Annotated in this window: 43 protein-coding genes (1 of these 43 running past the window's edge); 24 read left to right on the top strand and 19 right to left on the bottom strand. The window is 61.0% G+C overall.

The window, feature by feature from the left end:
* Positions 1 to 126 precede the first annotated feature (126 nt).
* Genes PV375_RS01245 through rfbB form a run of 3 tightly spaced genes read right to left on the bottom strand, consistent with a single transcriptional unit; the run spans position 127 to position 3142 of the window.
* Positions 127 to 1269 (bottom strand): glycosyltransferase family 4 protein, encoded by a 1143-nt coding sequence (locus tag PV375_RS01245; protein ID WP_332105809.1) that lies wholly within the window; start codon positions 1267 to 1269, stop codon positions 127 to 129.
* A 6-nt stretch (positions 1270 to 1275) separates the two neighbouring features.
* A complete protein-coding gene (gene rfbD / locus PV375_RS01250) occupies positions 1276 to 2163 on the bottom strand; it encodes a dTDP-4-dehydrorhamnose reductase (protein ID WP_332105810.1) in 888 nt (295 codons plus the stop codon).
* Positions 2153 to 3142: a dTDP-glucose 4,6-dehydratase gene (gene rfbB / locus PV375_RS01255; RefSeq protein ID WP_332105811.1), complete on the bottom strand. Its 990-nt coding sequence runs from the start codon at positions 3140 to 3142 to the stop codon at positions 2153 to 2155. Before rfbB ends, rfbD begins: the two co-directional genes overlap by 11 nt.
* Before the next feature lie 144 nt (positions 3143 to 3286).
* On the opposite strand from rfbB, the gene PV375_RS01260 reads away from it, so the two are divergent.
* The gene (locus tag PV375_RS01260; protein WP_332105812.1) at positions 3287 to 5473 is read left to right on the top strand and encodes a glycosyltransferase; all 2187 of its coding nucleotides are present in this window, start codon (positions 3287 to 3289) and stop codon (positions 5471 to 5473) included.
* Between the two features lie 9 nt (positions 5474 to 5482).
* Here PV375_RS01260 and PV375_RS01265 read toward each other — a convergent pair whose 3' ends face one another.
* Complete coding sequence (locus tag PV375_RS01265) at positions 5483 to 7612, bottom strand: acyltransferase family protein (protein ID WP_332105813.1); 2130 nt, start codon at positions 7610 to 7612, stop codon at positions 5483 to 5485.
* A 57-nt stretch (positions 7613 to 7669) separates the two neighbouring features.
* Positions 7670 to 9430, bottom strand: coding sequence for a DUF2142 domain-containing protein (locus PV375_RS01270; protein ID WP_332105814.1), 1761 nt, complete (start codon positions 9428 to 9430; stop codon positions 7670 to 7672).
* Positions 9431 to 9529: 99 nt separating this feature from the next.
* On the opposite strand from PV375_RS01270, the gene PV375_RS01275 reads away from it, so the two are divergent.
* From PV375_RS01275 to PV375_RS01295, 5 genes are all read left to right on the top strand, one after another.
* Complete coding sequence (locus tag PV375_RS01275) at positions 9530 to 10354, top strand: glycosyltransferase (RefSeq protein ID WP_332105815.1); 825 nt, start codon at positions 9530 to 9532, stop codon at positions 10352 to 10354.
* Positions 10355 to 10357: 3 nt separating this feature from the next.
* Positions 10358 to 11089 carry a glycosyltransferase family 2 protein gene (locus PV375_RS01280; RefSeq protein ID WP_332105816.1) on the top strand — a complete coding sequence of 244 codons (732 nt, stop codon included), beginning with the start codon at positions 10358 to 10360 and terminating at the stop codon, positions 11087 to 11089.
* Between the two features lie 29 nt (positions 11090 to 11118).
* The gene (locus PV375_RS01285; protein WP_332105817.1) at positions 11119 to 11547 is read left to right on the top strand and encodes a DUF2304 domain-containing protein; all 429 of its coding nucleotides are present in this window, start codon (positions 11119 to 11121) and stop codon (positions 11545 to 11547) included.
* A gap of 72 nt (positions 11548 to 11619) precedes the next feature.
* Positions 11620 to 12588 carry a UDP-glucose 4-epimerase GalE gene (gene galE, locus PV375_RS01290; protein ID WP_332105818.1) on the top strand — a complete coding sequence of 323 codons (969 nt, stop codon included), beginning with the start codon at positions 11620 to 11622 and terminating at the stop codon, positions 12586 to 12588.
* A 137-nt stretch (positions 12589 to 12725) separates the two neighbouring features.
* Positions 12726 to 13913 (top strand): hypothetical protein, encoded by a 1188-nt coding sequence (locus PV375_RS01295; RefSeq protein ID WP_332105819.1) that lies wholly within the window; start codon positions 12726 to 12728, stop codon positions 13911 to 13913.
* On the opposite strand, the gene PV375_RS01300 is transcribed toward PV375_RS01295, so the two are convergent.
* A complete protein-coding gene (locus tag PV375_RS01300; RefSeq protein ID WP_332105941.1) occupies positions 13910 to 15994 on the bottom strand; it encodes an acyltransferase family protein in 2085 nt (694 codons plus the stop codon). The two genes, PV375_RS01295 and PV375_RS01300, sit on opposite strands and share 4 nt — an antisense overlap.
* 284 nt (positions 15995 to 16278) lie before the next feature.
* Between PV375_RS01300 and PV375_RS01305 the strand changes: the two genes are divergently transcribed.
* Positions 16279 to 17679 (top strand): hypothetical protein, encoded by a 1401-nt coding sequence (locus PV375_RS01305; protein WP_332105820.1) that lies wholly within the window; start codon positions 16279 to 16281, stop codon positions 17677 to 17679.
* Positions 17680 to 17738: 59 nt separating this feature from the next.
* Here PV375_RS01305 and PV375_RS01310 read toward each other — a convergent pair whose 3' ends face one another.
* Entirely contained in the window at positions 17739 to 18683 is a 945-nt protein-coding gene (locus PV375_RS01310) for a glycosyltransferase (RefSeq protein WP_332105821.1), read from the bottom strand.
* Positions 18684 to 18757: 74 nt separating this feature from the next.
* Between PV375_RS01310 and PV375_RS01315 the strand changes: the two genes are divergently transcribed.
* From PV375_RS01315 to PV375_RS01325, 3 genes are all read left to right on the top strand, one after another.
* Positions 18758 to 19372, top strand: a complete 615-nt coding sequence (locus PV375_RS01315) for a dTDP-4-dehydrorhamnose 3,5-epimerase family protein (RefSeq protein ID WP_332105822.1) — start codon at positions 18758 to 18760, stop codon at positions 19370 to 19372.
* 2 nt (positions 19373 to 19374) lie between these two features.
* A complete protein-coding gene (gene rfbA, locus PV375_RS01320) occupies positions 19375 to 20241 on the top strand; it encodes a glucose-1-phosphate thymidylyltransferase RfbA (RefSeq protein ID WP_332105823.1) in 867 nt (288 codons plus the stop codon).
* Between the two features lie 114 nt (positions 20242 to 20355).
* Positions 20356 to 22041, top strand: coding sequence for a cell wall-binding repeat-containing protein (locus tag PV375_RS01325; protein ID WP_201613039.1), 1686 nt, complete (start codon positions 20356 to 20358; stop codon positions 22039 to 22041).
* A gap of 89 nt (positions 22042 to 22130) precedes the next feature.
* On the opposite strand, the gene PV375_RS01330 is transcribed toward PV375_RS01325, so the two are convergent.
* The 3 genes from PV375_RS01330 to PV375_RS01340 are packed head-to-tail and all read right to left on the bottom strand — an operon-like array spanning position 22131 to position 26473.
* On the bottom strand, positions 22131 to 24365 hold the full coding sequence (locus tag PV375_RS01330; RefSeq protein WP_332105824.1) for a glycosyltransferase family 2 protein: 2235 nt from the start codon (positions 24363 to 24365) through the stop codon (positions 22131 to 22133).
* Positions 24366 to 24373: 8 nt separating this feature from the next.
* Positions 24374 to 25606 carry an ABC transporter ATP-binding protein gene (locus tag PV375_RS01335; protein WP_201613043.1) on the bottom strand — a complete coding sequence of 411 codons (1233 nt, stop codon included), beginning with the start codon at positions 25604 to 25606 and terminating at the stop codon, positions 24374 to 24376.
* 6 nt (positions 25607 to 25612) lie between these two features.
* The gene (locus PV375_RS01340; RefSeq protein WP_332105825.1) at positions 25613 to 26473 is read right to left on the bottom strand and encodes an ABC transporter permease; all 861 of its coding nucleotides are present in this window, start codon (positions 26471 to 26473) and stop codon (positions 25613 to 25615) included.
* A 254-nt stretch (positions 26474 to 26727) separates the two neighbouring features.
* On the opposite strand from PV375_RS01340, the gene PV375_RS01345 reads away from it, so the two are divergent.
* The 3 genes from PV375_RS01345 to PV375_RS01355 are packed head-to-tail and all read left to right on the top strand — an operon-like array spanning position 26728 to position 29852.
* Positions 26728 to 26949, top strand: a complete 222-nt coding sequence (locus PV375_RS01345; RefSeq protein WP_201613046.1) for a hypothetical protein — start codon at positions 26728 to 26730, stop codon at positions 26947 to 26949.
* Positions 26946 to 27770, top strand: a complete 825-nt coding sequence (locus PV375_RS01350) for a rhamnan synthesis F family protein (protein WP_332105826.1) — start codon at positions 26946 to 26948, stop codon at positions 27768 to 27770. Before PV375_RS01345 ends, PV375_RS01350 begins: the two co-directional genes overlap by 4 nt.
* A 48-nt stretch (positions 27771 to 27818) precedes the next feature.
* The gene (locus PV375_RS01355) at positions 27819 to 29852 is read left to right on the top strand and encodes a glycoside hydrolase family 99-like domain-containing protein (protein WP_332105827.1); all 2034 of its coding nucleotides are present in this window, start codon (positions 27819 to 27821) and stop codon (positions 29850 to 29852) included.
* 12 nt (positions 29853 to 29864) lie between these two features.
* Here the strand turns inward: PV375_RS01355 and PV375_RS01360 are convergent, their stop codons facing one another.
* Positions 29865 to 31232, bottom strand: a complete 1368-nt coding sequence (locus tag PV375_RS01360) for an O-antigen ligase family protein (RefSeq protein ID WP_332105828.1) — start codon at positions 31230 to 31232, stop codon at positions 29865 to 29867.
* A 276-nt stretch (positions 31233 to 31508) separates the two neighbouring features.
* On the opposite strand from PV375_RS01360, the gene PV375_RS01365 reads away from it, so the two are divergent.
* The 8 genes from PV375_RS01365 to PV375_RS01400 all read left to right on the top strand — a co-directional run bounded on the left by PV375_RS01365 (position 31509) and on the right by PV375_RS01400 (position 42944).
* Positions 31509 to 32033, top strand: coding sequence for a hypothetical protein (locus PV375_RS01365; RefSeq protein WP_332105829.1), 525 nt, complete (start codon positions 31509 to 31511; stop codon positions 32031 to 32033).
* Positions 32030 to 34150, top strand: a complete 2121-nt coding sequence (locus PV375_RS01370) for a hypothetical protein (protein WP_332105830.1) — start codon at positions 32030 to 32032, stop codon at positions 34148 to 34150. The genes PV375_RS01365 and PV375_RS01370 overlap by 4 nt, the downstream gene beginning before the upstream one ends.
* A 120-nt stretch (positions 34151 to 34270) precedes the next feature.
* The gene (manA, locus tag PV375_RS01375) at positions 34271 to 35560 is read left to right on the top strand and encodes a mannose-6-phosphate isomerase, class I (protein ID WP_332105831.1); all 1290 of its coding nucleotides are present in this window, start codon (positions 34271 to 34273) and stop codon (positions 35558 to 35560) included.
* Between the two features lie 176 nt (positions 35561 to 35736).
* On the top strand, positions 35737 to 36051 hold the full coding sequence (locus PV375_RS01380) for a WhiB family transcriptional regulator (protein ID WP_201517536.1): 315 nt from the start codon (positions 35737 to 35739) through the stop codon (positions 36049 to 36051).
* Between the two features lie 102 nt (positions 36052 to 36153).
* On the top strand, positions 36154 to 39141 hold the full coding sequence (locus PV375_RS01385; RefSeq protein WP_332105832.1) for a glycosyltransferase: 2988 nt from the start codon (positions 36154 to 36156) through the stop codon (positions 39139 to 39141).
* Complete coding sequence (locus tag PV375_RS01390) at positions 39134 to 40987, top strand: DUF5719 family protein (RefSeq protein WP_332105833.1); 1854 nt, start codon at positions 39134 to 39136, stop codon at positions 40985 to 40987. Before PV375_RS01385 ends, PV375_RS01390 begins: the two co-directional genes overlap by 8 nt.
* Before the next feature lie 278 nt (positions 40988 to 41265).
* Positions 41266 to 41913 (top strand): type IV toxin-antitoxin system AbiEi family antitoxin domain-containing protein, encoded by a 648-nt coding sequence (locus PV375_RS01395; protein WP_332105834.1) that lies wholly within the window; start codon positions 41266 to 41268, stop codon positions 41911 to 41913.
* Entirely contained in the window at positions 41910 to 42944 is a 1035-nt protein-coding gene (locus PV375_RS01400; RefSeq protein ID WP_332105835.1) for a nucleotidyl transferase AbiEii/AbiGii toxin family protein, read from the top strand. The genes PV375_RS01395 and PV375_RS01400 overlap by 4 nt, the downstream gene beginning before the upstream one ends.
* Positions 42945 to 42952: 8 nt before the next feature.
* Here the strand turns inward: PV375_RS01400 and PV375_RS01405 are convergent, their stop codons facing one another.
* Both PV375_RS01405 and PV375_RS01410 read right to left on the bottom strand, forming a co-directional pair.
* A complete protein-coding gene (locus PV375_RS01405) occupies positions 42953 to 43405 on the bottom strand; it encodes a hypothetical protein (protein ID WP_332105836.1) in 453 nt (150 codons plus the stop codon).
* Positions 43406 to 43519: 114 nt separating this feature from the next.
* On the bottom strand, positions 43520 to 44962 hold the full coding sequence (locus tag PV375_RS01410) for a phosphomannomutase/phosphoglucomutase (RefSeq protein WP_332105837.1): 1443 nt from the start codon (positions 44960 to 44962) through the stop codon (positions 43520 to 43522).
* Positions 44963 to 45105: 143 nt separating this feature from the next.
* On the opposite strand from PV375_RS01410, the gene PV375_RS01415 reads away from it, so the two are divergent.
* Positions 45106 to 45852 carry an ATP-binding protein gene (locus tag PV375_RS01415; protein WP_332105838.1) on the top strand — a complete coding sequence of 249 codons (747 nt, stop codon included), beginning with the start codon at positions 45106 to 45108 and terminating at the stop codon, positions 45850 to 45852.
* Here PV375_RS01415 and PV375_RS01420 read toward each other — a convergent pair.
* Genes PV375_RS01420 through PV375_RS01435 form a run of 4 tightly spaced genes read right to left on the bottom strand, consistent with a single transcriptional unit; the run spans position 45849 to position 52553 of the window.
* Complete coding sequence (locus PV375_RS01420) at positions 45849 to 46079, bottom strand: DUF3499 family protein (RefSeq protein WP_332105839.1); 231 nt, start codon at positions 46077 to 46079, stop codon at positions 45849 to 45851. The two genes, PV375_RS01415 and PV375_RS01420, sit on opposite strands and share 4 nt — an antisense overlap.
* A 43-nt stretch (positions 46080 to 46122) precedes the next feature.
* Positions 46123 to 47007 carry a DNA-formamidopyrimidine glycosylase family protein gene (locus tag PV375_RS01425; protein WP_332105840.1) on the bottom strand — a complete coding sequence of 295 codons (885 nt, stop codon included), beginning with the start codon at positions 47005 to 47007 and terminating at the stop codon, positions 46123 to 46125.
* A complete protein-coding gene (locus tag PV375_RS01430) occupies positions 47007 to 51956 on the bottom strand; it encodes an ATP-dependent helicase (RefSeq protein WP_332105841.1) in 4950 nt (1649 codons plus the stop codon). Before PV375_RS01430 ends, PV375_RS01425 begins: the two co-directional genes overlap by 1 nt.
* Positions 51957 to 52013: 57 nt before the next feature.
* Positions 52014 to 52553: a DUF4916 domain-containing protein gene (locus PV375_RS01435; RefSeq protein ID WP_332105842.1), complete on the bottom strand. Its 540-nt coding sequence runs from the start codon at positions 52551 to 52553 to the stop codon at positions 52014 to 52016.
* 48 nt (positions 52554 to 52601) lie between these two features.
* Between PV375_RS01435 and PV375_RS01440 the strand changes: the two genes are divergently transcribed.
* Positions 52602 to 53243, top strand: coding sequence for an alpha/beta hydrolase (locus PV375_RS01440; RefSeq protein ID WP_332105843.1), 642 nt, complete (start codon positions 52602 to 52604; stop codon positions 53241 to 53243).
* A gap of 370 nt (positions 53244 to 53613) precedes the next feature.
* Here the strand turns inward: PV375_RS01440 and PV375_RS01445 are convergent, their stop codons facing one another.
* Both PV375_RS01445 and PV375_RS01450 read right to left on the bottom strand, forming a co-directional pair.
* The gene (locus PV375_RS01445) at positions 53614 to 53985 is read right to left on the bottom strand and encodes a transcriptional regulator (protein ID WP_332105844.1); all 372 of its coding nucleotides are present in this window, start codon (positions 53983 to 53985) and stop codon (positions 53614 to 53616) included.
* Between the two features lie 138 nt (positions 53986 to 54123).
* Entirely contained in the window at positions 54124 to 55050 is a 927-nt protein-coding gene (locus tag PV375_RS01450) for a LysR family transcriptional regulator (RefSeq protein ID WP_201613085.1), read from the bottom strand.
* A 256-nt stretch (positions 55051 to 55306) separates the two neighbouring features.
* Between PV375_RS01450 and PV375_RS01455 the strand changes: the two genes are divergently transcribed.
* Positions 55307 to 57671, top strand: partial view of a bifunctional proline dehydrogenase/L-glutamate gamma-semialdehyde dehydrogenase gene (locus PV375_RS01455; protein WP_332105845.1) — the 5' portion only. It continues 1199 nt past the right edge of the window; 2365 of the gene's 3564 nt are visible here — the first part of the coding sequence; the start codon lies at positions 55307 to 55309; the stop codon falls past the right edge of the window.

Raw genomic sequence — 57671 nt, forward strand, 5'->3', positions numbered from 1 at the left:
TGCAAAGGGGGATGCGAGGCAAACGGGGGTGCGAGGCGAACGGGTGCGCGGGGCGACGCCCGCTGCGCGCCGAGCGCCGCCCGCCGCCCGCCGCCCGCCGCCCGCTGAGCCCGCCGCGCGCCACAGCTAGAGGTCGGCGTGCAGCTGCCAGACGAGGTCGGCCGAGTACGCCCACGAGTAGATGGGCTGGCGGTCTTGTCCGGCAAGCGTCAGGGTTTCGCGCAGTTCGCTGTCGCCGAGCACATTCGATAGTGCGATCGACAGCCGCTCCACGAAGGTCGCTTCGTCACCGAGACCAATGTGCAGGGATGCACCCTGCGACACTTCCATAAGCGCCGGCACATCGGTGTGCACCACCGGGGTCCCAGCCTTAAACGCCTCGAGAATCGGCAGCCCGAATCCCTCATCGAGCGAGGGCATGCACAGAACGGTGGCGCGGTCGAGCACCACAGCAAGTTCGGCATCGCTCACATAGCCGAGGTTGCGCACTCGCGACCGGTCGACACCGGCAGCCGCGCAGAGCGAGCTGAGATCCACCTCGCCCCAGCCTTCGGGGCCGACGTGCACGAGCTGAGCATCCTGCAGCCGCGGCTGCGCCAGCGCCTGAATCAGCCGATCGATACCCTTGCGCGGTTCGAGCGTTCCGATCGCCAAAATGAACGTCTCGGGCAGCTGAAAGCGCTGGGCGATGTCGTGCTGTGCTGCCTCATCCGGCAGCTGGATATCGGGCGATGCGGCACCGGGAATCACACGCAGCCGGTCGCCAAAGTCGTGCAGCTCGGCCACCTGCTCGGCCACGGCGTGCGTGGGTGTCACCACGGCGGCCGCGTACTGCCAGGCGCGTTTGAGCATCGCTTTGTGCCACCGCACCCCGTTGGGGGTGAGGGTTTCGGGATGCGTCCACGGCACTATGTCGTGGATGGTCACCACCACCTGCGCCGGGTCGCCACTTTCGAGTGGACGTAGCGGCGCCAGCAGGCTGGGTGAGTGAAATAGGCCACCGCCGAACGAGTTGGTGAACACGCCACGGCGCCACGCCTGCGAAAGCATTCTGCGGTTGAGGCGTGACATACGCACAGATTCGAGGCCTGGCAGCCGGTCGAGCAGTGCCGAGCGCTGTTCATCCGAAACGAACGAGGTGATGCCCGCCACGTCGCAATCGTGCGGGGCGCGGCGAATCACCTCGCGCGCCAGGTTTTCGGTGTATCGACCGATCCCGCCGGGCACTTCCGCGGTGAGCTGATCGACAATAAAGTTCAGCGTGACCATTGGTGGCTAGCGCACCTCGGCAACCGGCGTGGGGTCGACCACGAGCACGCCGTCGTCGGCTGCGGCGGCAATCGCTTCGCGCCAGTCACGGATGGGTTCGAGTCCGGCCTCGTGCCAGCGCCGGTGTCCGAGCACCGAGTAGGCGGGGCGGGCGGCGGGGCGAACGAACGCGCTCGAGTCGGTTGGTTTGACTCGTTCGGGGTCGTTGCCGGTGAGCCGAAAAATTTCGCGCGCGAAATCAAACCAGGTGCACTCACCCGAGGAGGTGCCGTGGTAGATGCCGACGGGAGCATCTGCATCCAGTAGTCGAACGGTTTGTTCCGCCAGGTCGCGTGTGTAGGTTGGCTGGCCGCGCTGGTCATCCACCACCGTGATTTCGGGGTGCGAGCCGGCGAGCTTGACCATCGTTTTGGCGAAATTGCCGCCGGCGGCTCCGTATAGCCAGGCGGTGCGGATGATGTAGGTGCCGTCGGGATGCGCGGCCAGCGCCGCGATTTCACCGTCGGCTTTGGTGCGTCCGTAGGCGTTCAACGGGTCGCGAGGTGCGTCTTCGTCGTACGGTTCGGTGGCGTCGCCCTGGAACACGTAGTCGGTGGAGTAGTGCACGAATTTGGCGCCCGTGGCAGCTGCCGCTTTGGCGAGATGCTCGACGGCGGTGGCGTTGAGCAGGTGGGCGGCCGATTCATCGGTTTCGGCCTGGTCGACTGCGGTGTACGCGGCGGCGTTAATCACCACGTCGTAGCCGGCGACCGTCGCCACCACCGCATCCGCGTCGGTGATGTCGAGGTCGGTGCGGCGCAGTGCGGTGACGTCGCGGCCCTGCAGGGCACGCTGGAGGTCTTGGCCCAGCATGCCCGCAGCGCCGGTGATGAGATAGCGCTGGCTAGCCTTCAAGAGCGGCACGCTCCTTCAGCGGCTCCCACCAGTCGCGGCGGTCGCGGTACCACTGCACGACGTTGGCGAGTCCCTGCTCGAAGGGCACCTGGGGTTCGTAGCCGAGCTCGTTTTGGATCTTGGTGATGTCGACGCAGTAGCGCAGGTCGTGGCCCTTGCGGTCTTCGACGTGGTCGACGTACGACCAGTCTTTGCCCATGAGCTCGAGGATCTTCTTGGTGATCTCAACGTTGGTGAGCTGGGTGCCGCCACCGATGTTGTACACCTCGCCTGCACGACCCTTGGTGTAGACGAGTGCGATGCCGCGGCAGTGGTCGTCAACGTGCAGCCAGTCGCGCACGTTTTCGCCGGTGCCGTAGAGGGGCACGTGCTTGTCGTCGAGCAGGTTGGTGACGAACAGCGGGATGAGTTTTTCGGGGAAGTGGTAGGGGCCGTAGTTGTTCGAGCAGCGCGTGATCGAAATGTTCATGCCGTGGGTGCGGTGGTAGCTGCGGGCCACGAGGTCGCTGCCGGCCTTGGATGCGGCGTAGGGCGAGTTGGGTTCGAGCGGCCATTCTTCGGTCCATTCGCCTTCTTCGATCGAGCCGTACACCTCGTCGGTCGACACGTGTACGAAGCGGTCGATGCCGTGTTTGAGGGCGGCGTCGAGCAGGCGCTGGGTGCCGATGACGTTGGTTTCGAAGAAGATCGACGAGTCGCGCACCGAGCGGTCGACGTGCGATTCGGCGGCGAAGTGCACCACGCCATCAACGCGCGGCATGAGCTTGTCGAGCAGTTCGGCGTCGCAAATGTCGCCGTGCACGAACTCGTAGCGGGGCGAGTCGGCGATCGGGTCGAGGTTTTCGCGCACACCCGAGTAGGTGAGGGCGTCGAGCACGATGATTTCGGCGCCTTCAATGCCGGGCAGCTGGTCGTTCAGCGCACGACGAACGAAATTCGAGCCGATGAAGCCGGCACCGCCGGTGACGAGTAGTTTCATTGCATTCCTTCTCGGTTACCCAACTGCGCCGCTTGGGCGCAAACACTGTCTTCTAGCCTACCGGGGCGAAGCCTCGCTAGCGCGGCAAACGCTGAGCCGCAGCAAAGTCTCGGTCTGCCAGCCGAGCAGGGTAGCGTTTTTGGTATGAGCGGAATCGTCACAGCAACGGCCATTGTCGTCACTTGGAATGGTGGGGCGGAGGCGGTCGCGGCGGTGCGGTCGCTGCTCGACCAGCATGTGCCGGCGGGGATGCGTTTGCAGGTTGTGGCGGCCGATAATGGCTCGTCCGACGACACGGTTGCGCGCATCCGGGCCGAAGCCCCCGAGGCTGAAGTGCTCGAGTTGCGCACCAATCTCGGGTATGGCGCGGCCGCAAACCGGGCGATGGCTGAGTATCCGGCCGATGCCTACCTGGTGCTGAATCAGGATGCGGTGTATCAGCCGGGCTTCGTGGCTGCGCTACTGAGCGAGCTCGCGAATGATGAGCGGCTGGGTGCGGCGACCGCGCAGGTGCAGTTGGCGGGGGAGTTCGTTATGGCTGAATCAGACACGCCGGCTGCCGAGGTGTTTGTTGGGCATGATGGCGCGCGTTGGCGTCGCACCCGGGATGGTGAGCACGGGCAGCGGCTGATTAATTCGACTGGGAATCAGCTCACCCGGTCGGGTAATGGTCTTGACCGTGGTTGGTTGGCGCCAGTTGGCACCGAGTTTCCGCGCAGTGTGCTCGGGTTTCATGGCGGTGCTTGCGGGCTGCGGGCTGATGCGGTGCGGGCGCTCGGCGGTTTTGATGAGCGGTATTTCATGTATTACGAAGACACCGATTTATCGCTGCGGATGCGCACGGCCGGCTGGTCGGTTGCCTATGTGCCGGAAGCGGTTTCGGTGCATCAGCACGCGGGGAGCTCTGGCACCACGAGCCCCGGTTTTGTGGAGTGGAATGCCCGCAACCGGGCTTGGAATGCGCGGCGTAATGGGCCGGCCCGGATGCGGATTGAGGCCACCGGGCGCACGCTCGCGGGTGCGGTGAAGGGTGCGCTGACGGCTGCCGATCCGCGCCGGCCGCGGGATGAGCGCGAGCTTGGCAGGGCGCGGGCGCGCGGTGCGCTGGCGGGGGTGTTTGCGCCGGTTGGTGCGCGCCGCGAGTCGGTTGCGGATGCGCCGTCACCGTTGCCACAGGACGCAGTTGAGGGCGAGCCGGTGCTGCCGCGCACGCTGATTGATCTCACTTCGGTGCCGGCGCAGCTCGGGGGAGTGGGGCGCTATCTTGAGGGCCTCCTCACCGGGTTCGAAGAGATTGGTTTTCATCCGGTGCTTGTGTGTCGTGCCGAGCATCGTGAGCATTTCGCGGCACTGGCGCCGAACGCCGAGCTGCATGTGGCGCCGCGTGCCACCGCCAGGCGGTCGGCGCGGTTTGCGTGGGAGCAGACGGGCTTGTTGCGCTTGGCTGGAGAGGTGCGCGCCGAGGTGATTCATTCGCCGCACTATTCGTTCCCGCGGGGTACGCCGCTGCGGCGGGTGGTGACGTTGCACGATGCCACGTTTTTTTCTGATCCCGAGGCGCATACGGCCGTCAAGCGGCGCTTTTTTAGCAGCTGGATTCGCGCGGCGGTGCGGGCGGATGTGTGGTTGGTAGCGCCATCTGCGGCGACGGCGCGTGAAATTGAGCGGTATGCGGGCCGGCCGCGGCGGGCGATGACGGTGGCGCTGCACGGTGTTGATCGGGATGTTTTTCACGAACCGACCGCGGCCGAGGTCGCGGCTTTCCGCGATAAGTACGAACTTGGTGCTCGTCCCTATATTGCGTTCCTCGGCACGATTGAGCCGCGTAAACAGGTGGCGCAGTTGATTCGCGCGCACCACATCCTGAAACAGCGCCTGGGGGCGGATGCTCCGCTGCTGTTGATTTCGGGGCAGCGCGGTTGGGATGCCGAGGCGATCGAGCTGCTGGATGCGGCGGGCGCCGATTCGGGGGTGCGTGAGCTCGGGTATTTGCCACTGGATGAACTGCGGTCGTTTCTTGGTGGCGCGAGCGCGTTCTGTTATCCGTCAAATGCGGAGGGCTTTGGGCTCCCGGTGCTTGAGGCAATGTCGGCCGGGGCTGCGGTGGTGACAACAAAACGCACGGCGCTGCCCGAGGTTGGCGGGGATGCGGTTGTGTATGCCGAACCAGAGCCTGAGGCGCTCGCGGATGCGCTCGAAAAGATCCTGACGGATGCTGACTCGGCTGCCGGGTTGCGTGCGGCGGGATTGGCGCGCGCGGCCGAGTTCACCTGGGAACGTTGCGCACGCATCCACGTTGATGCGTATTCGCGGGCGGCACAGTGGCGCTAGGTTGCGGATTTACTCAGCAAATACCTGGTCGGGCCACCACGGCACGTGGTCGTGGATTTCGTCGGCGAACCGCTGGGTGAGTGTGCGCGAGAACGCAGTGGTGATGTGGCCCGCGTCGAACCAGGTGACGACACCTCCGACTTCGGGACGGCAGTTGCCGTCGGGGCAGTAGTAGTCGGTGAAATCAACCCAGAGCGCGCCGGCATCCTCGATCTGTTTGATGTAGGTCTTGCTCACCGGTTTGTTTGCGGGATGCTGACAGTCGGGTGAATCAAACCCGTTGACGAGCGCGCACTCGTACGGTGACACCTCAAACCGGGGGTTGTCGCGCACCACCACAAATTTCGTATCGGGCGATGCCTTGCGCATCTGTTTCAGCCAGGTGGGGAAGTGCTCCCAGGTTTCTTCGGTGCCGTCGGGTGCTGATTTTGTGCCGAACACCACGACGAGTTCGGGATGCTTGTCGGCGATGTAGTCGGATGCATCCAACCAAACTCGGTCGCACACATCGGCCGCTTGTAGGCCAGGCTGCCAAGTGAACGTGCAGCTTGGGCCGGCCTGGAGTCGCACGTTGAGGTAGCCGGTGATCGCGGCGGTTTGATAGCCGACCGGGGCGAGCTGCTGGGTGTGTGAATTACCCACGAAGAACACGGTGGGTGCCTTCGAGTTTTCGGAGGTGAGCTCCCAGCAAATGGCGTCGTCGCCGGGGTTGGGTGCGTGGTCAGCGCAGTCGGTGCCTTCACCGGCGTAGGTTTGTGCCGCATCCGGGTCGTCGGGTACCGGTGACGGATTGGCGGGAGCATCTGGGTTTTGCGCGCCCACTTGCACATCCAGCGGCGTGAAATCGGGGCCGTCGTACGCATCCTCGGTTTCGGCCGGAGTGGGGGTGCCGGTTGCGGTGGCGAATTCGTTTTCGAGCTGCGCCTGCGAGCTGGCGTTATTGGCGAGCCGCTGCTGGATGTGGACGAGTGCCGGTGCGGCGACCACGATCGCGGCAATGGCGACGACGACCAGGTGGCGGGCGGGCGTGCTCGGCTTGCCTACCCGTGAGACGGGTTTTTCGATGAGTTCGGTCAGCACAAAACTGAAACCGAACGCGACTGCGAGCACCCCGGTGCCGAACATGAAATTGGGTTCGGTGTTTTTGGTGAGTTGCACGGCGAGCAGCAACAGCGGCCAGTGCACGAGGTAGAGCGCGTAGGTGTATTGCCCGAGCCAGCGCAGCGGCCCGGTGGCAAGAAGCCGTTCGGCGCTGAAACGTGCGGGTGGTTCGTCGTTTCTGGCTTCGGCGGCCACGATGATGAGCATGGCCGAGAGGGTTGGCCACAGTGCAGCAAACCCGGGGAAGCTGGATTCAACCGGCAGTACGATGCCGCACAGCACCACGCCGAGTAGCCCCAGCCACGACATGAGGTTGCGCATCCCGGCGCTGAGCTGCAGGCGATTGGCGACTAGCGCCACCAGCGAACCGAGCGCAAATTCCCACATCCGCGCGAAAGTGTCGAAGTAGGCGTGCGGCTGGTTGTCGATGGTGTGCCACACCGACCAGGCGAACGAAGCAATAAAAACGATCCCGAAGATCAGGCCCAGCACCCGTGGCAGCGGGCGGCCTCTTCGGTGCGCGATCGCGAAACCGACCAGGTGCAGCAGCGGCCAGATGATAAACACCTGCCCCTGGATCGAGAGCGACCAGAAGTGCTGGAACAGGCTCGCACCACCGAGATCGTGTGCGTAATAGTCGGCTTGAAGTTGCCGCAGGCGGATGTTTTCGAAATAGCCGAGCGAGGCGAGCGCATCCCCGGTGAGGGTGGCGTGCTGGGATGCGGGCATGATGAGCCAGCCCGCCACGAGCGTCAGCAGGATGGTTGCGGCGGCGAGCGGCAGCAGGCGAGCAAATTTACGCAGGATGAATTGGAGCGGCTTGGGTGAGTTACCTGCGATTGCGCTCGCGGTGAGTGAGCGGGTGAGCAGGTAGGCCGAGATGAGGAGAAAAGCATCGACGCCGCCCGAGACCCGGCCGATCCAGATGTGAAAGATCGCGACCAGCACAACCGCAACGGTTCGCAGTCCCTGTACCTCGGGGAGGTAGCTGGTGCTCGGGGTAGGAGTGGGCCGCTGTGCGCGGACGGCTGGGCTCATTCACTCTCCCTCGGGTTCGTGGTGGGTGTGGTTCGGTGGGCGCACCAATGGTAGCGGTCATCGCTCAGGAGGTAGCGGGCGCTGCGCTCGGTTCGCTTGCGAGACGGGAGGAGAAGCATGAGTCTCAGCCAGTGATGATTCTGAAGTATCAGCCGATGAACCGCTTATCGCCCGTTTTCGTGTCGGCCCGAGAACCCGCATCATTAGTAACAGGCATAGGGCATAGAACAGACTAACGATTGCCAGCAGCACGACCCAACCCGGCGCAGAAAACGGCAAGTACGGGGGCAACCAGGCTGGATTTGAGAGGAACTCGCCATGTCGCCCACCGGTGCCGACTGCGTAGCGGCGCAATGCAGTGTAGAACGAAACAAGATGGATGGCTCCGACACTGAGCGCGAACACTATTTCCAGGCGCCCCGCGGTTTCGCTAGTGAAGCGGGCAAAATATGGCTGCACCACCGCGGCTGCGAGCAGAATGAGGGTCGAGAAAAGCGCCATTGAGTATCGCCCTTGCCAAATGAAGCCAGAGTTTGCCATCGAGACCCCCTGAATGACCGCGGGAAGGAACACGTAAGCGGCAATGGCAAACCAGGTGGCAGACGTCTGCCAAGCCCTCGAAAGTGCGATCGCCCCTACTACGAGGACAAAGACAAGTCCGGTGTACAAAAACACGATGTATTCCGGTCCAGGGGTATCAATCCAGCCGAAGAGAGCTACCATCGAATACGTTTGGTGGCCAATGCGCTCAAGCATGAGACGGAATCCTTCGAGGAAGGTCGCGCCCGGATCATGCATGGGAACCGTTGCGGTGAGCACACTCGTAGAGGTGAGTTGCCAAAGTGCTAAAAGTATGCTCACCAGCGTGAGCGTGGCTGCAAAAATAGTTGCCGGTTTTCGTAACAGATCGAAGAACACCCGCGGAGTGACGAGTAACGCGACAGCGACAACTGCAACCCCGAGCCAAATAAAGCCGAGAGATCGAATATGGGGTTGGAGTACTCCCATCAGAGCAACTACAGACATCAACCACCAAAGCTGACGACGTTCGTGCCGATTCTCGACCGCGCTAAGGAGGGCCGCGGCGAAAGTGGCGGTGAGCGCAATCTCCAAGCCGTTTGGGTTAACAGTTCCACCAAGGAACACCGCTGAGGGCGTTGCGATGAGTGCGAACCCTGCAATAAGTAACGTCGCGCTGCGGAGTCTAGAGACAGCCGCGAACCCAAGCGCGAAACAAGCTGACGTAAGCAATGCGTTTGCCAACCGCATGCCGTAGAAACCTGCATATCCCTCATGTAACAGGCTCGGCCAGCCTACTAGGGCGTAGAAGGTTGGGTCGTAGAGAGAAGCTCGAGACACCACTATGTCTGACTTGTCAGGAGTGAGCGGAGCTGTCTGCACCTCGCATGTCGGAGTTTGATCAGCCTTGAAAGCAAAACAGGCCGCATGTTTGTTCAGTAGTGCGTACAGCTCGGGTACTTCGAAATATCGAAAGTTTGGTGGTGCGAATAGCTTGCCTTCGGCGTCCGGCACCTCACTTGAGCGTTTTTCGATAGGCGCATCGTCGTGCGAGATGCCGTAACCCTGTCCCCGAACCACACCAGCTGCCTTTACTGCATGATGAGGTTCGTCGGGAGACCCGGCGACTGGCGTTGTTAGGGACCACATGGCAGTGAGCATGAGCAAAGCGATAAACGAGAGCACACCAACTTTTGCCGGTAGGAATCGTGTGCCACGCAATGAGCGCTCGATGGCGTGGTTCACACGGTCACGAATACCAAGCTGCTTATCTGAATCTGTACTGACGGCGTGTTGCATCGGTTTGTCTCTCGCTGGCTACCCATGAGGTTCCTTAGGTGTGCCTCATTCTGAGCTTAGCCGCCCGCTTGAATCACCTATGCTTGCAGTATGCTCCCTATGTCTGTTGTGATGCCGATCTACCACAAGGTGCGGCCCGAGCAGTTTCACCGCGCAGTGGAGAGCCTGCGCACACAGACGTGGCCTGCCGACGAGATCGTGATTGTCTGCGACGGTCCGATCGACCCAGATATTGACAGTTACCTACGGTCAAAAGCCGCAAGTGATCTTACGGTAGTGAGGCTCGCCGAGAATCAAGGCACAGCGGTGGGGATGCAGGCAGGCTTTGACATAGCGCGTAATCGCTGGGTTGCTCGACAGGACGCAGATGATGTTTCGCTGCCCGACCGATTTGAAAAGCAATGGCCGCTTGTTGCAACCGGTGAGTATGCCGCGGTGGGTGGGCAGATGCTGGAGTTTGAGCGCTCGCCGGAAGATATCGTGCGATCCCGCACATTGCCCAGCGAACCGGAAGAGATTGCTCGTTACGCGCGGCGAAATAGTCCCATCAATAACCCGACTGCAATCTGCGACCGTGACGCAGTTGTAGAAGTTGGTGGAGTGCACAAAGTCCATCTCATGGAGGATTACGATTTGTGGGTGCGCCTCATCTCGGCGGGCTACCGGCTTGTCGCGGTCGATGAACCAGTGGTTTTGTTTCAGGCTGACGACGGGATGTTTAAGCGGCGTACCGGGCGCGAGATGGCTCGGGCAGAGCTGGTGATGCAGCGTAATTTGGTGCGCTACGGCATGGTGTCACGCTCGCGAGCCGTTGTGAACTTTATACTGCGGCAGGGGTTTCGAATGCTACCGCAACCTCTTGTACGACGTGTCTATGCGGTCTTGTTTGACCGCCCTCATCGCCAGATCGAATGCAACGGTTAATGAATGTCTCCAACTAATTCCACCGAATCTTCCACCGCCCCTGCTGTTGAGGGGTGGTCGGAAACGCTCGCCCAGCAATCGTGGTTGGTGGTTCCGCTCTATAACGAGGGGCAAGTCATCCGCGAGGTCATGACGGAAGCGAAGCGCACGTTTCCAAATATTGTCTGTGTCAATGATGGCTCGCAAGACGACTCGGCTGCCGAAGCCGTAGCGGCTGGTGTCGACCTGGTGGAACATCCCATCAATATGGGGCAGGGCGCAGCACTGCGTACCGGGCTTGACTATGCACTGGCGCAGCCTGGTGCAAAGTATTTCGTGACTTTTGACTCGGACGGGCAGCACCGGGTTGAAGATGCACAGCGGATGATCGTGCGTTTGGCGCGAGAGCCGCTTGACATTGTGATTGGCTCGCGCTTCTTGGACGGTCGAACGAAACCCGGAGCGCTCAAACGTATCGTGCTGAAACTCGCTGTCGTGTTCCAGCGGCTCACTACCAGCGTAAAACTTACCGATGCGCACAACGGGCTGCGAGCGATGAACCGGAACGCTGCCGAATCGATTGCCATCAATCAGAACCGTATGGCGCACGCATCCGAGATCGTCAGTGAAATCGGGCTCAACAAACTCCGATACGCAGAAGAGCCTGTGCACATTCTTTACACCGACTACTCGCGCGCTAAAGGGCAGTCGCTCTGGAACTCGGTCAATATTCTGGCCGACCTGATGTTTAAATAGATCGGCCGCGACACGGAGATAACAAGCTCATGGAACAACAGCTCATTATCAAGATCGCTCTTATCGCGGTGCTGGTGCTCGCCGCATGCGTCCTGATTTTGCCGGGGCGCGGCGCACGCGGTCAGGCGATCCGTCGACTGATGGTGTTGTTGACGATCACGCTGGGGATTGTTGCAGTTGCGTTCCCCAACCTGACGCAGGTGGTAGCTGACTGGTTTGGGGTTGGGCGTGGCACCGATCTTGTGCTCTATCTGTTGATCGTCGTCTTCATCGCCTATGTGGTGTCGAGCTCTGCTCATTCGCGTAAGACCGACCGCACACTCACAGTGTTGGCGAGAAAAGTCGCACTGACAGAAGCTGAATTGCGAAAAACCGGTGTGCTGCGCGCCGATGCCACCATCGTGAGCGGGCAAGAGACGATTTTCACCCCGCCCGAAGGAGGGTCGGACAGCCACTAGGTCAGCTCAGATGCTTGCGCACGATGATGGCGCTCTGCATCAACAAACACCGTAAACCTCGAAGGAGTTGTAGTGTCGGTTCTTGTCACGGGCGGAGCTGGATATATTGGGTCGCATGTCGTTGACCTCCTCCGTCAGCGAGGCGAAGATCTAGTCATCGTGGATGACCTGGTCACTGGAGTGGTTGAGCGAATAAATGACTTGCCGCTGCTTCAGATTAATTTGGCGGATACAAGCGCTACTCCAAAGCTCGAGCAGTTCATGCGTGACCATGCTGTTGATTCGGTAATTCATTTCGCTGGACGTAAACAGGTTGCGGAATCGGTCGCTGAACCGGCTCGGTACTATCGCGACAATGTTGGCGGAATGGCCAACCTGATGCTTGCTATGGAGGCGGCTGCGGTCGACACTATGGTGTTCTCTTCCTCGGCCGCTGTATACGGTGAGCCGACGACAAATCCGGTGAAAGAAGACACCGCAACTCATCCCATCAACCCTTACGGTCAAACGAAACTAATTGGGGAGCAGCTACTCAAAGATGCACGGGCTGCTGGATGGCTGCAGGCGGTTGGTCTGCGCTATTTCAATGTGGCCGGGGCCGCAACGCCGTTGCTCAGTGAACGGCACGCATTGAACTTGATCCCGATGGTGATCGAGCGGGTATTGGCCGGACGCGCACCCCGCGTTTTCGGAAACGACTATCCGAGTAGGGACGGTACTTGTATCCGCGACTTCGTTCACGTGATCGATTTGGCTGAGGCACATCTGGTTGCACTCGATCAGTTGCGATCCGGCCAGCCCGCATCGGATGTTTACAATGTCGGGACAGGTCGCGGGGCATCGGTGCTCGAGGTTATCGACGCGATCGGGAAGGCTGCTGGTCGTGACCTTGTGCCCGAAATTGCGCCCCGCAGGGACGGTGACCCGGTGGCGGTGGTGGCAGATGTTTCTCGCATCGAGGCTGAGCTCGGTTGGAAATCACGGTTGGAAGTCACCGACATGGTTGAATCAGCCTGGGATTCTTGGCTCGCCACGCACTAGCCACCTGGCGCCACCGCGCCCCGAATGAGGGAAGAGCTACTATTCGAAACCTCGCGATTGCGACCGTCTTTGCTGGCGTCGCTGGTTATGTCGTCATCCTGCTTGCAACACTGACGCTGGGCGCGCAGAACTTCGATGTGTTCAATGTGTTTTGGGCGGCGTTTTTCACGCTTTCGGGCATTGTTCAGGGTTTGATGCATGAAACCACACGCAGTGTCGGCGCCGCTGACGTCAGCTCTGTCATGACTTCGCCGATGAATGGCGCGGGTCAGTCTGGTGGAGGGTCAGTTACCGTTCGCTCTGATGCAGCAGATACACCTAATCGTGCCAAACCGATTCGAGTTGCTGGATGGTTCGCAGCGGGGTGGGCGCTACTGGTTGGTGCTACTTCGCCATTGTGGGCGGCCGCCATGTTTCCGGCGGGCCACTCGGCAATTGTCACGGTTCTGTTGACTGTGTCGGTCTGTGGTTTTGCTCTGCAATCGGCGGTGGGCGGCCTGCTCAGTGGCAGGGAACAGTGGAATAGTTATGCCCTCATAGTTGGGGGTGAAGCTCTGCTGCGGCTGGTGGCGGGATGTGTTGCCTACATAGTTGGCGGTGGCACAGTGGCTTTTTATTTCGTGACAGTTGCGGGCATCGTAACCACGCCACTTTTGCTGCTACTACCTCGAGTCCGTGCGCCGCTGGCACTTGTTGCTGATGTGAGCCCGCGCGAGTTCGTGCGTCATACATTGCAAGCAATGGCTGCGGCATCCGCAGCTACAGTACTCGTGGTCGGTTTCCCGGTATTGGTGCGGCTTACACATCCTGACGCTAGCTCGCTGTTGAGCTCAAATCTCTTGCTCGCGGTGCTTCTCACTCGAGCCCCTATTCTGGTGCCGTTGCAGGCGTTTCAGAATGCAATTGTTGTTTATTTTGTTAAACGTAAGTCGCGCGGCCGGCGAGCGTTATTTGTTCCTGTTGCCACAATAATCACGATTGGCTTTGTGGGCGGGGGCGCAGCCTGGCTGGTGGGGCCGTGCCTGTTTTCGCTGATGGGCGATGGGTTTGCAATTTCGGGCGAGCTGCTGGCTCTCTTAACCATCGCAAGCTCGTTCACCGGAACTCTGTTCGTGACTGGAGCAGCGACACTCGCGATGGGGCACCACAACCATTACCTCTTGGGCTGGTGGATCGCTATCGCGACGGTGATCATCACACTCGTCTTAGTTCAGGGTCTGGTGCAGGCCACAACGATCGCGCTGCTGGTTGGGCCGGCACTCGGTGCGATCTGGCATGGTGCTGTTGGGATGCGGACAGCCAGAAGAGTTTCCACTGGCAACTAATTGTCGGGGCTGTCGCCATATGGGTTTACCGGCCACCAGGGCACTCTGGGGGATATTTGGTCGGCGAACTCGCCGGCCAGTGTGTAGACGAAGGTTTTTGTTAGATGGTTGTCGTCGAGGTAGGTCACCACACCACCAAGCGCGGGCGGGCAGACGTTGTCTGGGCAAATATCGGGATTGAGATCCACCCATAAGGCGCCGGACAACTCGAAGGTTTGCTGAAGCTCTTCATCTTCAGAATATGTGTAGTCGAACTGGCAAGCTGGATCGTCCCAGCCGTATCGTGCGGCGCACGAAAGCGGTGAGGTTTCGAACCGAGGATTGTCGCGGACGACTACAACAACGGTCTCAGGTGAAACTTCCTTGATCCACTCGACCCAACCAGGCATAAGGTCTAAGAGAGTCTCCCCATCAGTAGAAGACTTCGTTCCCAAGATCACGACCATGTCTGGTTGTTCGGAGACGATGAAGTCCTCTGCATTCCGCCACAGCTCGCTACACTCGGGATAGTCGGGCATGAAAGATGGGCTGTAGTTGCAGTCGGTCGCAATTTGTGTGCGAACACGCCAGTCACCCTGGTTCCCTGCGGTGAGGTCGAAAAGCGCGTGGAGCTGGGCGATGTGAGAGTTGCCGACGAGCAGTATAGACCGTTCCGCAGCGCTCGAACCGGACCCTGAATCCGTGCAGAGACCTACATCAATATCGACGCAGTTGGAAGAAACAATTCCCCAGTCGTTATTCGAATCAGTACCTGCCGGTAGGAATTCGGGCAAGTCAGGCACGTTTCCTGGCGCATTTGCGCCCAAACGTGAGTAATCTGCTTGTTCGATCGCAGCGTGGTAAGCGGCTACAGCTCGCGTCGAGTAGGTAGCCGCTGCGCTTATTGCTGTGGCTCCGATCAGCGCCGAAGCAACAACGACCACCAAGCTGCGCAGTTGTATTCTCGGTCGCCTCCGGTTCGTCACCGTTTTGCCTCGTTTTGACCAGGTTGCAGTTGGTCGTTCAACAATGTGTACAAGAACTACGCTCACAACCGCGGAGATGAGCAGTGTCAGGGTGCCAAGGCGGATTCCTGCCTCTGGTGTTGAGTTGATTCGCAGGGTGTAGACCAGCACCGGCCAGTGCACGAGGTAGAGGGCAAAGGTATAACCGCTGATCCGTTCAAGCACCCTCGACGCGAGGAACCGGTCGGGTCCGAAACGAGTGGGCGTGGCATCGGCCGAAAGAATGATGAGGGATGCCGAGACTACCGGCCAGAGAGCAGCGTAACCCGGAAAGGTCGACTCGACCGGCAACAGAAAGCCGCAAGAAACCACACCAAGAAGACCTATCCAACCCATTACACTTCGAAGCCACAGCGGCAGATTGATCCAAGGCTGGACGAGTGCGAGGAGTGAACCCGCAGCGAATTCCCATAGCCGGGCTGCGGTGTCAAAGTAGGCCAGCGACTGGTCAGCTTCCGTGTACCAGACTGACCAAGCCAGCGATCCAGCAAAAATCAGGCTGAAAATCACAAGTAGCATCCACCGGATGGATGCCTTCAGGCCACGTGCGATTCGTTCTACGAGGAAGTGCACAACGGCCCAGATCACGAATACTTGCCCCTGAATCGCGAGCGACCAGTAGTGCTGATATGGGGTGGCAAGAGAACGGTCTGCCGCAAAATAGTCGGCTGTCTGAGCCTGTAGACGGAAGTTTTCTGTGTAGGAAAGGGCAGCGGTTGCATCGCCGGTCAGCTCGGGCCAGGCAGTCACTCTGGTCAGCAAAAAAGCGGCGACGAGTGTGAGCAATGCAACGGCGTAGGAGAGCGGCATCAACCGTGCGAATTTGCGAATTAGGAATGAAACGGGTCGAGTCAGGTTGCCGACCTCGGCGCGGGCTGTGAGCGAGCGAGTCATCAGGTAAGCCGAGATGAGCAAAAAGATGTCCACGCCGCCAGAGACCCGGGAGAACCAAACGTGGAAGGTAGCGACCAGCAAGAGCGCAATCGTGCGGAGCCCCTGGATCTCAGGTACGAAGCCAGTCCTCAGGTTTGAAACTGAGGGCTTCGCCGAGCGATTCTTTTGTGTGCCGATGACGATAGACCTCCTGTTTGCGTATGGAGTGTCACCCGCTCAGATCGAGCGCAAGTTATTGCGTCAAGCGCCCCCGGTACACGTGCGGATCACTATATCGCAACTTGTGATGGGGACACCAGGCTAGCGATATGCATGCTGACTGTGAGGTAGGAGGTTGTCAACGCGGGCCCGGCCAATACCATGAACGAGTAACCGCACTAGACTCCCATAGGAACTGGAACGGCCAGGCTGGCAAAGAACTCCTGACTCGAACCAAAAGAATACCGACGAGGAAGGTGACGGCAACTGTGAGCTCGAGCTCCGCCACATTTGTGTCACAGCTGATGGATAGCATTAGACAGTTTTTTGCCCGCCCGATGGTCACCCTTCGGGGGCCCTATTGGATGCTGGCAGCACTTGCCATGATGTTCGTAGCGGCCGCTGTGTCCCGCCATGATGGTGTCACCTCTGTATACGACGAAATTACCTATCTCGACTGGGTATTGAGTCTGCCAGGCAATGCGATTGCTCAAACTGGTGAACCGTTCTCGTTGCAGGGGCGTGAACTCTTCGCCTGCCAGGGGGTGATGTATTTCGGCACCACTGGTCCACCCTGCGGTAGCGACTACAGCAACCTACTGGAATTTCCTCAGCAGGGGATCAGCACCGCAGATGCATATACTCCGTTGTTCTTCTGGCCGGTGTGGGCTTTCGCAAAGGTCGTGACCCTGTTCGGACCGGATCTTGTCTACGGCGCGCGTTTGGCTATGATGATGTGGCTCGTGCCGACAGTCCTTGTCATGTTCGCGGTGATGCGCCGAATGAGAGTTCATGACGGAATCAGCATGGCGACCGTTGCCCTATTTATTTCGTCACCATTTGCATGGTGGTCATACACATATCTGTCGACTGATGCGAGTGTTCCGCTCATCGGCGCGCTTGCGCTGCTAATTGCCGTGCGCTTTTTACAAGACGCGGGTTCATTGTGGTGGCTCGTGCCACTGGCGGTGGTCGGACAGCTGTTGAAAGTGACTTCTTTCTTGGGGATCTTGTTGCCTGTGATCGCGCTCGCGCTCGTTTGGGGTGCGCAACTGTTTGTGCGCAAGACCGGAAAAAGCTTCGCGTCTCAGTCTGGCGGAGAACGAACGTTAACGTTCTCGGACTGGTTCCTGCCAGCGCTCACCTCGGGTATAGCGTTAGCAGCGACGCAACTCGGGTGGACCTATGTGCGTCAGATGTTGGCGGTTGGCGAGCCTCCAAATCAGTGGCTGACCCTCCCTCGTGGAATGACCGGAGAGATGCTTTTCCAGTCGATTAATTTTCTGTGGATGGGTGTCGTGGCGCGACCCATGCAGAGCTACGGCAACGCAACGTGGAACGTGCCGACCACGTATGGGATGCTGCTGACATTCCTTGTCATTGCAGGAGTGATTGGTATGTTGCTGAGCCGCCCCGCATCAACGACAGAGTTTGGTTTGGCGTGGGCGACCGGCATTGCGGCTGTGACGTTTGGACCGCTGCTTTTCGGAGTTCTTCTGGTGTTGGCAGAACCGTTCAGCATGCCTGGCCGCTACGGCGCTGCGCTCTTGCCTGCTTTCTTCCTAATGGTGGCACTTGCGGTGCGATGGCCCGGTGGACGGTTACTGCTCGTTGGCGCGAGCGTGCCGGCCACCGCATATGCCCTGTTACGTGGATTAAACTACGCGTAGAGCACTGAGTGCTCGTTTGGCAGCGGTCAGAGGGAGGTCTTAGGTCAGGATGCGCGAAGCTACCAGATTCCCAGCAGGATGAAAGCGGCCAAAGCTAGTTGATCCCGGCGGCGGCGACGGAACAAGGACGCTCTGCGTGCGAGCTGTAAACGGCTCGTGAAGTCTCGACGACCGACTCTTTCTTGAAGCCATTGCAACCGCTGGGCTTGTTTGCCCCGAGAGATAGGGGCGACCGCGCTCGTTACCGCAGCGGTGTCGCGTCGATGATTACCATTAGCGATTTGGGCGAATCTTGCCCAGTGTTGACGCCAACCCTGATTCGCGCCGAGCACGTTCTTTTCGTGCTGTCGATAACGAACTGAAGGTTCACCATCGATAAACCACCGTCCGTTGCGAGCTCGAATAAGTGCGTAGATGCACCAGTCATGTGAAGGCACTTGAGAAGCAGTCGAGCTGGGGTCGAGCAATGTAGCGCGAATGAACGCGTAGCTCCCGGAGCGCAGTAAGAATGTTGAGCCGGGCCCCCCTGACTCAAACGCATAATCAAGAAGCCGCTGCGACTGGTTCTTTACAATGAGTTGGGTTTTGCCGCTTGCGTCAAAGGTCATGACGTTTGACGAGACCGCATCAAAGCGGCCGAGGTCGGGGTTCGGCCCAGTACCGGTGAGTAGTTCGAAGTGGCGGCGCAGTTTCCAGGGTTCCCAAATGTCGTCTTGGTCGCAAAAAGCAACTGCATCGAAGCCGTCCACGTCGGTGTCACGGATAAGCCGATAAAAGTTTTTCCCGGCGGAACCGAACTCTCCCGGTTCCAAGATCTGCAGGCGTCGGTCTGATTCAGCCATGCTGCGGATGATTGCGAGGGTGTCATCTTGAGATGCATCGTCCGAAACAAACACGGTTACATCGACAGCATCCTGCGCGAGCACGGACGAGATTTGCTCTGCGACGTACTCTTCGCCGTTGTGCGTTGCGAGGAGCACGGCAATGGATGGGTTGCAAGGCAAAGGTCTTCTCCAATATCTATGAGTCGGCATCATCGTAGCGCGAAAGCGCATATGGGCCCCGTAAAGTAGAGGTCATGGATATCCGCGAACTGAGCATTGCAGGTAGCTTCGAGATCACACCGAAGCAGTTCCCCGACGACCGAGGAATCTTCCTCGAGTACTACCGATTCGACAAACTCGCTGAGGCAGTGGGGCACCCCCTCGACCTCAAGCAGGCCAACACCTCGGTGTCGAAGCGCGGCACGGTCCGCGGCATCCACTTCGCGGATGTGCCGCCGAGCCAGGCGAAGTACGTTACCTGCACCCGCGGCGCGGTGATCGACTTTGTGATCGACATCCGCGTCGGTTCGCCCACATTCGGCCAATGGGACCAGGTGCGACTCGATGACGTAGACCGTCGCGCCATCTACATCCCCGAGGGCCTCGGCCACTGCTTCGTCGCGCTCGAGGATGAATCGACCGTCAGCTATCTCTGTTCGGCCACCTACGCGCCCGGCCGCGAACACGGCGTGAACCCGCTGTGCAAAACCGTCGGGCTCGATCTGCAGTTGCCCGAAGACGAGCTGCTGCTCTCACCCAAAGACACTGAGGCGCCGGGCCTGCTTAAAGCGAAGGAGCAGGGACTGTTGCCGAAGTATGAAGACTGCGTGGCGTTCTACAACGAGCTCAACGAAAAGGCAGGTGCGTAAGCATGAAGGGCATCATCCTCGCCGGTGGTTCGGGCACTCGACTCTGGCCGATCACCAAGGGCATCTCGAAGCAGCTCATGCCCATCTACGATAAGCCGATGATCTACTACCCGCTGTCGACCCTCATGATGGCCGATATTCGCGAGGTGCTGATCATCACCACACCCGAGTACAACTCGCAGTTCCGCGCGCTGTTCGGCGATGGCTCACATCTTGGCATGACGATCGAATATGCCGAGCAGCCCAGCCCAGACGGACTCGCACAGGCGTTCATCATTGGCGAAGAGTTCATCGGCGACTCGGGATGCGCGCTCGTGCTCGGCGACAATATCTTCCACGGCACCGGCCTCGGATCGTCGCTGCGCGCCCACGGAGAGATCAATGGCGGGCTCATTTTTGCCTACCAGGTGGCCGACCCAACCGCATACGGCGTCGTCGAATTCGACGAGAACATGAAGGCCCTGTCAATCGAAGAAAAGCCCAAGCAGCCGAAGTCGAACTACGCAGTGCCAGGACTTTACTTCTACGACAACGACGTCATCGAAATCGCAAAGAGCGTCAAGCCATCGGCACGGGGCGAACTCGAGATCTCCTCGGTGAACTCGGCCTATCTCGACGCAGGCAAACTGCAGGTGCACGTGCTCGATCGCGGTACTGCCTGGCTCGACACCGGAACCTTCGAGTCGATGATGCAAGCATCCGAGTACGTCAAGGTGATTGAAGACCGTCAGGGTCTCAAGATCGGTTGCATCGAAGAAATTGCTTGGCGTGCCGGATGGATTGACGACGAGCAGCTCGCTCGACTCGGAGAACCCCTGAAAAAGTCGGGCTACGGTCGCTACATCCAGCGACTGCTCGACCAGGCGTAGTCGGCATAGGGCGCAAGCACAAACTCGATCTTCCAGTCGAGATTCTCGCACGGGAACCCCTTCCCCGGTATGGTGAAATCACTAGTGAGCGCACTCTGCCGAAAGGACTGGCTAGTGGTGGACCGAAAACTGCGACGAGGTCTTTTCTGGAGCATTCGTGGTCTGGTGGCGATTTCGCTGCTTGCGACTGTGTTTGTTTCTGTCGGCGGGTCTAACGCGCACGCAGCGCTGATTACGCGACAAGAACTATCGGGAAACGACCGTTTTGAGACCGCCGCCGTAGTCGCGCAACAAGTAAGGCCAGAGACTGGGGGCACAGTCATCATCGCGACTGGTCGGAATTATCCGGATGCGTTGGCTGCGGGTCCGGTCGCTGCCAAGCTTGATGCACCAATCTTGCTGACGTATGGAACGTATGTTCCAGAAACGACGGTCAATGCGGTGAAACGTCAGCGACCTGCCCGGGTCATTGTCGTTGGCGGTGAGCCTGCTGTACCCGAGTCGGTAGTATCCAAGCTAAAGACGTTGACTCCTTCAGCAGCGTTTGTGCGGTATGCCGGCCCAGATCGGCACGCGACAGCAGCTGTCCTCGCTAAGACCTTTTTCCCGGATGCTTCGACAGCGTTCGTCGCGACGGGATGGAATTTTCCTGATGCGCTCTCGGCCGGCGCGGCGGGCGCTTCGACAGGTGCGCCAGTATTACTAGGGAACAAGTCAGGGCTCACTTCGCCCACCTGGGACGCACTATCAGCGCTTCCGATTGGCACGTACTATCTAATTGGTGGTTCAAATGTGCTTGGCCACGACACTCCACCAACGGCTTTGGCTAATGCGGCGATGAAACGGCTTTCGGGCGAGGATCGGTTCGCAACCAATGCTGCGGTTCTTCAGCAGTTCTTCACGGGCACCGGAAACGAAATTGTGGTGGCTTCGGCTCGGAATTTTCCTGACGCGCTGGTTGCTGCACCTCTCGAGCGGCCCTTGGTACTTGCAATGCCGTCGTGTACTGGCGGCGCTTCAGCAACATTTGCCTTGAAGTACTTGGGACTTAATCCTGTCTTGAATCAACCTACAACGCCAAAAGTGACACGTGTCGGCTCAGGGCTGGCCAGTGACGCCGGTCTCCGGACATGTAAACCCTCGACAGCACACGAGTGGTACCAGGTGCGGCCAGCGCGGGTTGCTGGGGACGACGTCAGCGCAATGTTTGTGGCTGACTTTCTCAAGCGCTACAACGAAATTGCGGTCGAGAACGGACTGCATACGCTGACTCCGGATCAGGTCCATGTGGGGCTGGACGATTTCTCAGCGCTCGCGCAGCGCCATGCTGATGCTAAGGGCGCACTTCCGCCGCACGACGGCATGATTCTTTTCAATGAAGTTGCCTTTGGCAATGGCAGGCAGCTTGAGCACTATTGGGATTTGGATGGTGCGTATGTTGCAGAATCCTGGTGGGATTCAGCTCCGCATCGCGACATTCTGTACCAGCCAAGTAATGGTGGTGTACGAAATGCTGATGAGGTGCTCATCATAAATTTCGTATGGACGAGCTCTGGACACGGCGGTTGGGACGGACATTTTGACGCTCGTGCAACCTGGGGATGGCGAAGCTATTTCAAAGTTGAGGGGCACACTGTCGCGTCACAGGACGTAGACCTATCACTCCGCGACTACACGCCTCCATCTCCGAAACCGGGAGCGACCTATAACCCAGGCTCTCGATATCATGGCAACTTCTACACGGACCCGAAACTTTATCGGGCATATGAGTCTGGAAAACCGTTTGGGCCCTGGCCCTAACGGTTAGCTCCAGACAAAGCACGCCTTTGTCATTGGGCAAATTGGTTAAACCTTGTTCGATCAGGGGGTTACTGTCACACATTGACTCGCTAATTGCGAATCTTGCGACGCTCTTCTGCCAGGGGGAGCGGGTAACGGTCGTTCAGCGAAGTCCAGAAGGCTACCTTGTCCCAAATGAGCGGCCCGTACTGGTTAGTTTCGTGAAGGACAAACTCGACCGGAAGCGTGATACCGGTCAGCGACCAGCCTCTCGCGGCGGCGTAGCGGCTCATCCACGCGTCCTCGATGAAGAGCCCGAGTTCTGGTAGCTCGGTGAAAAAAGAGTCATCGGCGATGATTTCGAGGTCACAAACGCAGCCACCAGTCGCCGTGTAGTCGGCAACCTCACCATTGACCGCACGCTCGCGTTGCCAATAGTCATCCGGGTTGACTCGCCAGGCCCAGATGCTGGAGATCCGGTGCTTACCTCCATTTGCCAAGAGTCTTGAGAGAGCATCGTTTGGCAGCACTTCATCATCATCGAGCATGATGAAGTTTCCTCGTGCGCCGTCATTCCATAGCTGGCGGGCAATGATGAAACGGCCGATACCTCGAATGTTATGCGGGCTGTGAATTAGTTCCACACTCTCGAGGGCTCCGGTGCCCTCGAACGCCTGGATGCGCTCGCGATACCACTGGTGATCGGCATCATTGTTGTTCCAGAACACCAACCGGAGTGGCGTTGGTAAGTTGATTTGACGATCGAGTTGTTCGAGAATCGCGTCAATCTGACCGGGTCGGTTCCAAAGGCACATGATGATCGGTAGCGACTCATTTTTCGGCTCGCCGTGGAGTACTTCAGCCTTCGGGGGGTTCTGCCAGAGTTCTTGAAAACGTGCGAAAGCGACCGCTCGAGCTCGACTCCGCGATAGGTTCTCGAGTTCGGTGGACTGCCACAGCTCTGCCACACGCTCAGCAGTCGAATTGTTGTTGTCACTGTCGAGGTGACGCGCCATCTGCCGTAGCTGATGTGCGGGCTTGTCAGCCAGGCTCTTTATTTTCACAGTGGAAGCTGCCAGCAGTCGCTTGGCTCTGGTGAGGCGTTCTTGCCAGCCATAGCGTGGGGTCGTAACGCGTGCTGCCGCCCGGACGAGCCGGTCCTGGAGGAGTCGTTCTACGTACTCCGTGAGAGACTGCACCGTTGCGTTCGCTGCGCCGAGTTTTTCTCGGAGCGCATGGGTCTCTGCCGCATGGGCATCGGTCATCGCATTGCTTGTGGCTTCGAACTCTGCCGCAAGTTCTTTCTGTTCGGCTTGCAACGCTTCATGCTGCATGAGCAGAGAATAGAAGTCGTTCCGGCTGTAGGCCAGCTCCGCACGCGCTTCTGACTCACGAACGAGCCAAGGACCAAGCTTCTTGAAAAGAGACAGGTCGTCGCTGACACCAGGCAACGGACTGCCGGGTTGCAACGCTTCCGATACCAGCTCGGGAATGAGCGCAGTCCTCTCTTCGAGAAGCTTTGACAGCGCCCTGACAACCCTGTCGTCATAGGCAAATCCAACAGTCGCATCATCAACAACATGGCGGGCAACAAACATCGGTCGCAAGACGCCTTCCCGAAGCCAGCGTGCATCACGCATCCCATGATGGCGTGGCGACGGGGTGAGACCTGAGCGGTCGTAAGCCGCTGCAGTGTTCCGAACGCGCTCCTGATAGCGCGACCACTGTCGATAGGGGAGGTGAAGCACTTCCAAGGTTGCCTCTGTAGGGACTGCTTCGGCAAGCGGTAGCGAAGTTCCGTGGTTGCCTTGCTGAATCGTCACATGAGCCGAGCCTCGATGCACACAGTCATGCGTCGGTTGAGCATGGAGTCCTACTGTTCGAAGTGCCTCGTCATCGCGCTCGTCGCGCCAAGTGTGAGTCGGGATTACAGAACCTGACTCAATTGGTTCACCCACCAGATTACGAACGCTGACGTTATAGCTCTGAACATCTTCGGGTACGGCGGCAAGTGCTTCGGCGATTGTCCCACCTGACCTTGCAAACCAAAACTCATCGGCATCCGCATTGATCACCCAGGCAGCCCCGTGCTCGGTAAAGGCTCGGCGTGCCATAGAGGTGACAACTTCGGCTTGCTGCTTCTCAACACGAGGATCATCGTGAAGTTCTACGACGCCGATCTCGGCGTATTGTGCCAGGATTTCACGAGTACCATCACTCGAAGCATTGTCGGTAGCAATAATGAGATCGACACCTTGAGCGATATGGTGCTCGACCATTGCGGCGATGATGTCCGCCTCGTCGCGGACCATGAGGGTCATGACAATCGGCATCTTCGCAGTCATGGTGCTCCTTAGATCAGGTTTGCTGTTGCAGCGGTATAGTGCGTTCCGGCACTCCGCTCGTCAGTGCTGGCTCGAACGGGCGATTGATCATCGAGTCTCGTGATTTCGAGTTGCGTCTCGTCATACAGCGCCGCGCTGAAGGTGTACTCACCCTGCGGCAACGACAACGTTGGCAATTCGATTTGGAGAGTGTGTCGACCCGCAGGAAGCGATGTTCCCTTAAGGCCCGCACGATCGGTCGACGTCATCAGCACCATTTGCTTGATGCTGTTGGTCACTGACAGTCCGAGATTCCAGGTGGGGAATTCACGAGTCGTCTCGATCTCGAGTTCGATACGCACCGAGTCTCCCGGGCGCAGCGGCGACTGTGAAGGGATGGCACGCAGCGAGAGGATTTCACCGGTTGCACGTCGTTTCGCTTCAGCCGAGTCGCGGGCCTTTTCTTTCTCAAGACGCTCGAGCACGGCACTTGCTTCTTCAATTGAGCGGAAGCCTTGCCGGAGGATCGCTACCGCGTCCTCGGGGTTGCCGTCGTAGACAACATTTCCATGGCCAAGAACGAGTGCCCGGGTGCAGAAGTCAGTCACCTGTGAGAGGTTGTGGGTCACCATGATGATGGTGCGCCCTTCCTCCTGGAACTCGCGAATCTTGTCGAGGCATTTGTTTTGGAAGGGTTCGTCGCCCACGGCCAACACCTCGTCAACCAGAAGAATGTCGGGATCGCAGTGCACTGCGACCGCGAAAGCCAGGCGGACATACATGCCCGATGAATAGAACTTCACCTGCGTGTCGATGAACTTCTCGATCCCAGAGAACGCAACGATATCGTCGAAACACCGCTCTGTTTCTTCGACGCTCATTCCCAGAATTGCCGCGTTGAGAAACACGTTTTCGCGACCGGTCAAGTCTTGATGGAACCCCGCTCCCAGCTCGAGCAGAGCCGCGATACGGCCGCGGTGCAACACCCGGCCACTCGAAGGCGCCAAGATACCGCCGATCACTTTGAGCAAGGTTGACTTGCCCGATCCATTGGGACCTATCAGCCCAATGGTGTTACCGGCATGGATGTCGATCGAGAGATTGCGAAGGGCCCAAAAGTCTTCAGCGTGCTCGCGGGTGCGGCGAGGGTGCAGCAGCCGATCTTTGATGGATTTGTCTTGGTGGATGACAAAGCGCTTTGAGACATCCTGTACAGAGATGACCGTCGGTGGGGCTGGGGTAGCGGCAGTGGCACTGGTCATTTGTGGTTACAGCTCCTGGGCGAAGTTGCCCTGTAGACGGTTAAACAGGCGCTGAGCCGCAATGAATGCGATCAGGCCGAGAACAGCAGCAATTACCATTCGCAGCATCAGGTGCTCAGGGAACGGCACCCCTTCGAGATAGGGCGGGATTCCTGCCACACCTGGAGCCCAAAATGCTGCTTGAAAGCCCATCACTCCGAGAGTGAGTGGGTTGGCGAGATATACGTCGACAAGCCATGACGGCAGGCCGAACTCACCGAATGCAGTGCCGACGAACTGCCAGAAATAAACGATTGGTGAGGTCCACATCAGCAGCATCACGATGACCTCAACCAAGTATTGGATGTCTCTTAGGAACACGTTGAGTGCCGACATAGCGAGTCCGAGTGCCGCGCACCAGATGGCGACTACGACGATAGCTGCGATCGCGTAGAGGAAATGCCAGCCAAGCACAAAAGTACCGCTTAGCAGAGCGGCGCCGATCAGAACAAGCATCTGCAAGCCGAAGTTGAAAGCTGTGGAGCCCGCAGCGGCGAGTGGGAAGATTTCTCGAGGTAAATACACCTTCTTGATCAGGCCGGCATTCCCCACAATGGAGGCCGTCATCGTCATGATCATTTCGGAAGCGAGGCCGAAGAGCGTCAGGCCAGAGAAGATGAACACTGCAAACTCTGGAATAGAGCGTGCGGCACCCAAAAAGTGCCCCAGCACCAGGTAGTAGATGAGCAGCTGCGTTAGCGGGCGGATCAGCCCCCAAACGAAACCGAGTGCCGAGTCTTTATACCGTGCCTTGATCTCACGTCGAATGAGGAGATCAAGCAGCTCTCTGCGCTGCCATACGGCTTGGCCCGTGCGGAAAAAACCCACGAGAAAGCGGCCCGAGGTTCCGGTCTCCACCAACGGGAGCCTTGCCAAGCGAGCATTGCGCTCGCGATGAGGATTGGCAGCGTTCGAAGATGGTGTCATGACTCAATTCACTAGCAAATGGGCCCAGGAGATCTGGAGCGCGTGATTGAACTAGTCTAGCGAGGCAGGAGATATCTGCGTTGGGACGCTCCCAAACGATCCGGGCGTATGCTTTGAGTTTCGGAACCGTTGTGATCAACAGGAAGGTGAGTCGGATGGCAGAGAAGGCCGAGATTGACCGTCTTCGGGAGGAAGTGAAGTCACTACGGCTCCAGCGGAGCGAGCGCGATGCACGGATCAGTGAGCTCGAGGAGCGTGTCCGCCTCGAACGAGCTCAGGCGCACGACCTGCTGGTACAGCTCAATGACCTACGACGCTCTAAGTCGTGGCAGGTGACTGCGCCTCTGCGCACCGCGATGCGGCGGTTCCGATCATGACTCAACTTCGCAGCCTCTTCTATGAAACAATGCGGCCGCAGATTCGTTGGGAGGGGGGCACTCGGGTTCCTGCTTCTCCAGACAAAGTCGCCGTTGTCGCGCAGTATTCCACCACCGCGCGGGTTTCACGCTCGCTCGCTGCTCTGATTCAAGAGGTTACCGAAGCTGGTTACTTTGTGTTGCTAGTCAGTGCTTGCCCGGTGGATGCGCCTTTGGAATGGCCGGCCGACCTCGACCTCGAACGGGTTGCTGTACTGCGAAAACCCAATATTGGTTATGACTTCGGTAGCTGGGCGGTTGGCATCCAACATGTGCCTCAAGTGTTGAAGGCGAGGTTGTTGCTGCAGCTCAATGACTCGCTGGTGGGACCGCTGTGGTCGCTCGAACGAGTGCTGAATGACTTTGAGCAAACTCCTCATGACTGGTGGGGAATGGTGCGCAGCCACCAATTTGCGCCGCATATGCAGAGCTATTTCTTGGGTTTCAAACCGCAAGTGCTGCAGTCGCAACCCTTCCAAGACTTTTGGACGCGTGTATCTGTCCACGCTGACAAACATGAGATCATCAACCGCTATGAGGTGGGCTTCCAGAGACGGTTGTATAACGAAGGTTTCACCTCGGGGTGTTTCCTTGACAGCCGCGAAATTGTTGCCACCGGCGACAATCCGATGATTCAAGGCTGGCAGCAGGCACTCGAAGCCGGAGTTCCGTTTGTGAAGCGAGAGTTGTTGCTCAACTCGAACCTGATTCCCGGTGCTGACCGTGTGCCTCAGGTTCTCGAAGCAGAATATGACGTGCACTGGCGACAGTGGCTCCCATAGGCGCAGCACATGGGCTATGCAGTGCGCTAAATGACCAGGAAGGGTTTCATGCGGAAGATTACGAAGTCGGGAATCCAGCGTCGAGTCACGGCGGCACGCCGAATGATCGGCGACCGGATCGCTGGCCGCACTATCGCCGATGGTGGCGCCGGCTTCCCGGCAGCCTACGATCGCTACCTAGAACGCAACGAAGGGGCCCACTTTGTGGGATTTCCGTCGAAGTGGCGAGTCGATTTTCCTCCGTTTGAAAAACCGGCAGCTATCGGAGTTCACCTTCATGTCTACTACGCGGATCTGGTCGGCGAGATTTGTGAACAGCTCGCTCAGATTCCCGTCCCATTTGACCTTATTGTCACGGATGCATCAGGTACGAGTGTCACAGCAGATGACCTCGCTGCAGCCGGTGCAAAAAATGTTCGCGTGCTCGAAGTAGAGAACCATGGTCGGGACATTTGGCCGTTGATTCAGGTGGTGAACGCTGGCTACCTGGAGCCCTATGATCTCATCTTCAAGATTCATACCAAGAAGAGTGCTTGGCGCGAGGAGCACGCGACGCTCGCTGGTTCGGGGAACGAATGGAAGGAATCGTTCTACCGTGATCTCCTAGACAACAGCGAAAATATCACCGAGATCATCAACGAGTTCGTTACGAATCCGGCCGTCGGGGTAATCACCTCAAACGGGTCAATGGCCGGCGCTGAGCACTGGGGGAGCGATGAAGAGATTTTCGCACACCTGCTGTTGCGGCTGCAGCTCAGCTACAACCGGGAAGACCTGTGCTTCCCATCCGGGTCGATTTATTGGATCCGAGGCTTCGTGTTGCAGGGCCTGCGATCTCTCCGCCTGGATGCTGCAGACTTCGAATCTGAATCCGGACAAATCGACGGAACGACCGCACATGCAGTAGAGCGCATCATCGGACACCTCGCAATCGAGGCTGGCTACTCAATGCTTGAGCGGAATCAAGTGGATGCAGATAGCCTGCCGAGTGTCGATTCGCTTGCCGAGCAGCTCGCCAACCCGCAATGGCGAGCACGCTGTGTGTCGTTTTATCTGCCCCAGTTCCATCCTTTCGCCGAGAACAACGCTTGGTGGGGGAAGGGTTTCACCGAGTGGACCAACGTTAGTAAGGCGCGTCCCGTTTACCGCGGTCACAACCAGCCCCTGTTGCCCAGTGAGTTCGGGTTCTACGATCTTCGGCTTGATGAAATTCGTGAGCAGCAGACAGCGCTCGCGAAACAGTTTGGAGTACATGCCTTCATGTACTACTACTACTGGTTCTCTGGCAAGAAACTCATGGCGATGCCCATTGAACGACTCGTTGCGAGTGATATCGACCAGCCGTTCTGCATCATGTGGGCGAATGAGAACTGGACACGTCGCTGGGATGGAGACACGAAGAACGTCTTGATTGCTCAGGAATACGACAAGGTTCCTGCTGAGCAGTTCATCGAGGATGTTATGCCGTTACTCAAGGACGAACGGTATCTGCGTGTCGACGGGGCCGCGGTGCTCGCTGTGTATCGCATTGCTCAGATTCCGAACTACGCAGAGGTGATCGAGCATTGGCGGCGTCGCGCGCGTGAAGCTGGCGTAGGCGAGCTACACCTCATGTCGGTAGATGTTGGCGCAAACTTTGACGGGCTCAACCAGTCATACCTCGAGGCTGGTATTCAGGGAGCGCTTGCATTTGCTCCACACAACCACGAATACGTACATATCCCCCATGATGGGCTTGGTGTGGATCGGCGCTTCCGCGGCAATATCCTCAGTTACCAGGGTTCGTTGCGCGACGGCTTGAAGAAGATGACAGCGCTGCCTGAATCTGATTTTCCGGGCGCCATGGTTGCATTCGATAACACTGCGCGCCGCCAGTGGGAGCCTGACCTCTGGTATGGGTCTAACCCGTACACGTTTCGTCGCTGGTTGCGGGCATGTGTCGAGGCAGTTGCCCACCGAGATGAACAGCATCGCGTGGTTATTGTAAACGCATGGAACGAATGGGCTGAGGCGGCAGTGCTAGAGCCGACTCAGCGCTGGGGACGCACCTATCTCCAAGCCACACGTGCTGCGCTCATATAAGTCTCGCCGCTGTCACCGGTTGCCGGCTTTACGGCGATCGGGGACGGCAACTGACGCTTGAATAACCTGCCGAATTGGCTGCGTGCTGGGAAGCTCGTGTCGGTGTTGGCGTGAAGCGAATGCGATAAAACAGAGCAAGAACCAATAACCTTCCACAAGCAGCCGTGACTCGGTCGTTGACTGCACAACGAGTCCAATCGCGAGAATAAAGCCGAGCGCATGCGTTGCCGTTAGCGGCCCAGCCGTGGGGCGATCGATTGCCTGCCACCAAGCGCGAACAAGGGTTGCGAACACCACTAACGCAAAGAGTGCAACTCCGATGTGGCCGGTTTGCATCCACACATCGAGGAATGCGTTGTGCGCCTGCTGATGTGCTGTGGGACCCACAACCCCGAGGTCGTCGAACTGAGGGAGCCAAGGGGCCCAGTAGCTGATCCAGCCGTGCCCGGTTACCGGGCGCTCCGCGCCGAATTGGAGCACCGCACGCCAGATATCGCCGCGTCCGGACATATCCGATGAGCGATTCATCAACGCAAACACTTCTTCGTAGTTGCGCACTACCAAGACTGCCCCAGAAATGAGCACGGTGCCGACACCGGCATAGAGCGCCCAGCGCCAGCGGCGCTCTATTCGCCGTCCGGCAAAGACTAGTGCGGCACCAAGCAGCATAAAACCGAGGGTGACCAAGCTGGTTGCCGAGCGGGTGCGCCACAGGGTGTAGAAGGCGACGGCAAGAAAAGCGAGCCCGTAGCTCTTGCGTAGTCGTGCATCCAACAATTGTGTGACCGTGGTCGCAATCGCAAATAGGGTCACCATGGCGAGGAGGTTTCGGTTGCCCGGCAGTCCTTGGATGGCGCCGCCCTCAATGAGGTGTCCGTAGCTCCAGTACATCGTGGAGGGGAAGGCGGCCGTACTTTTTTGCGGCGCCCCACTGCCGAAGAAGAATTCGAGATCGTTGCCATAGAAGTAGGCGGGGGGAATGAGTCCGTCGCCGGTGAAAAGCGCGACGCCCAGTTCAAAAATCAGTGACCCAGCGACGATGGCCCGCAGCGCGGAGGCGAATGCTTGCAGGAACTCTTCGCGGGTAAGTAGGGCGGCTGTCGTGAAGCCGAGGCCAATGATTGTCAGCTGGATAAGCCATGCAATGCTGGTCTCGAGGCGGTACTCAGACCAGGTGATCGAGAGCCCGCACCATGCCGTAAAAAGCAGCAGGGGCGTTGGGGCGATAAGTGGTTGGAGCCACGACCGATTGCGGTAAAGCATGACAGCAGCGGTCACAATCAGAGCGAGTGCAACGAGGCCGTAGCCGGTCCAGGTGATGGTGTACCGGAGCAGATCTCCAGAGAAACCAACCAGCGTGAGGGCCATAAGTAGCCACATGGCCGGTGTAGTTCGCCGGGGAGTAGCTAGGGGTGCCTCAAAAACGCACCTGAAAAATGATGCGAGTCGAGCTGCCGGCGAGACCATAGCTGCCATTCTTTCAAACTTCGGCAGCCCGTGACGCCAAGTGAATTACAACGGTGTAACTATCTTGGAGGGCTGGAATATCCGTGATTGACCTCGGCGTGTCGGATCTTTTTCGTGACAAATGTGACGAGTGTGACTACTGTTGCAAATGTTATTTACCGTGACGACACGCCGAGTGTTGGAGGAATCATGACTAGTCAAGCCAGTTCGTCGGATAACGGGAGCCGCCTGCGCTGGCTGGTGCTCGGGTTGGGAGCCGTGACGCTGTCGCTCGCAGCTTGCACCGGTGCCGTCAGCGGTGGCGGCGAAACAACTGCAACCGCAACCACGACTCCGGCTGTGCCCACTGTCGCGCCGACCGCCGAGGTCGAGACCGAAAGCGCTCCAGCAACGGCTGAGTCGACCGACGCGGCATCGGGTGATGCAAACGTCATCGTGGTGGCTGCCGACTACGACGCTGACTCCGCCACTATCGAGGTGCGCTCGATCGTGACGAACCTCATTGCCGAAGGTACCTGCACGGTAACCGCCACAAGCCCCGAGGGCGAGGAGCTTACCGCCACGGTTGAGGCTCGCCCTGACGCACAAAGCACCGTGTGTCCGCTGGCAACCATCGAGGGCGTGACCAGCGAAGGCTGGAAGGTCCAGGTGGCCTTTGAAAGCCCCGAGGGCAATGGCGTCTCTGAAGCTGTGGTGGCGGAGGTGCGCCAGTGATTCGCCGTCTTCGACGACACATCGCGCTTGCTTGCGCTGGTGTACTGATTGCCGTCAGTGGGATCGTGCTAACCGCAAGCCAGCAAGACGCGCAGGCTGCCGATGCATCCAATTTTCGACCCGGTTATCTCATCAGCGACGAGAACTTCTACGACTCGGCCGCGATGTCGGTGTCGCAAATTCAAGACTTCTTGAATAAGCGTGGGTCAAACTGCACGGGTAATTGCCTCAAAGACAAACGCGTCGACACAGTGAGCAAAGCGGCCAACAGGTACTGCGGTGCCTATCAGGGCGCACGCGGTGAATCGGCCGCGCAGATCATCTCGAAGGTCGGTAAAACCTGCGGTATTTCACCCAAGGTGCTTCTCGTGATGCTCGAAAAAGAGACCTCGCTGGTCACCATGGATAACCCCGGCGAATGGCGCTACGAGCGGGCAATGGGCTACTACTGCCCGGACGACCCGAACCGTCCCGGATGGTGTAACCCCGAATATGCCGGCCTGCACAACCAGCTCTACCGGGCTGCCTGGCAGTTCAACCAGTACGCGGCAAACCGTGGCGACTATGCCTATGTAGCCGGACGCAATAACAGCATCCTCTACAACCCCGACCGCAGCTGTGGTGCGTCGACCGTCTACATCGAAAACCAGGCAACCGCTTCGCTATACATCTACACCCCGTACCAGCCCAACCAGGCCGCGCTGTCAAACCTCTACGGCACCGGTAACGGCTGCTCGAGCTACGGCAACCGCAACTTCTGGCGTCTCTACACCGACTGGTTTGGGTCGCCCACCGAAGCCCCTGGAAAATCTCCAATCGGTAACTTTGATTTGGCCGCAGCGGCATCGGATGGTGTTCGGATTCGCGGCTGGGCCGCAGACCCCGACGCGTGGAAAACCCCGCTTTATATGTGGGTCACTGTTAACGGTAAAGGGCAGCACGTGTACGCAAACAAATCGCGCCCGGATGTCGGTCGAGCCGTACCCAGTGCTGGAGCCAAACACGGCTTTGACACGGTGATTAAGACGCCAAGCGGCACCAACACGGTGTGCATTACCGCCCACAACCTCGGTGGTGGCGGACACAAGTCGCTCGGCTGCAAGTCGGTTTCGACCGGTAGGTCACCCGTTGGCAACTTCGATTCCATCGTCGCTACCGATGGCGGAGTGAGAATCCGTGGGTGGGCTGCTGATTTTGACGCCCCGAAACATCCGCTCTATATGTGGGTAACTGTTGACGGCAAGGGACAGCATATTCGAGCTAACAAGTCCCGGCCAGACGTCGGGCGAGTGCTTCCCTCGGTGGGCTCTGCCCACGGCTTTGATTCGACGCTTGCAGCTGGAACTGGCGCACACTCTGTGTGTGTGACAGCACACAATGTTGGTGGCGGAGCGCACAAGCGACTCGGCTGCAAGACCGTAACCGTGTCGCCGAAGTCAGGCAGCAAGTCAGCCTCGGCCAGCGTGTCGAGCAAGGCTTCGTCAACAGCTCGTGCGGCTAAGGTGGCAACGCCAGAGCGTGCCGCCCAAAAATCGACCGCACGCCAGCAGGCGCTCTCGGTGATTCCGCGCAGCGCAGCCGATGAGGCCGCAGCGAACGACGAGCAGGCCGAAGAGCGCTCGACCGAGGCACTCGGCGCTACGTCGGGAGAAATCTCGAGCGAATCGGCTGCGGCTGAAGAGCCTCAGGGCAACGAGGCAGCGTCTGAGCGGGTCGAGCCTGACGAGCCGGCTCCGGTCGAGGAAGACTCGGCCGAGGTCTCGGAGTCTGCTGATTCGAGCGAGCAGGCCGAGCCCGTACAGGATGAGTCGAAGGAAGCAGACTCAAGCGATCCGGCCGAGCCTGGCCGGTCTGAATCGAACGAGCAGCCCGACTCGACCACTGACTCCGCTGCGGCTGAAAACGCCGATCGCCCCGAAGCTGCCGCTCCGCAGCCGCTATCGGTGATCCCTGACGAGGACGCAGCCGAGGCGCCGAACTCGTCGTCGAGCGATGCATCCGAACTCGCCGCAACCGGCATGCAGCCGATGGCAACCCCGGTGCTCGCCGCACTCGGAGTGCTGCTGGTCAGCGCCGCGGCCCTGCTGGGGATGAAGGTGCTGCGTCGCGAGCCCTAGCGGTTAGCTATCGAAAATGAGCTGAGCAACCCCAAGCTCGGCACAGGTCAGACCCAAACGTGGAAACGCGTTTGGGTCTGACACTGTTTCTGACACGAGTAACGGGTAGAGTCACCAACGATGTTTGTACCGCTCGAGAACACACCGATGCGCTATGCCTGGGGCGCACGAGGCGCGATTAGTGACTACCTCGGAAACACCGGTGCCGTTCTCGAACCCGAAACAAGCGGCCCCGAAGCCCCAGTGCAGGCCGAACTCTGGCTCGGCGCACACCACGGCTCGCCCGCAAAAGTCACCAGCCCCGAACTTGTGGGCGGCCACACCGACCTGCGGCAGTGGATCCAAGCCGAACCCGAACGCGCGCTCGGCCAGTTCGCGGTCGGTCTCCGACGCGGCGAACCGGTGCGGCTGCCGTTCCTTCTCAAGGTGCTTGCCGCGGGCGAACCGCTCTCGCTGCAGGTGCATCCCGACCTCACCCGCGCGCGACGCGGATTCGCCGCCGAAAATGAGGCGGGCATCCCGCTCGACGACCCGAGTCGCAACTACCGCGACCCCTTCCACAAACCCGAACTGCTCATCGCACTCAGTGACACCATGACCGCGCTGGCAGGCTTCCGCAGCTTCGGTGAAGTGCGCGAGCTCGTGGCAGATATTGCCGAGCTCGCAGCCGAAGCTGGCACCGCATCCCAATTCGCGCCATTCGCAGAGCGCGTCGCCGAGCTCGACTCGGAAGCAGACCTACGCGAACTGGTGGCCTTCAACCTATCGAAATCTACCGAGGCAGTCGACGCGCTACCGGTGCTCTACCGGTGGGCCGAGGGTGACGGTAGGTGGCAACGCGAGCGGGCAACCGTGCGCGCCATCCGCCGCGCGCATCCCGGCGACGCCAGCGTATTGACAGCGCTGCTCATGAACCACGTCACACTGCACCGCGGTGAAGGTCTCTACATCCGTGCCGGTGTGCTGCACGCCTACGTGGAGGGTGTGGGTATTGAAATTATGGCGGCAAGCGACAATGTGCTGCGCGGCGGGCTCACTGCCAAACACATCGATGTCGACGAACTTATGGCGGCGCTCAGCTTCGCGCCCACGCCGCCGCCATATCTCAGCGCCGAGCAGCTCAACAACTTCGTCACCACTTTTGACCCCGTCGAGCCCGACTTCCGCCTGCAGCGAGTGCAGGGCGTGCGAGTCGACACAGAAATCAATGTCGTCGGCCCGAGCGTGCTGCTCAACCTGGGGCAGGCGGTCGAGATTACCGATGCGGCTGGCGAAACGACTACTCTCGCGCACGGCCAGGCAATTTTTGCCACTCCGGATGCGCCGCCACTGCGCGTCATCGGCACGGACGTTGATCTTGTGGTCGCGTCTACAGGTGTGGATGCGGGCGAGTCGCTGCCGCTCGATTAGGTTCAGGTGAGCGCTCGCCGTGCGACACGGCGGCGCACAGGCTGGGAAATCCCGCAAACTCTCAAGTTGTGGATTAGAGTTTCCGCCCCTGGCACTTGACGCAACCGGTCTTACACCGGTGTAATTACATTGGAGACACGAACAGTCCGTTCGTGGGAATGCGTTGGAGTTGTGATATGGCACAGGGTTTGAACCGACCGGTACCAGAAAACTGGTACGTCGATCCGCTGACGCTGGGCGTGCCCGGCACTCCCGACTACATCGGCGACGACAACCCGCTCTCGTGGCAGGCTGACGCGCTGTGTGCCCAAACCGACCCCGACGCGTTCTTCCCCGAAAAGGGTGGCTCAACCCGCAATGCCAAGTCGATCTGCCAGGCCTGCGCGGTGCGCGCCGAATGCCTGCAATACGCGCTCGATAACGACGAACGCTTCGGCATCTGGGGCGGCCTTTCAGAGCGCGAACGCCGCAAACTGCGTCGGCAGGCCTAATAGCGGAGCACAGCACCCTGTGCCGCGGGTTATCTCGACCACGCTTCCGGCTCGCCGCACAGAATGCCAGCCCGCCCGAAATCAATCACTAGCATTCTGCTAATGCGACCCAAAGTCACCGCAGTTGTCGTAGCTCGCGATGCTGCCTCCGCACTCGAACGCACCATACCCGCGCTCGAGTCGCAAACCGCGCCCATCGCGACATCAGTATTCGTGCATATCGACTCGCGTGACGACACCCTCGAAATCATGCGCGCTGCGCAGCCAACGATGCTGCTCACGGTCGCCCAAGACTCCTCGTTCGACAAAGCCGTCACCACGGCAGTCAGCGAACTCGACAAGATCGAACCGATCCGCGAAGCCGATACCGGCGCCGCGCATCCCGATGAATGGCTCTGGCTCATCAATGCCGGCGACGCCCCCGAACCAGACGCGCTCGCCGAACTCCTCGACACCGCCGAGCGAAACCCATCACTGGCGGTAACCGGCCCCAAACTGGTGTCGGCACAAGACCCCAGCCGACTCGTCGAATACGGGCAGTCAATCGTCCCCACCGGCGAATCAATCCGGCTGCACACCGACGCGCTCGACCAGGGACAGTACGAGTCATTCAGCGATGTGCTGGCAGTTGCCACCAACGGGATGCTCGTGCGCCGCGACGTGTGGAATGACCTGCAGGGTTTCGACCCCGGGCTGGAAGCCGTCGACGACTCACTCGACTTCTGTGTTCGCACCTGGCTCGCCGGAAACCGAGTGCTGCTCACCCCCGACGCGCGCGTTGAAACACTCGGCAGGGACGCTCCCGGTACCGCAAAATACGGGCGCCGCACGGGTGCTCAAGCCCGCCACCGGCTACGTCGCACCGCAACCCTGCACCGGCGACTGTCCTGGTCGGGCCCGCTCATGTTCTGGGTGTACTGGTTGCTGCTGCTTCCCGAAGTGCTCGTGCTCACGGTGCTCAACCTGCTGCGCAAACAGCCGGGCCGCATCCTGCCCGAACTGTTTGCCGCACTCAAAGTGTTTTTCGGTGGCACCCGCGCACTCAGTGCCCGACGCCAATTCGCGGCCACCAGCACACAACCCCTGTCGAGCCTCGACCGGCTCCGCATCTCAGCTCCCGAATGGCGCACCATGCGCGCCATCAAACGCGACGAGCAGCTCGCTCTCGCCCAGCAGGGTGGCGACCGCTACAACTTCATCACCGGAGGCGGCGGCTGGGTCGCGCTCATCACCGCGGTCGCCTCGGTAATCATGCTCTTCCCGCTGCTGCGCAGCAGCGTGCTCAGTGGCGGAGCGCTGCTGCCACTATCCGGCAGCATCGGCGAGCTTTGGGCCGCCACCGGTTATGGCCTGCGCGACACCGGCGGCGGCATCGGCGTGGCCGACCCGTTCCAATTCGTTCTCGCCGTGCTCGGCAGCCTCACCTTCTGGCAGCCAAGCCTGATCGTGGTCATCATCTGGTTCATCGCGCTGCCGCTAGCCGCAACGGGTGCCTGGTTCATTGCTGCGCGCTTTACTCGCCGCCCCTGGCTGCGCGCCTTTTTCGCTCTGGCCTGGGCCTGCTCGCCCACACTGCTCGGCGCGCTCGCCGACGGCCGCCTGCCCGCGGTGCTCGTGCACATCACCCTGCCTTGGTTTGCGTTCGCATTTTTTGCCGCGCGCTACCGCTGGGCCGCATCCGCAGCCGCATCCCTGCTTGGCGTTGTTATCGCAGCCAGTGCACCCTCACTCATTCCCGCACTGATCGTGCTTTGGTTGCTCATGGTGACCACCTCGGGCGCCGGATGGCTACGACAAATGTTTGTGCCCATCCCGGCTGCCGCGATGTTCCTGCCGCTATTGGTGACACAGCTCAACCGCGGCCGACCGCTCGCAATTTTTGCCGACCCGGCCCTGCCGCAGCCCTACGATCCGCTCCACGGCTGGAACACAGTGTTCGGGTTCGCCGACACGAGCCTCGGCGGCTGGCCCGAATTTTTGCAGCAGCTCGGGCTCACCGACATCGACCCGTTCCTGCCTTTCGCCGCGCTACTGGCACCGCTCGGGGTGCTCGCCGCCATCGGCATCTTTGCAAACGGCTGGCGACTGGCACTTGCCGGGCTCATCATCGCGGCAACGGGATGGATTACCGCCGGCGTGGCTGGTGGCCTCTCGTTCGCGGTGTGGGAGGCGACCGCAGCGCCGATCTATCCGGCCGCGGCCCAATCACTCGGCTATTTCGGTCTGCTGATGGCGGCTATCGCCGGCGCCGCCTACATTGGGCCGTTGCGCGTACCGGTGACGATGCTCGCGCTCGTCGGTGTGACCGCTCTGATCGTGCCGCTATTCCCGGCGCACATCACCGGAACCGCGGCCGTAGCCGCATCCGACGGCCGCACCCTGCCGGCAATCGCCTCAGTGCAGGGCGAAGACGCCGACCAACTGGGTACCCTCCGGGTCACACCTATCGGGCCCGACCAGCTACGCCTCAGCCTCGAACGCGGCTCGGGTCTGAAGCTGAACGAGATCTCCACCCTCGCCACCACCAACCCGGCAACCTCAAAAACCGATGAGGCACTCGCCGAGCTCGTGGTCGACTTTTTGAGCATCGGCAAATCAAACCCCATGTCGCAGCTGCACGAACTGGGCATCGGATTCGTGCTCATTCAGCCCGCCGAGGGCGCCGGTGCACCGCTCGGGCAGCGGCTAGTGACGGGACTGTCAACCAACGAATCGGTAACGAGCATCGGCAACATCAAGGGATACGGCACCCTATTCCAAGTGGTAAACGCCGCCGAACGCCCCACTGACCCGGTGCTCGCACAGCAACTCGAGGTCACCAACTGGCAGAACCTGCTCGGCCGCGCCATGCTCATCGTACAGACGGTCATCCTGCTGTTCGTGATTTTGCTGGCGCTACCCACCGGACGCATCGCCGACCTCAGCGCAGCCGCGCGCCGTATCAAACCGCAGTGGGAAGACCTCGACCGCGGCAACGACGTGCTGACGCTGCGAAACTACCGACTCGATAACGAGCGGGTCGAAGTATATTCATCGGCCGCCAGCGGAGAAGCGGTCGGCCCAGCAGGGAAGGAGGAGCTCGGTGACTGATCGCAAACATGAGGATGAACCAATCCGTCCACACAGCGACGCCGCCGCTCAGCCGGTCGACTCCGACGCCGCGCAGCCCGAAACCGAAACCCTCCGACCGCCGGTAATTGAGGCACTCAGCATCGACGATGACGAGGCCTTTGGCGATGGAGCCGACGAACCAGTAACGAGCGCCGACGCGGCAGCTGCGGGGGAGAGTGCTGCTTATAGCGCGCCCGCCGAAGACAGTGCTGACGGCGCGCCCGTCGGTGAGAGCGCCGATAGTGCGCCCGCCGGTGATGGTGCCGATAGCGTGCCTGCCGGCGACACAGCCGACGACAGGATCTCCGCGAACGAATCCCCGGCAGCTGCCGCGCCGCAGCCCGCAGCTGACGAATCAAAACCTGCGCCCGCATCCGAAACACCAAGCGCGCCGCACCCCGACGGGCCACGGCTGCGCCGAGCAGGTAGCGGTGCCACCGCCGCAGTGCGCCGCAAACGCACTGAAAGCGCCGAGCGCCGCCGCCGTAAAGCGGTGAGCGCCCTCGCGCGCACCGCCGGCGTGGTCACCTCGCTCGCGGTCGTCACCGGCACCGTATGGGCGCTCGGCTGGATGCCGCTGCCGAACCACACCGCCGAACCAACGGGGATGCAGCTCACGCCACCAATCGGCGACCAGCAAGCCGTGTGCCCGGGCCCGCTGCTACAGCTCGGGCTCAGCAGCGACGCAAACCAGATCAGCCCGGTGGGTGAGCCTAAAACCACACACCACTCCCGCGGTGCAAACGCTGAGGCCACCAACTTGAGCGAAGGCGGCCCCTCGGTGTTCGTGCAAAAAGCAGCCGAAGACCAAAACCAGGTGCTGGCAGCGGCCGAATCGGTCACGCTCGACACCCCAAAAACGAACGGCTACGCCGCCACCAACTGCACCACTCCCGCATCCTCACAGTGGCTTTTGGCAGGCAACACCGAAACCGGGCACACTGCCGCACTCGACATCCTCAACCCCGGTGCAGTGAAAGCACGCGTCAACTTCCGCGTTTTCACCAGCAACGGACTGGCCCCATCGGGCCCGGCCGAAATGGTGCTCGAACCCGGCGAACACAAAAGCCTCAGCCTCGCCGGCGTGGTTCCTGAATCATCTGTGATGGCGGTAGAAGTCATCGCCACCGGCGCGCCCGTGGCCGCCTACGTCCACGAAACCTTCACCGAAACGCTCACCCCGCGCGGCGCCGAAATTGCCGAATCGACCACCGAATACGGCACCACACAGTTTTTGCCCGGCGTGGTCGTTTCGGCGTGGCCGGTAGACGGCCCCGACACTACGGCAACGATCGGCACCGCGGTGCGGCTGCTCAACCCCGGCGACGCCGAAACCACGGTAGCGCTGCAGGTACTCGACGAAAATGGCAAGGTCGCCTTCCGCGACGATGTTCCGGTGGCACCGAACACTGTTTTTGACTACCCCGTGGGTACTGTGCCCGATGGCAAATACACCATCCGCGTCGACTCGCCCACACCGATCGTCGCCGCCGCCCGCGTGGCACCGCTCGACTCCAGCGAATTCGGGTGGCTCGCGTCATCACCCGCGCTGAGCGACAGCGCACTGATCGCGGTGCCCGCAGGAGACTCACCCCGGCTGGCGGTCATGAACCCGGGCGAGGCCCGCGAAATCACCGTGAACGGCAAGCGCGTGAAAATCGCCGAGGGCGCAACCTACGAAACCGACATCTCGGGCGACACTGTCGAACTCGCGGGTGTGAGCGGGATGCGCGCGGCCGTGCATTTCGTAGCGCCCGGTGCCTACTCAGGTTTCCCGGTGCACCCGAGCATCAGCGAAGGCGACACCATCACCGTCTACCGCTAGTGCAGCGTTAGCTGGCGGCATCATTACCCCCTACTGCGGAATGTGGGGCAACACACTCGGATTCTCTGCCCAGCAGCTCGCCGCCGCAGTCATCGCGCAAATCCGCACTGCAGCCTTCATTGACTCACTTAGCTCGGCACCGACTGCGCATTCATATGTGAATACATAAGTAGTGAACTGTGTAATCCCCGCGGACAGGGTCTTCGAACGCGTCCGCTCAACCTGACATGGGAAGCTGCAAACTTCACTTATGCCTGAATGAGCGTACAATTGAAGACATGTCAACGCTTGAAAAGATCCGCGCTCTCAGCGAGCTCACCAGCTGGCAGTCCGGCTATTTCACTACGGCGCAGGCGAAACAACAGTCCGTGTCTCCCGCGACACTGACTCGATTCGCCAACGCCGGCGTAATCGAGCGGATACAGCGTGGCGTCTACCGGATGACCGCTGCACCCAGCAATGAGTTCGAATACGAAACGATTTTCACTACTTGGCTCTCGACCGCACCTGACAAACCCGCAACCGAACGCATCAGCTACAACCCACATGAGGTCATCGCGGCTGGCCCCCTTGCGCTCAAACTGCATGACGATGCGATCCTGCATCTTGACCGCTACGACTTCGTAAGTGCCACCCGACGTCAAAGCAAGAACGCCAAAATTCACTACCGACAGCGTTACCTCACCCGTGACGAAGTGACTGTCGTGCGCGGAATTCCAGCAATGACCATCGAACGAGCCATCGCCGACCTCGTTGAACTCAACGTGGACCTGTCCACTATCGAGGCTGTCGCCGAAGCCCAGCTTTTTCGAGGAACCACCACAATTCTTGACGTCACCCAAACGCTTACTTCACTTCCCGACTCAAACCCAAGCGAGATGCAACAACTCGCTGACGCAATCACTAGCAATTGGAAGACACCTTGACCAGCGCTGCCCCCTACGCAACACCGCAGGCCGCGACGGCCGCCATCCGCGATCTGGCACGCCGCACCGACTGGGGTGGTAGCCAAGACACGAACCGCAAAATCCAAGCAATACTCCACGACCGCTTTCTCAGCCGCGTGTTTACGGCCCCGGACATCAAAGACCGGTGGCTACTGAAAGGCGGATTCGGCATCCTCGCACGCATCCCCGACGCACGCTATACACGTGACATCGACATGCTCAGCAGCGAACATGACTTCGATAACGCCCGACGCGATCTGATGCGAGCTGCGACCACTGACCTCGGCGACCATCTCACTTTCCGACTTGTGCGCGCACGTAGCAAGCGCAGTGAAGAATCCGGAGGTGCCGGTAGTGCCCAGTTCGATTGTTTTGCGGGGACTAAAAAACTCGGCACGATCAGTATCGACCTCGCATTTAACCGCCGTACCCCCACAGGCGCGATCACCAGTCAAACCTCTCAGATGCTGCCTCGCGGATCACACTTCATTTCCGCGCCCTACAGACTATTTCCGGTGACCGATCAGATCGCAGACAAAGTTTGTGCCATCATGCGTTCGTACGCCCCAAACACGCACCCTTCGTCCCGAGAAAAAGACCTACTCGACATCGCGCTTCTACTGCGTCACAGCCAAATTGATGCAGGTGAGCTCGCAACCGCCATCCGTAGCGAACAGGTATTCCGCGGACTGCCTCATTTTGATCGCCTGCGCATTCCAGACAATTGGGGCGACCGATACAAGCAACACCTGCGTGAAATTAGCATCGACACCACAGGCCTCGAAGACGTCGCTGCAGCAGCCCGATATGTGGCCACACAGCTCGATCCGATCCTTAGTGGAACTATCTCCGCCGGCACATGGAGCGATCGCACGGGATGGGTGCACTCCGAGCTTCCACTACCTCCGCAATTATCATCCAGTAACGCCTCAGGCGAATACTGCGGAGCCCCCACACAACATGGTGGAGCCTGCCAGCGGCGTGGACGCTGCCCTTACCATTCTCGCTAACAGTACAGTTAGCGACCCCAGCCGCCCGGATCGATCCGGTCTTCGAGTCGGCCATCCAGCAGCTCGTTTACTCCCGACATGACCACGCGCTCCACATACTCGCGGAACATGGGCTGATCCACGGGATTCGAAAGTGACATGCGCGCCATCCGTTCAACCGGCACCCGGTAAATCACCACGCGCTTGAGCGTGCGGTCAAGACCCCACAGGCGCGCCGCATCCTGGCCCATAGCATAGGCCGGCGGCATACCGGCCACAGTGACCGAAACATCCTCCATCAGGTCGGGCGCAACTGCCTGCAAAAAACCAACCGTTTCAGTGACCACCTGAAAAAACCTTGGGATGCGGCCAGTCAGCTGCGGCAGGTACGGTCCGGCCACGCTCGAACGCAGCTCGCGGCCGTGCCGACTACGTGAGCCGCGCGAACGGCGCTGCGAGTGCATCCTGCGGGAACGAAACATACGCATCAGCCTAGCGCGCGGCGGGGTAGGGTCGCGGTTGATGCGCACTGCGGCCGGTGCGGAGCAGTGCTTGCTGCCAGACAGTGCTTGTTCTCGATCAGTGTTTGTTCTGGATCAGCGCTCGTCACGGATGAGGGCGAGCGCCAGATCGCGCACCTGTTCCATCTGCTCGGGGGTGGCCGCCTCAACATTGAGCCGCAGCAGCGGCTCGGTGTTCGACGGGCGCACATTCACCCACCACCAGTCACGGCCCGCGAACGAGAAGGTGAGCCCATCCAGTTCATCCACCGACGCAACACCAGAAAACTCGGTGACCAGCCGCTCATAAGCCGCGGGAATATCGGCAACGGTCGAATTAATTTCGCCCGACGCAAAATAGGGGGTGTGTTCGGCCGCGATCCTTGACATCGGTGCGGTCTGCGAACCCACGTGGGCGAGCATGTGCATCGCCGCGAGCATCCCGTTATCGGCACCCCAAAAATCACGGAAGTAGTAGTGCGCCGAATGTTCGCCACCGAACACCGCATTCGTGCGGGCCATTTCGGCCTTGATAAGCGAGTGGCCAACGCGGGTGCGCACCGGCGTTGCCGAAATCGCTTCGATCGTTTCGATGACGTGACGCGAAACCAGCAGGTTGTGGATCACCGTGACATCGGTTTCGCCAGCGGAGCGCACGCGCTCCACCTCGCGGGCAGCGACGATCGCACACACAGCCGAGGGAGAGACAGGGTTGCCGCGTTCATCCACCAGGAAACAGCGATCGGCGTCACCGTCAAACGCGAGCCCAAGGTCGGCACCCTCGGCAACAACGCGCTGCTGCAGATCAACGAGATTTTTCGGGTCGAGCGGGTTGGCCTCGTGGTTGGGGAAATTGCCGTCGAGTTCGAAATACATCGGCACGATTTCCAGTGGCAGTTTTGGCAGTTCGCATCCCGAGCCCAGCACGGCCGGAACGGTCTTGCCTGCCATGCCATTACCCGCATCCACCACGATTTTTAGCGGGCGAATACCGCTGAGATCGACCAGCTGGCGCAGGTAGCTGGCGTAGTCATTCAAAACATCGCGCTCGGTTGCCTCGGCGACGGTGTCGCTTGCTGCGGGGATGCCGTCGCGCAGGTAAGCGGCGGCACGGTCACGGATTGCGCCGAGGCCGGTGTCGAGCGAAATACCGCGGGCGCCGGCGGCCGAGAGCTTCATCCCGTTATAGGCGGCCGGGTTGTGTGAGGCGGTGAACATGGCGGCGGCGGCGTTTTCGCGTCCCGAAATGAAGTAGGTCATATCGGTCGAGCAGTAGCCGAGCAGCACCGGTTTGGCTCCGCGCACGGCCGCTCCGCGGGCGAAGGCTGCGGCGAACGCGGGGCTTGAGTCGCGCATATCGTGGCCGATAAAAATTTCGTGGCCGGCCAGGTCGAATTCATCGACAGTGGCGGCGCCGACGGCGGTCACCAGGGGTTCGGTAATGGTGTCACCGACAAGTCCACGGATGTCGTAGTTTTTGACGATGGCGTTGAGATCACCAAGCTGAGCGGGGTCTGCCGCAGGGATCGCTGTGTTCATGACGAACCAGTCTAGCCAGTGGCAGATGCGGAGGGTCGGACCGCGTTGGTCGCCTATGCGGCGCGTTCACTGTCGGGTTATGGCGAATCGCATATAAAAATGTATAGAGATGTATAGCGGTTTTCGCATACACGTCAATACAGTTGCATAAGGCGTCATACAACCAACAACGGAGATCAACTCGATGGATCCCACTCTCAACCCTTTCGCGCCGGGTGCGAGGCTTTGCAATTTGTGTTGATGAAATTCAAGACATAGACGATGAACTTGCTGAAGATCTCATCGAAGCTCAGCATACTGCTGGGCAGCAGGGCTTGCCGTTCTTCTTGCTGGGAGCCGGGCTGCCGGGGACACCTGCGAGGTTAGCTGGCTCACATTCTTATGCCGAGCGCCTGTTCAACTACCGTGAGGTGGGCCCACTGAATACCGCTGGAGTTGACGCTGCACTGAATGAGCCGGCAGCGCGTCAGAATGCTTCCTTTTCGTTTGAGGCAGTGCAGGCAATCGCTGATGCGTCGGCCGGCTACCCCTATTTCGTCCAAGAGTTTGGGCAGGCCGCCTGGAACCTGGCTGATGGGCCGCAGATCACGGAGGAAGAAGCCCAGGCCGCTGTGCAGCGAGGATTTGACGCGCTGGACAGCGCATTTTTCGCTTCTCGATGGAGCAAGGCGACGGACAGGGAGCGGGATTACCTTGGTGCAATGGCGGTTAACGACGGAGCCCCGGCCCGTACACGCGAGGTCGCTGAGCGACTGGCTACCACAGTGCAGAGCCTTTCACCTCAGCGGCAGAGCTTGATCGACAAGGGAATAATCTGGTCACCCGAGCGCGGGAAGATCGCCTTTACCGTGCCTGGGATGGCTGAGTTTATTGATCGACTCAGTAGCTAACCGGCGTTAGGCGGTACCGGTGGCTGTCCGAGCGGGGTGGGTTTGATGAGCAGCCATCCTGCGGGCACCGACGTTTTTTCGGCGTGAAACTGGCACAGATCGTAACTGTGCGGTTCGGCGCGGTATGCCAGCGGGCCGAGGGCGGCCATCTTGTCGCCGTAGTCAAAAGTGAGCGTGAACTGGGCACGACGCGAGCAGCCAACGCGGCAGCAGGGTCGAGTACGCATACCGGCAAGTCTACTTCTCGGCCGGCAGTCGCCGGGGCTGCGCTCAGTGCTGGCAGCTGGGGCACCACACCGATTCGCGGCTTGTGGCGCCGCTGCGGGCGGTTCCCGATTCGTGTGTGTCGGCAACCAGGTCGCTGCCGCAGCGGCGGCACTGGCGCCCCTCGCGGCCAAACACCCAGTTGGGGCGGCGAAGATCGCCGGTGAAGGTGCGCTCAACCCGGTCGCGGTTTGCAAGCATGAGCTGCCGTCCGAGTGCCAACCACTCGTCAATATCGCCGATCTCGGCGACAGTTCGGCTCGGCAGCACGCCTCGCAAAAAACACATTTCGGTGACGTATTCATTGCCAAGGCCCGCCACATTGCGCTGGTCGAGCAGCGCCGCGGTAATGCTGCGGTCGGGTTGCGAGAGGATGCGTCGCCGCGCTTCCGCAAGATCGGGTTCGGCTGCCAAAAGATCGGGGCCGAGCCAGCCCAGTCGCAGCGGTTCATCGGCGGTGGGCCAACATTCGAGTTTCGCGAGGTCGATACCGAGCGCGATTACCGCGTCGGTGCCGATGATGGCGCGGATGCGGTGCGTGGCTGGCCAGGCCACTGTCGGGCCGCCGCGTGCCCCGCCGATGCGTGCCGGACGTCCGCGCAGTCCGCCCGAGCTACCGGGTTGTCCGCTCGAGGTGCCGGCTCTCCCACCCGAGCTGCCGGGCGGTACGAGCCGCCACGATCCGTCCATCCCGAGGTGCGAGTGGACGGTGTGGTCGCCGATGCGCAGCAGGATGTGTTTGCCGCGTGCATCCGCGCCGACAATTTTTTCGCCGGTGAGGTCGAACTGCGCGAAATTTGGTACCCGCAGCTCGAACCGGTCGATGGTGCGGCCGGTGAGCGATCGCGCCAGGTGGTGCGCGGCGCGGTAGGCGGTATCTCCCTCGGGCATTAGGGCTGCACCCGCATTCGGAATCCGCGCGGCGTGGCGCTGAACCCGGCCTGCTGCAGTCGGGTGGCGGTGTCGGTTTCGAGCGCGTAGTTGCCGTTGATGCGTTCAATCACGAGGTCGGGGATGCGTGCGGCGCGCAACGTGGCGGCGAGCGATTCGGCTGCCTGGCTGATGAGCCGGTCGTCATCGGTGAACTGCAGCATGGTTTTCCCGCCGCGCTCAACATAAAACACGAGCTGTCCGTCGACGAGGGTGACGAGCCCGCCGGCTTTGCGGCCAGGCCGGTGTTTGCTCTGTGCGAGTTCGGGCCAGGGGAGGGCAGCGCCGAAGGGGTTGGCGGGGTCGGTTGCGGCCAGCGTCACCACGCGGGGGAGGGCATCGGCGTGGTAGCCGTCGGTTTGTTCGCGAGTGGTGCGGTCGATGGCACGCAGCCGGTCGATAGCGCCGACGGTGGCGAACTGCGCAGCGCCAAGCTGCGTGACGAAGTAGCCGCGGCGGGCGTGGCCGGCCTGCTCAAACTTCGCGAGCAGCTGATAGACGGCGGCGAACCCGCCGGGGACGTCCGCGGCGGTGACGGCACCTTTGGTGACCACACCGTAGCGGTACAGCAGCAGCTCGCCGAGAGTTCCAGCCCGTTCGGCGGCCTCGAGCGGGCTGGGGGCGCTGTCGGTGTTCGGGGTGAGTGACCAGCGTCCGGCTGCATGTGGCGGGGTGGGCGTCACCGGCCCCGGATGCAGACCGCCGCGGTAGAGGCGGCCGCGCGCGGCGCGTCTGGGAGTGCGGTGTGCCGAGGTGGATGCTCTCCCGCCCGGTGCGGCCAAAAGTGCGCGCATCGGGGCGAGCGCATCGGTGGTGGCGCATCCCGCCCAGGCGAGTTCCCACAGCGCATCGGCCACGATCGCTGGCTGCGGTGCGTCTTCGCCGAGGGCGCGCACGAGCTCGGGGAAAAACATGGCTCCGGCGCTGGCGAGCTGGGCGCGCAGCTGTTGTGCGAGGGGTGATAACTCAACGGTTCCGGGCTGCGGCGCCGGCGCGAGCGGCAGCAGTTCGGTGAGCGAGAGCGATACCCAGCCGTCGCTTGCGCCGATGGCGCCGTGCCCCTGCCAGCGCACTTCGCCCGAGGCGAGCAGGCCGTCGAGCATGGCGGGTTGATAGTCGCGGATGCGGGCGGGCAGGATGAGTGATTCCCAAGCGGATGCCGGTAGCGGAACCCCGTGTAGCTGCTCGATCACCGCGATGAGCCCGTCGATGCCCTCGAGCCCGTCGGCTTCGATCGTCCGGGTTGCGGGGTTCTTGCGGTCATGCGCCGCGGCAGGTTGGTTGTAGCGCACATGCTGCCACTCGGCCAAAAATTGCGCGTATGCCCGCTGTGACACCGGTTCTACTTCGCGGCGCAGCTTCGCGAGGGTGCGTGAGCGGATGCGTCGCAGTACCTGTTCATCCACCCATTCGGTGCCTTCACGGTCGGGAGTGAATTCGCCGTGCACCACGCGCTGTGCCACTTCGAGTCGGCGCAGCACATCGGCCACCACCGCCTGGCCGAGCCCGAGCGCTTCGGCAGCAGCGGCGGTGGTGAACGGTGCGTGTGTGCGCGCGTAGCGACCCACGAGATCGACGAGCGGGTCGGCAACCGGTTCGAGAAACACGGCGGGTATCCCCGGGGGCATTGGGGTGCCGAGTCCGTCGCGCAGGCGCGATGCATCTTCTATTGGGGCATACACTTCGCGCCCCGCGATGCGCACTTCGATGGCGCGGCGCGCAGCCACGATCTCGTGCAGTGCCGCTGCCGCGTCGAGATGTGCATCTGCATCGATGCGCGCCGCAATCTCGGCAGCATCGAGCGGACCCACCACTCGCAAAAGATCGACGATGCCCTCAATATCGCGGGCCTGCCAGCCGGCCGCGGTGCGCTGCAGTTCCGCCTCGACCGCGGTGATCGCCTCGGCATCGAGCAGTTCGCGCAGCGATGCGGTGCCGAGCAGGTCGCCCAGCAGGTTCATATCGAGCGCGAGCGCTGCGGCCCGCCGTTCGGCAAGCGGCTGGTCGCCCTCGTACATGAAAGCGCCAACATAACCGAATAGCAGCGTGCGCGCGAACGGTGACGGTTCGCCGGTGGTGACGGTCACCACCCGGATGCTTCGCGAACGTATTCCCTGTAACAGCTCGTGCAGCGCGTCGAGGTCGTACACATCGTGGAGCACTTCGCGCACGGTCTCGAGCACGATCGGAAACTCGGGGTAACGGCGGGCCACTTCAAGCAGTTGCGCGGCTCGCAGTCGTTGCTGCCACAGGGGCGAACGTTTGCCGGGATGCGAGCGCGGCAAAATCAGCGCCCGGGCGGCGTTCTCGCGAAAACGCGCCGCGAACAGTGCCGAGCTCCCCACCTCGCGGGTGACGAGCTGCTCAATTTCATCGGGTGCAAAATCGAAGAGTTCGGCACCCGGCGGCTCGGCTTCGACATCGGGCAGGCGCACGATGATGCCGTCGTCGCTGGCAATTGCCGACGCTTCGAGACCGAACTGTTCGCGCATCCTGGCCGTCACCATCAGCGCCCAGGGGCCGTGCACCCGCCGCCCGTAGGGGCTGTGTAGCACGATGCGCCAATCGCCGATTTCGTCACGGTGCCGTTCGACCACGAGGGTGCGGTCGGAGGGAATATGACCGGCGATCTCACGCATTTCGTGCAGGTAGCCGCGCAGGTTCGCTGCCGCGAACGGGTCGAGGAGGCCGTCGAGGTCGTTGCCGGCCTCGCTGTCGGCATATTCGCGGGCAAATGCGCCCATCGCGGCGCCGAGTTCGGCCGGCCGGCCGAGCGCGTCACCGATCCAAAACGGTAGTCGGCCGGGCTCGCCAAAGGCGGGTGTTACGCGCACCTGGTCGGGGCCGATTTCGCGGATACGCCACGAAGTCGAGCCGAGCGCAATAACGTCGCCCACCCGCGATTCGTACACCATCTCTTCATCCAGTTCGCCCACGCGGCGACCCACCACGCGCCGCGGCGCGGTGCCGTCGTCGGGCAGGTCTTCGGTGCCGGTGAGCATAAACACCCCGAAGGTGCCGCGGTCGGGAATTGTGCCGCCGCTGGTGACTGCGAGCCGCTGGGCGCCGGGACGACCGGTGAACGCATCCAGTTCGCGATCCCACACGATGCGGGGGCGCAGCTGCGCGAACTCGTCGGATGGGTAGCGTCCGGCGAGCAGATCGAGCACGCTGTCGAGTAGTGCCCGCGAAAGCGTGGCAAACGGTGCCGCCCGGCGCACGAGATTAAACCAGTCATCGGCCTGCCACCGGTCGAGTGCCGAGGCGGCAATGGTTTGCTGCGCCAGCACATCGAGCGGGTTGGTGATGGGCGTGAGTGCCTCGATCGACCCGGCCAACATGCGTGATGCCACCACGGCCGAGTGCAGCACATCGGCGCGGTGTTTGGGGAAGATCACTCCGCGCGACACCTCGCCAACCTGGTGACCCGCGCGGCCGAGCCGCTGCAAGCCGCTTGCCACCGACCATGGAGCTTCTACCTGGATCACCAGATCAACATCACCCATGTCGATACCGAGTTCGAGGCTCGAGGTGGCCACCACACAGCGCAGCCGACCCGATTTCAATGCGTCTTCGACTTCGGCGCGAGTTTCTTTGGATACCGAACCGTGGTGGGCACGGGCAAGTTCGGGGGCGGCGCCGGCGAACTCTCCCGAGCCACCAATCAGCGTGGCATTTTTAAGGCGCGGGTTTGGATGCTGGCGTGATTCGCGTTGCTCGGCCGGCGAAGGCGGTGAGGGGGCCGGTGGCGGAGGCGCTGGCAGATCTTCTGGGGGAGTTGCGAGCGATTGGCGCTCATCGTAGAGCTCATTCAGTCGCGCGGTGAGTCGCTCCGCCAGCCCGCGCGAGTTGACGAACACGATGGTCGCGCGATGCGCGAGCACCCGGTCGAGAATTTCCGCCTCGATATGGGGCCATACCGAACCGGCGCGCTGTTCGTGCGCGATCGATTGGGATGCATCCCCAAAAATTGGTGCGTCGCCATCATCCCCGGTGCGGTCACCATTCTCGGCGTCGCCCGCGGTGCGCCTCGCCTCACCCGGCCCACCGGCGGCGATATCGCTGAGATCTTCGACCGGCACCACGATGCGCAGATCAAAACTTTTTTCGCTGGGTGGCGCGACAATATCAACCGATGCCTGGCCGCCGAGAAATTGCGCCACGGCATCCAGTGGTCGCACGGTGGCAGATAGTCCGATGCGTTGCGCGGGACGTTCGAGTAGCGCATCGAGCCGTTCGATCGAAAGCGCCAGATGCGCGCCGCGTTTAGTGGCCGCCACCGCGTGCACCTCGTCGATGATGACCGTGTCGACGTGTCGCAGCGTGCGCCGAGCCTGCGAGGTGAGCAGCAAAAACAGTGATTCGGGCGTGGTGATCAAAATATCCGGCGGCTTCGCCTGTTGGCGGCGTCGCTCGGCAGGGGGAGTGTCGCCCGAGCGCACCCCCACGGTGAGTTGCGGCACCTCGTAGCCGAGCCGCTGCGCGGTTTGGGCGATACCCACCAGGGGTGCGTTCAGATTGCGTTCGACATCGACACCGAGCGCTTTTAGCGGCGATATATAGAGGATGCGCGTGCCGCGTGCCGGGCCCTCGGCAGCCGGGTCTGTGGCAGAGTCGGGTGCCGGACCGGTCTTGGGATCTTGCTCGACAGCGGCGGGCGAAACCGCATCTGATCCAGCCGCGCGGCTGCGCTCACGCATGACCCGATCGATCGCCCACAAAAACGCCGCGAGTGTTTTTCCCGACCCGGTTGGTGCGACCACGAGCGTGTGTTTGCGTTTCGCGATCGCCGCCCAAGCCTCGCGCTGCACCCGCGTGGGTTCGGCAAATGCCGCCCGAAACCAGGTGGCGGTTGGCGCACTGAACAGCTCGAGCCCGCCGCTCGCCGCCGAAAAAGTGTCATGCGCCATGTCACCATCCAACACCTAGCCACCGACATTTGTGGCCGATGCGGTGCTATCGCGCTGTTACCAGTGCTGCAAACAGCTGATCGCGGCGCGCAATATGGAGCCGCGCCCACCCTCGAGCTCTTCAAGCAGATCGGGGTCGGTGGCCTCATCCGGGGTCACCCAGGTGACCTCCAGCGCATCCTGGCACGGTTCGCATTCGCCGGTCACCGGCACGATATAGACGAGCGCGATGGCGTGCTGGCGGTCATCGTGCAGTTCGGTCATCGGCATCGGCGAAAACTCGGCAACTGTGAACGGCACCAGCGTGAGCGGAACCTGCGGGAACGCCATCGTGCCGAGATCTTTTTCGAGGTGTCGAATCAGGGCCTCGCGCAGCGTTTCGCCGTAGTGCACCCGTCCCGAAACGAACGAGCGGGCAATCATGCCATCGCCGGTGGCGCGCAGCAGCAGGCCGAGATGCTCCACCCGCCCCGAGCCGTCGACACGCACGGGAATCGCCTCGACATACACGATTGGCACCCGTTTGCGGATGAAATCAAGCTCGTCGGCGTCCATCCAGCCGCCTTGGCCTTCGGGGTCGGGAGTGCGAACGTCCATACCGCTGATTGTGCCGCATCTTTACGTCCGGTGCGAGACAATGTTGCCATGCTCACCGCGAACGACCACCTGACCGATGCGCCACTGGTGGTGCTGCTGCACGGCTACGGCGCTGATGAACGCGACCTGGCGGGACTGGTGCCGTACCTGCCCGGGCACTATCGTTACGCATCGCTGCGGGCGCCCGAGCCGGTGCCAGGGATGCCCGGCCACCAGTGGTTTTCGCTGCGATGGCTGCCGGGCCCGGCCGGCCCCACCCTCGATACGAGCGCCGAGGCCGAAGCCGCGCTCAACCGTGAGGTCACCGAGGCAGCCAGCGATCTGCTCGAGCGCATCGCGGCACTCGGCGCCGAGCAAGTGGCCTTCATCGGGTTCTCGCAGGGCGCGGTTGCGGGGATGCAGGCCTGGCGGCTCGATCCCGACCGTTTCGTATGCGGCGTGGTGCTGTCGGGCTTTGTCGCCTCGGGCGAGGTGGCGGGGGATGCGGTGCTCGCCGAACGACGCCCACCGGTTTTTTGGGGCCGCGGTGATGCCGACCCGGTGATCCCGCAGGCGGCGATTGAATTCGCCGGGCCGTGGCTGGATGCACACACCACCCTCGAGCGGCTGGTGATTCCAGGCGCGGGACACGAAGTCACCTTCCCCGAACTCAACGCGGTGGCGCACTTTTTGGAGGCGCAGCTGCGCTGATTTCGGCGCCAGCCTACCTGTGTTCGACAGCTTTGTAACGGTTGAGTGCCCCTGCGCAAGCCGATCAAATCAATCACAACCTGCAATTGCGTTGGCCGTTCGGCGCGGTAATCAATGCCGAGATCGATCTCAATGACTTGTGTTTGATTCGATGTTTGCAGCTGTGCGAAGCCGTCGAGGTCGCGGAGAATCTGAACGTCGTATCCGGCTGCGGTCAGGGCCTCTCACACAGCGGTCACTGCTGCAGAAAATGAGTTGCGGTGGCTGATTACGGCGAAAAGATCGACGTCTCCGGTCGGGCGATCAGTGAGCTGATGTTCCCGAATCGCGCCTGAGCCAGCCAGCGCGACCCCGTATTGGTGGGTTGCTGCTAATGCGATGCGTGCAACGTCTCGTTGGAAATCGTCACGTGCGGAGGTGCCCATCTGTGTTCTTTCAACTCGGGAAACCGTGACTCCCAGGCGTCAATGATGAACCGGTCGAGACTCAACCTCGGCCACAGCCGAATGAGCCGATCGGCGTTGAGGTATTTGCAGATCTCCGCGGTGGTGCCTTCAGTAAGCACTGCTTGGTAGACGAGAGTTGCCGCTCCGAGATCACCGAGGTCGTATTCGTTATTGCCTGGGGCCCAGACAATGTGGTGTGGCAGCGATACCGTGCCGGCTGCTGGGCCACGGAGGCTTGTCAGTGATGCGGGGACGTTGAATGGCTTGAAATGGCGAATCGTCAGGTGCTGCGTCACTGGTGCTCCTATCGCTTCGTGCAACTGAGGATACGGTGTTGGTTTTGCGCTGGCAATGTTTTGCAACTGGGTTTTGAGTCTGCCGCTCTTACGAAACCGGCTGGTCACCACGAGTTTCCGAGTGGTTGACGCCACCACTCAGCGCGAGTCGACCAGCGCGCCGGGAAGCTCGGCCACCACGGCGGCGAGTTCGGCGCGCACCGCGGCGATTGCCGCATCCCCCTCGCTTGCTTTTCGCGCGGCAGTGAACAGGTGCCGCCGCGGCGAACCCGCAAGCTCGACCAGTCGCACCGTGGGGGTACGCAGATGCACGAGACTCGGCAGCAGCGCCACCGCGTTTCCGGTCTCAACCAGCCGCACATGCGCCTGCAGATCGGCGGTGACAAAACGAATATCCGGTTCAAAACCGGCGACGCGGCAGGCCTGCTCAGACCAGTGGCGCGTCGCGGCACCCACCGGTTCCATCACCCACGGCAGCGCTGCCGCATCCGCTATCGAAGTGATGTTGTCGTAGGCGCCACCACCCACTCCGAGCGGTGGCAGCGCCAACTGGATGCGGTCGTGGGTGAGCGGTACGCGGTCGAGGCCGGGGAAGTGTCGGCGGGCATGGCCTGGATACTGTTCGGCCACCACGAGATCAAACTGCCTGGTCCAGATTTCGCTGAGTGCCGCCTCGGGCTCGTACTGTTTGAGCTCAACCCGCAGCTTGGGTGCCGAGGTGCGCAGCCGCTGCACCACATCCGGAAAGAGCGCCAGCAGTGCGGTTTGAAAGGTGGCCACCCGAATCGTGCCGGTGACCTCATTGGATACGCGGTGCAGCACCGACTCGGCGCGTTCGAGGCCATTCAACAGCTGCTCGATTTCGGGAACGAGCGCCTGCGCGGCGGCAGTGAGTTCGAGCCGGCGCCCCGATTTGCGCAGCAGCGGCACCCCGGCCTCGCGTTCGAGCAGCGCCAGCTGCTGCGAAACTCCCGAGGGCGTGAAATTGAGCGCGGCGGCAACGGCGGCGATCGTGCCGCGATTGTGCAGCTCCCACAGCAGGCGCAGGCGCTTCATATCGAGCATCTCGGTCTCCCTTCTGACCCCGGCTGTGCAGCGCCGCAATACTTCAGTAAAACTGAATCTTATTAGAAATAAACCATAACTTTACGTGACGGGTATTCGGTCGCACACTGGTCACAGCTCAACGAATCGGCGGCGCCAACGAAGGCACCCGACGGTTCAATCGTTTGTCGAGCACTGTTGATCGATACCGCATCCCGAGCCGAGCTCGCTGCGGGTGTCTGTTGAACCGGGCTCGCTGTCGAAAGGCATGATCGTCATGACACAAACAACCCCGAATGCTACGGTGCGCCCCCAAGACCTCGCCGACGAGACCATCGCGCTGGTGCAGCGCTGGCTCGCCGAAGCCGCAAACGAACCGGTCGACCCCGCCGCCGAACGCCTTGCCGGGGTGCTGCGCGACGAGAATGGCCTCGACTTCACGGTCGGATTCGTCGACGGCGTGGTGCGTCCCGAAGACCACGCTGCCGCCGCCCGCAAACTCGCGCAGCTCACACCACTCACCCCGAAGTTTTTGCCCGCGTCGATGCGCGGCGCAATCAAACTCGGCGGCACGGTCGGCCCGGTGGCACCCGGCGTGGTCGTGCCCATCGCGCGCAAAGTGCTGCGTCGGATGGTGCGCCACCTCATCATCGACGCCACCGACAGCAAACTCGGCCCGGCAATTGCCCGCATCAAAAAAGACGGGCTGCGGCTCAACGTCAACCTGCTCGGTGAATACATCCTCGGTCAGGGCGAAGCCGAACGTCGCCTCGAAGGCACCCGCAAATTGCTGGCCCGCCCAGACGTCGACTATGTGTCGATCAAGGTGTCATCAACCGTGGCACCCCACAACCATTGGGCCTTCGACGAAGCCATTGACCATATCGAACAGCAGCTCGTACCGCTGTATGAACTGGCCGCGAAATCATCGCCGCGCAAATTCATCAACCTCGACATGGAGGAATACAAAGACCTCGACCTCACCATCGAGGTGTTCACCCGCATCCTTGAACGGCCCGAGTTCCACAACCTCGAAGCGGGCATCGTGCTGCAGGCCTACCTGCCCGATGCGCTCGCGGCGATGATCCGGCTGCAGAACTGGGCTGCGAAACGTGTCGCCGCCGGTGGCGCCCCCATCAAGGTGCGCCTGGTGAAGGGCGCAAACCTGCCGATGGAACGGGTAGATGCGGCCATCCACGGCTGGCCGGTGGCAACCTGGCACAGCAAACAGGCCAGCGACACCGGCTACAAGGCCGTGCTCGACTACGCGCTGCACCCCGAACGCGTGAACAATGTGCGAGTGGGGGTGGCCGGTCACAACCTCTTCGACGTGGCGCTCGCGTGGCTGCTAGCAAAGGCGCGCGGTGCCGAATCGGGTATCGAGTTCGAGATGCTACTCGGCATGGCGCAGGGACAGGCCGAGGTGGTGCGCCGCGAGGTGGGGGCACTGCTGCTGTACACCCCGGTGGTGCATCCGGATGAGTTCGATGTTGCGATCGCCTACCTCATCCGCCGGCTCGAAGAAGGAGCCAGCCAAGAAAACTTCATGTCGGCCGTGTTTGAGCTGCACGACAACGACGCGCTCTTTGCCCGCGAACGCGACCGTTTCCTCGCATCCCTCGCCGACCTCGAAACGATCACCGGCGACGGTAACGAAGCGAACTTCAACGTGCCGCGCCCCAACCGCATCCAAGACCGCCGCGATTTCGATACCGACGGTATCGAGGCGCGCGTGGATGAATGGACCAGCGGCGGCTATGCCGGGTTCCGCAACACCCCCGACACCGACCCCGACCTGCCAGGCAACCGCGAATGGGGTCGCGCCATCGCCGAGCGCATGGTCGAATCCAAGCTGGGATGCGAACTGGTCGCGAACTCGCGCATCGAAAATGAGACCGAGCTCGACAGCGTTATCGGCCGCGGCGTGACAGCCGCCGACCGCTGGCGCGAGCTCGGCGTTACCGAACGCACCCGCATCCTGCACCGCGCCGGTGAGCTACTTGAAGCGCGCCGCGCCGAACTGCTCGAGGTGATGGGGTCAGAATGCGGCAAAACGATCGACCAGGGCGACCCCGAGGTCAGCGAAGCGATCGACTTTGCGCACTACTACGCTGCGCTCGGCCAAGAGCTCGAAAAGGTTGACGGCGCGAGTTTCACGCCCGCGAAACTCATCGCGGTGATTCCGCCGTGGAACTTCCCAACCGCGATTCCCGCCGGCGGTGCGCTCGCCGCGCTCGCATCCGGTGCTGCCGTCATCTTCAAACCCGCATCCGCAGCCGCCCGCACCGGAGCCGTGCTGGTCGAAGTGCTGTGGGAGGCCGGAGTGCCGAAAGACGTGCTGCAATACGTCCAGTTCGCCGACCGCGGCCTCAGCTCGAAACTCGTCGAAGATCAGCGCGTTGAACGCGTGATTTTGACCGGCGCCTATGAAACCGCCGTCGCCATGCGCGAAACCCGACCCGACCTGCCAATTCTTGCTGAAACGAGCGGGAAGAACGCGATTATTGTGACCCCGAATGCCGACCTCGATTTGGCAGTGCGTGATGTTGTGCAGTCGGCGTTCTGGCACGCCGGACAAAAGTGTTCGGCGTCGTCGCTAGTCATCCTGGTGGGTTCGGTGGCGAAATCAGAACGGTTCCGCC

The organism is Gulosibacter sp. GYB002 (genome assembly GCF_036577665.1).
In the GTDB taxonomy this organism is placed as follows: domain Bacteria; phylum Actinomycetota; class Actinomycetes; order Actinomycetales; family Microbacteriaceae; genus Gulosibacter; species Gulosibacter hominis.

Bases quoted from the DNA above. Each gene is read 5' to 3' on its own strand.
- PV375_RS01245 (WP_332105809.1), bottom strand. From the start codon at position 1,269: ATGGTCACGCTGAACTTTATTGTCGATCAGCTCACCGCGGAAGTGCCC.
- rfbB (WP_332105811.1), bottom strand. From the start codon at position 3,142: ATGAAACTACTCGTCACCGGCGGTGCCGGCTTCATCGGCTCGAATTTC.
- PV375_RS01260 (WP_332105812.1), top strand. From the start codon at position 3,287: ATGAGCGGAATCGTCACAGCAACGGCCATTGTCGTCACTTGGAATGGT.
- PV375_RS01265 (WP_332105813.1), bottom strand. From the start codon at position 7,612: ATGAGCCCAGCCGTCCGCGCACAGCGGCCCACTCCTACCCCGAGCACC.
- PV375_RS01270 (WP_332105814.1), bottom strand. From the start codon at position 9,430: ATGCAACACGCCGTCAGTACAGATTCAGATAAGCAGCTTGGTATTCGT.
- PV375_RS01275 (WP_332105815.1), top strand. From the start codon at position 9,530: ATGTCTGTTGTGATGCCGATCTACCACAAGGTGCGGCCCGAGCAGTTT.
- PV375_RS01280 (WP_332105816.1), top strand. From the start codon at position 10,358: ATGTCTCCAACTAATTCCACCGAATCTTCCACCGCCCCTGCTGTTGAG.
- PV375_RS01285 (WP_332105817.1), top strand. From the start codon at position 11,119: ATGGAACAACAGCTCATTATCAAGATCGCTCTTATCGCGGTGCTGGTG.
- PV375_RS01315 (WP_332105822.1), top strand. From the start codon at position 18,758: ATGGATATCCGCGAACTGAGCATTGCAGGTAGCTTCGAGATCACACCG.
- rfbA (WP_332105823.1), top strand. From the start codon at position 19,375: ATGAAGGGCATCATCCTCGCCGGTGGTTCGGGCACTCGACTCTGGCCG.
- PV375_RS01330 (WP_332105824.1), bottom strand. From the start codon at position 24,365: ATGACTGCGAAGATGCCGATTGTCATGACCCTCATGGTCCGCGACGAG.
- PV375_RS01335 (WP_201613043.1), bottom strand. From the start codon at position 25,606: ATGACCAGTGCCACTGCCGCTACCCCAGCCCCACCGACGGTCATCTCT.
- PV375_RS01345 (WP_201613046.1), top strand. From the start codon at position 26,728: ATGGCAGAGAAGGCCGAGATTGACCGTCTTCGGGAGGAAGTGAAGTCA.
- PV375_RS01350 (WP_332105826.1), top strand. From the start codon at position 26,946: ATGACTCAACTTCGCAGCCTCTTCTATGAAACAATGCGGCCGCAGATT.
- PV375_RS01355 (WP_332105827.1), top strand. From the start codon at position 27,819: ATGCGGAAGATTACGAAGTCGGGAATCCAGCGTCGAGTCACGGCGGCA.
- PV375_RS01360 (WP_332105828.1), bottom strand. From the start codon at position 31,232: ATGTGGCTACTTATGGCCCTCACGCTGGTTGGTTTCTCTGGAGATCTG.
- PV375_RS01365 (WP_332105829.1), top strand. From the start codon at position 31,509: ATGACTAGTCAAGCCAGTTCGTCGGATAACGGGAGCCGCCTGCGCTGG.
- manA (WP_332105831.1), top strand. From the start codon at position 34,271: ATGTTTGTACCGCTCGAGAACACACCGATGCGCTATGCCTGGGGCGCA.
- PV375_RS01380 (WP_201517536.1), top strand. From the start codon at position 35,737: ATGGCACAGGGTTTGAACCGACCGGTACCAGAAAACTGGTACGTCGAT.
- PV375_RS01385 (WP_332105832.1), top strand. From the start codon at position 36,154: ATGCGACCCAAAGTCACCGCAGTTGTCGTAGCTCGCGATGCTGCCTCC.
- PV375_RS01395 (WP_332105834.1), top strand. From the start codon at position 41,266: ATGTCAACGCTTGAAAAGATCCGCGCTCTCAGCGAGCTCACCAGCTGG.
- PV375_RS01405 (WP_332105836.1), bottom strand. From the start codon at position 43,405: ATGTTTCGTTCCCGCAGGATGCACTCGCAGCGCCGTTCGCGCGGCTCA.
- PV375_RS01410 (WP_332105837.1), bottom strand. From the start codon at position 44,962: ATGAACACAGCGATCCCTGCGGCAGACCCCGCTCAGCTTGGTGATCTC.
- PV375_RS01420 (WP_332105839.1), bottom strand. From the start codon at position 46,079: ATGCGTACTCGACCCTGCTGCCGCGTTGGCTGCTCGCGTCGTGCCCAG.
- PV375_RS01425 (WP_332105840.1), bottom strand. From the start codon at position 47,007: ATGCCCGAGGGAGATACCGCCTACCGCGCCGCGCACCACCTGGCGCGA.
- PV375_RS01430 (WP_332105841.1), bottom strand. From the start codon at position 51,956: ATGGCGCATGACACTTTTTCGGCGGCGAGCGGCGGGCTCGAGCTGTTC.
- PV375_RS01435 (WP_332105842.1), bottom strand. From the start codon at position 52,553: ATGGACGTTCGCACTCCCGACCCCGAAGGCCAAGGCGGCTGGATGGAC.
- PV375_RS01440 (WP_332105843.1), top strand. From the start codon at position 52,602: ATGCTCACCGCGAACGACCACCTGACCGATGCGCCACTGGTGGTGCTG.
- PV375_RS01450 (WP_201613085.1), bottom strand. From the start codon at position 55,050: ATGCTCGATATGAAGCGCCTGCGCCTGCTGTGGGAGCTGCACAATCGC.